The organism is Nocardia sp. XZ_19_385, assembly GCF_015355755.1.
Taxonomy (GTDB): Bacteria; Actinomycetota; Actinomycetes; order Mycobacteriales; family Mycobacteriaceae; genus Nocardia.
The window spans coordinates 1-56,098 of sequence record NZ_JACVEE010000006.1; the positions used below are offsets into that span (position 1 = coordinate 1).

A 56,098-nucleotide genomic window follows, 5' to 3' on the forward strand; every position below is an offset into this window, starting at 1 on the left:
CAGCGATGCGCGCCCACGCCCGCGCCACCCGCACCCGCCTGGTCGATGTGGCCCGCGCCGTCATCGAGCGCCACGCCGACACCACCGCGATCCTCGCCCACCCCCGCCCCAGCGCGCCGATCGGGCCGGAGACAACCGATATCGGGACGACCACCCCGGCCGCCTAGACCAAGGTCACCAGAGAACCAGGCCATCAACTTGTAGCGAATGCCGCTCGCGGCCGTCGACTTCGGCCTGCTCGGGCTATGACTGGTCACAGCGGGATGAAACGTGCGGTGCGGGCACCCTCGAACCCTCCCGGCGTGCCGCCGACCGGACGCGCGGACTCACCTCCGCAACGGTAGCGGCCGGTGGTGCCGATCTTGTTGTCTTCCAGGCGCATCGGTCGCGGCGACGCCCAGTTTCGGTGCTGACCGCGAGACCCCGAGTGAGCAGGTCAACACACCTCTCAGGCTTGCGGGGTGTGTCCCGCTGTCGTCACCTCTTGCCCAGCAATCGCACCACCGGGTGCTTCGGTCCTGGTCCGGACAGTGACGTGCCGGTGCGCACAGATGGCACGTCCACCGCCGCTCGCCCTATCGCTGTTTCGAGCCAACGGCGCGCGCGGGCGGTCAGCTTCCAGGTCTGTTCCGGTTCCGTGTCGGTCTGCTCGACCAGACCCGAACGGGCAAGCGAGGCCAGGGATTTGCGGACCACCTTCCCCTCGAGGTGGGTTATAGCCTCCATGCCCTGCACGCTCAGCGGTGTTCCGCCAGCATGTAGGGCCGCCAAAACCCGGCCTTCGTTGATGGTGGTCATGTCCGAGCCTTTACCCCGGCGGCAGAGAACCAAACACGCCTCGGCAACCGAATACGAACGCGCGAAAATCGCGAAGTGCTCTCGCTCTAGCTGGGCGAGCCGTGTCAGGGCGGGTTTGCCGCACCCGTCGGCCTGCCTCGGTGAGGTCCACGATGACGGCCCGGCCATCGCCAGGGTCACGGCGGCGCAGGACCAGCCCGTCGCGCTCCAAGCGTGTGATGAGTTGAGTGATGCCCGGTTGGGTCAGTTGCTCGGTCTCGGTCAGATCGGTCAGCCGTGCCGGGCCCCGGCGAGCCAGAGTGTCGAGGACCGACAGTGCCGTGACCACGGGGCCGACACGCGCCCGCGGTCCGACATCTGTTCACACATCAGGCGCCCCGATCTGCAGCGGCAGCACGGCATTGGCGGAACCGAAACCACTGGAGTGGCATAGAACAGCAGCACCCGAGCAGTAACTAACCTTCGGCCAGCTGTTGAGCTTTGGCGTAGGCGAGGTGCAGGAAGTCGGCGCCGGCCAGGGCCGCCATCCCGTCAGCCACCAGGCGGGTCGCCCGCGGCGCGAAGACGTGTCCGATGGTGAGGGCGGTGACCGCCCAGACATCGAAACAGAAAGGGCAGCTCAGCAATTCGCCGAAGCTGTGCTGGATGCCCGCGTCACCCTTCGGCTGCTCCATCACTTCGCCAGGGCCACCGGTGCCGGTCTCCTCGGTGAACGGGGCTCGCACGGGTCTGGTGACAGCGGCCTTGGTCACCGTGCGGGACAGTTTGTGGGCGGCTGCCGCGGTGGTGATCAACTCCCGCACCGTCATGTCCCGCGGGAGTTGTCGATCTGTCAGCCTTCCCCAGAGTGCGACGCCGGCGACGACAACCACGTAGAGCGTCATCGTCACCACGTAACCGCCCAAGCGGCGCTGGTTCTCGTTCATGGGCGGAATACCGCCCGGATGCAACCTTCCCGCTCTTGATCGATGTAACTCATGGATTCCCTTTCCAAGCCCGTCGGAAATGTCAGGTCCGCGTGGTGGGGTCTTCGCCGCAGCGCTGCAAGGTCAATGCACTCAGCGCGCCACCGAGTTCAGGTCCGTTTGAACGGCAAGTGAGCGTGGGATCGGTTCTCCTTCGAACGCGGTATGCGAGTCGCCACACGCCTACCCGGCGGTCGAGCCTGCAAACAACTCGGGCGCGCGCCCGGCTCAGCGATTCTCAGTCGCAGGAAACCTGCTCGCGCAGCGTACTGAGGGTCTTGGACAGGATGCGCGAGACCTGCATCTGTGAAATGCCGAGGTGCTGGGCGATTTCAGCTTGAGTCCGGAACTCGAAGAACCGCATATTCAGCACCAGGCGCTCGCGATCGGGCAGGGCCGCGATCAACGGCTGGACCGCGAGGAAGTCCTCGACGAGTCCGTATCGGGGATCTTCGGTGCCGAGCCGGTCGAGCAATGACGGTGGTGCGCTGTCGTTTTCGCTGCTGGTGGTCGCATCGATCGGCGTGGCCTGGTAGGCGTTGCGGGCGATTAGTGCGTTGGTGATCTCGATCAGGTCCGCGTCGAGTTCGGCGGCGAGTTCGCGGGCTCTGGGTGCGCGGCCGAGCCGGTGGGTCAGCGTCTCGGTGGCGGGGCCGAGGAGTTGCTGCAGGTCCTTGGTCCGGCGCGGTACCCGCACCGCCCAGGTGTTGTCGCGGAAATGGCGGCGCACCTCACCCATGATGGTAGGTACCGCGAAAGCCAGGAAGTTCCTCCCGTAGACGGGGTCGAAACGGTCGACGGAAGGTGCTTGCCCTTCGACGCGGCGATGTCGCGCTGCATCATCTGGTACTGCCACGCCGTGAGGATGAAGTCCTCATCGGGAGAGAGTTCGAGCTTCTTCTGTACCTGCACTGCGTCCATCCGCGTGAGACTAGCGACACGGCCCGACAAGCACTGGCGGATCCGAACGAACGCAGGACAAGACACGGGCAAGGGTGCTCGTGGGGTCACGGAACGAACGGTGCCTACCTCACGCATCACTCCGCTAGGAGTGCGACGAGGCCGAGTTACCTTGTGCGTGAAGCGTTGAAGACTCAGAGACGCTGACCGGCAAACCGTGGGTGACCCGCACGGCGTGGTGCTTCCGAACCAGCAGTCACTCCTACATCGGGCATGTGCCTGCGTTCGCGAGATCAACCGGCGGCCAACCGAACCGCGCGCCCAGCGGCATCTCCGGCTGCTCTAAGCCGCAGCGGCTCTGGTACTTCTGCCACCGTGGAGGCTCGCATGATGACTACTGTCTTCGGTGTGAAGCTCTCCACGACACAGCAGCAGCGTGCTCAGGCGCGCGCGGAGTGGCAAGCACAGTTCGACACTGCAGTAAAGATCGCCGAGTTCACTGATCTGGTGACCGAGAACGATGCCGTCCCCGGCCGTTACCGCGCCACTGTCTCGCTGCACCGTCCCAGTGGCAAGTGGCTGATCGATCTCTGGTCCGTACAGGGCTATCTGAACGCCGTAGAGCTTCGAGACTTCGCCGAGGCGGTGATCGCAGGGGTGGGATCAGGCCAAGACTTCACGACCGAATTCCAGAGCCGTTGTCGTCATCAAGACCCGTTTTTCGTGAACATCGGTGCCGAGCGCGAGAACGACCGGCTGTGCTTGCTGGCTCAGGTCCTCGACGGCAGCTGCGGCAGTATCGAATTCGAGCGCGACTACACGGACTCCTCGGAGCTGGTTGCTGGAGCGCGGGCACTGCTGGCAACTCTTGCCGAGGTGTAGCAGTAGCCATGTCTTCGAGGCTGCCACGAGCCCGCTCTCATGTCGGGGGATGACTCAGGGCATGACTCAGGGCGGTATTGCCTGATGGCTCGGCCACCGCAACCGCAAGCGGGCCGCGACGCCCTGATCGGCCGTCGCGCTGTGCATTAGTCGGGGACTTCCCGGGCCAGTTGAACGTCTATGTCCACCACAATTCGGCACGAGCGTGCGTTCGGTCGACTGCGCCTCTGCCGGCGGAATCGACCCGTAAGCGGCTACTCAATACCGGTGCCAGGGCCTGATCCCGGCCAGGATCTGGTCTAGGTGCCTGTACCTCATGCACACGACTGGGATGCTGCCGGAGTTCCGACTGCGACGGCTGTGGTCGCGCGGTGTGCCCGGTTCACGGCCATGAGTTCATCGAGGGCGTCCCGCGTCTGGACGAGTTCGGTGATGTGGTCGGACAATCGGTCGCGTTCGCGGACCATTCGCTCGAATGCGGCGTCAGTGTTCTCATCGCTCGGTGCGTCGACGCAGGGCAGGATGACGGCGATGGTCCGGCTGGACAGGCCCGCGGCGTAGAGCCGCTGGAGAAATTCAACCCGCTCGACATCGTAGGCGGTGTAGTGGCGCTGGCCGCTGGTGCTGCGGGTGCTGGTGAGTAGCCCCTGGTCCTCGTAGTAGCGCAGCGAGCGCACGCTGGCTCCGGTTCGTGCCGACAGTTCCCCGATGCGCACTTCATTCTCCTGACATGACCTGCATCACAGCACTTGCCTCTGACATTGACGTCAGGTTTTAGCGTAGCCGATGTGCCCGCAAGCGGGCCCTCGAGACTACGAAGGAGCTTGTATGACATCGCTTTTCGACAGCTACCGGCTCGGCGACCTGACACTGCCGAACCGTGTGGTGATGGCTCCGATGACGCGGGTGCGCGCCGCCGCGGGCGGCCTGGCGACTCCGTCCATGGCGACGCATTACGCGCAGCGGGCGACCGCGGGGCTGATCGTGTCCGAAGGAGTACAGCCCAGCCTGATCGGGCAATCGAACCCGGGAACGCCTGGCCTCTACACCGAGGCGCAGGTCGCCGCCTGGCGTCCGGTAACCGCCGCGGTGCACGCCAACGGCGGACGGATCGTCGCGCAGATCATGCACGGCGGACGCGTATCGCACGTCGAGACGATCGGCACTCAACCGGTCGGTCCGTCGGCGGTGCCCGCGGTCGGCGATGTGTTCACCCCGTCCGGGCGGCAACCCGCTCCGCTGCCCCGCGCCCTGGACACCGCTGAGGTGCCCGAGCATGCGCTGTCTTACGGCGCGGCCGCGCGGCGGGCCATCGACGCGGGCTTCGACGGTGTCGAATTGCACGGCGCCAACGGCTATTTGATCTCACAGTTCCTCGCCTCGAACGCCAACCTCCGCACCGACCGCTACGGCGGCTCGGTCCAGAACCGGATCCGATTCGCGGTCGAGGCGACCGCCGCCACGGTCGACGCTGTGGGCGGGGCCCGAACCGGCATCCGGCTTTCCCCCGGCGCGACATTCTGGGGCGTCGAAGAGACCGGCATCGCCGATTTGTACGCCGCGCTGCTGGACGAGTTGGCCCGCCTCGACCTCGCCTACATCCATCTGGAGGCGACCACCGACGACGAGGTGCTGCTCGGCCTGCGCCGCCGCTGGCCGGGCACCCTGATCATGAATCCCGTCTATCCGATGGGGCCCAAGCAAGTTGGGCGTGACGACGCCGACCGCTGGCTCGAGCTCGGCGCCGACCTGATCAGCTTCGGCCGCGCCTTCATCGCCAACCCCGACCTGGTCGAACGCCTGCGCAGCGCGCTACCGATCGCCCCGGTGGACGAATCGACGTACTACGAGGGCGGTAACACCGGGTATGTGACGTACTCGGCGTATCAGCATTCGGCATGAACGCCCTGGTCCGCCGTGGCGGTGTCCACGGCGGACCGGTTAGCACACCGCGCTGGACGTTAGGGACGCCTGATCAGTGCGTGGTCGTTGTAGCCCACGACCGGTTCTTGGAGTGCGTCGACGGCGTGGCGATGCAGGGCCGTCTTGATCTCGGCGAGCACCGGGCCGCGGGTGTGGGCCAGCGATTGTGCGTACTCGACGGCAACCGGGAGGACGCGGTCGGGTTCGGTGGTCGCGTCGATCAGGCCGGCGGCGAGGGCGTCCGCGGCGCCGTAGCGGCGTCCGGAGACCAGCGCCTCGTGGGCCACACCCGCCGGGAGCCGCGACCTGAGCATGGCGACGGCCGCATAGGCGTAGTTCGCCCCCAGGCTGACGCCCGGGAAGCAGAAGAATCCCCGGTCGGCGCGCATGACCCGATGATCGTGGGCGACAGCCAGGAAGGCACCGGCTCCGAAGGTGTGGCCGTTCAGGGCTGCGACCACCGGCATCGGCAGGGTGAGGATGCGGCGGAACAGCTGCTGCACCTCGGTGAGATACCAGTCGGCGCGTTCGGGTTGACCGGCGCACCAGGCGAGGTCCGCGCCGGTCGAGTAGTGCTTGCCGTCGCCGGTGGTGACCAACGCCGCGGGACCCTCGCTCGCTAGCGCCTCGTCGAGGATCGTGTTCATCCCGGACAGCCAGTCGGGGTGGAACCGGTTCTCGGTATCCCGCTCCCCGCGCTCGCCGAGATGCACGATGAACACGTCGCCTTCACGCCGCAGGTATGGCATCGGGGCAACCTACCGCACACATTTTTGTCTCGACACGTCCGACACTCCGGTGCCGGTTTCGCCGGATTTGCCGAGGTGGCAGGCAGTTTCGACTTTACTTCGTCGTCCGGCCGCCGCTTTCCAGGTATCCGATCTCCCGCCGGAGGTCCGTCAGCAGCATTTCGGCGACGTCTCTGCTGAAACCGTTGCGGATGACGAGCCTCATCACCGAGATATGTTCGAGGTTGGGCGGTAGCGCGTAGGTGGGTGCCTGCCAACCGCGTAGGCGCAATCGGCTGGACAAATCGAACACGGTGAACCTGCGCTCGTAGTCGGGGTGGACGCGCAGGGCGAGGACCGGAAGCTGTTCACCGCCTGCGATCACCTGCACGCTGTCGATGTCGGCCAGTTCTTCGGCGAGGTACCGGGCGACGTCCCGGCATGCTTGCTGGACCGCCCGGTACCCGTCGAAGCCCAGGCGCAGGAAGTTGTAATACTGCGCGATGACCGGGGCCCCGGAGCGGGAGAAATTCAGGGTGAAGGTTTCGACGCTGCCGCCGAGCAGTTCGCAGCTCAGCACCAGCTCCTTGGGCAGCGCGGCTGGTTCCTGCCACACGATCCAGCCCACTCCCGGGAACACCAAGCCGAATTTGTGTCCGGAGGTGTTGATCGACTGCACCCGCGGTAACCGGAAGTCCCACACCACATCCGGCTCCAAGAACGGGGTGACGAAGCCACCAATCGCGGCGTCGACATGGAGTGGGACGTCGATCCCCGTACGCTGCTGCAACCCGTCCAGCTCCGCGGCCATCCGCTCGATCGGATCGAGCTTGCCGACCTGCGTGGACCCGAGTACTCCGATGACGCCGATGGTGTTCTCATCGCAGAGCTCCGGTAGCCGCGATGGATCGAGCGTGTAGTCGGGCTGCTGGATCGGCATCCACCGTGGCTCCACATCCCAGTACTGACAGAATTTCGGCCAGCAGGTATGCACCGTTGTCGGCAGCACCAGGTTCGGCCGATCGACCGGAAGTCCCTGCTCGCGTCGGCGTTCGCGCCATCTGAACTTCATTGCCAGACCGCCCAGCATCGCGGCCTCGCTGGAGCCGCCGGTCGAGCATCCGACGCTGACGCCATCGGGGTCGCCCCACAGATTGTCGAGGATGTTGACGCAGCGCGCCTCCAATTCGACAGTCTGTGGGTACTGGTCGTAGTCGACGATATTGCGATCCAGTGTTTCCGCGATCAAAGCGCGGACCTGTGGTTCCATCCAGGTCGTGCAGAACGTCGCCATGTTCAGCCGCGCGTTGCCGTCGAGGATGAGCTCGTCGCGGATCAGCGCGGCGGCTGCGTCAGGCGGCATCGGGCCGGCGGGAAGCTTGAATCTGGGCACCCCTCCGTCCGGCACCAACCCGCTGTAGAGCGGGTTGATATCGACCGATTCGTTCCACCGGTGTGACTGCACGTGGTTGAGCATTCTCCGCTTTTCCTCCTCGGTGTGGACTGGCGTGGAAGAGCTGAAGAGCTATGGGGCAGGCGCGGTCGTGGCGCGAAGTCGGTTCAGGTAGCGGAACTTCCAGCCGCGTAGTTCCCCCGCGTCCGGTTCGACGCGCAGATTCGGGAGGTCGCGCAGCAGCCGGTCGACGGCGACTTCGGCGAGGACTGGTATCAGTGCGCTCGCGAGGCATTGGTGGCGGCCGTAGCCGAGTGTGAGGTAGGGCTTACGGGCCCGATGGATGTCGAACTGCTCGGCGTCGTCGAATTCCCGCTCGTCCCGATTGGCTGATGCGAGGCACGGGGCCACCATCACCCCGGGTGGAAGTCGCACCCCGTCGAGGGTGCTTTCCCGGGTGGTCTTACGCCCGACCAAACCGACGGGCGCAAGCCAGCGCATCGCTTCGTGCACGGCGGCGTTCAGCAACTCGCGATCAACACGTACCTGTGCGAGTTGGCCGGGATGACAGGCGAGGGCGTAAGTCAGGTTTCCGGCCAGCCATCCGGGCTCCTTGAATGCGCTGATCATCATTTTGACTGTCGGCAGCACGGTTTCGGCATCCCTTGGGTCGCCGACCGGTCGCCCGGCGTGCAGCAAGGCGGAAAGGAACGATCCGTCCGGGTGTTCGCGGAGTTCAGCGAGCACCGGGCCGAGCGTCGCATCCATCTCCCGGCTCGCGGCCGCGGCCGCGGTGTTCCGGCCTGGATCGCCGCTGGGGTTCTGTAGCGCGTCGGTGAAGGCGCTCGACCAGCCGCGCAATGTGGACTCGGGCACCGCGCCCAGCCCCAGGGTCCGGGCCATCGCCGCGCCGCATACGGGCTGGAAATACTCCGACATCAGGTCAACGCTGTCGCGCCGACTCAGCGTTGCCAACTCGGCGGTCGCGATCTCGTCCGTGACGTTTTCGAGGCCGGGTATTGTCTCGCCGGCCAGCCGGTCGGCGACACTTTCCCGGGTCTCGGCGTGGGCGTCGCCTTCCTGGGCCAGGATCGACATTCCCGGTCCGCACAATTTCGTCAGCGGCGCATCGGGGTCGCTGGTGACGAAGGAATCCGGACTGGACATGACATGACGGACGTCGTGCAGGCGGGTGACCAGCCAGACCCCGAGGGCGGGCACCCAGGCAACCGGTTCTTCCCGGCGCAATCGTGCGTAAATCGGATAGGGATCGACGTACAGCGAGTCGACCGTGAGGGACTCCGCAAAACTATCCATTGACGGTCACTCTGCTGGCGAAGTATTCGTTGATCGCCTGGAGCGCGACCGCGCCCTGCCCGATCGCCGAGCCCACACGTTTGACGCTCCCGGAACGGACATCACCGGCGGCGAACACTCCGGGCACATTCGTTTCCATCAACAGCGGATCGCGGCCCGCCGGCCACGGGATCGGCAACCGCTGGTCATTGCGAAGGACGTCGCTGCCCGTGAGAACGAAACCGTGATCGTCGCAGCCGATGAGATCACTGCACCACTCGGTGCTCGGTTTGGCTCCGATCAGCAGATACAGCGCGGCCGCGGGAACTGTTTCGGTGGCGCCGGAGACCCCGTCCCGGAGCACCAATCCGGCCAGTGCAGTGTCGCCCAGTGATTCGACCACCTCGGTCCGGGTGCGCACGGAGATGTTGGGACATGCTTTGATGCGCTCGACCAGATAATGCGACATCGTGTCCAGGTCGGCTGTACGCACCAGCATTGTCACCGAGCGGGCGTATTCGGCGAATGCCAGCGCCGCCTGTCCCGCCGAGTTCCCCGCACCGACCATGAAGACATCCTCGTCGGCGACGGTGGCGGCTTCGCTCAGACATGAGCCGTAATACACGCCCGCATTGACGAACCGATCTACGCCGGGAGCCGGGTGACGGCGCCACTGCATGCCGGTCGCTATCAACACGGCGCGCCCGCGGATAACGGAACCGTCGGCAAGTTCGACGGCGCGCCAATCACCCTCGATTGTCAAGCGATTCGCCACCCGCGCCGACAACCATTCGACTCCGAAGCCCTTGGCCTGGGTGAGCGCCCGCCGCGCGAGCTCCGCGCCGCCGACTCCGGTGGGAAACCCGAGATAGTTCTCGATACGCGAGGTACTACCCGCCTGGCCGCCTGGTGCGTCGTCCTCGATCATGACGACTCCCATACCCTCGCATCCGGCGTAAACGCCACATGCCAGTCCCGCGGGGCCGCCGCCGACTATGACCAGATCATAGGTATCGGACTGGGCCGGGCAGGTCAGATCCAGCGCGAGCGCCAAGTCGATCAGCGACGGATCGTGCAGAACCCGGCAGTCGGGCAGCACCACGGTGACCGCCACATCCCCGGACATTCCCAGCCGTTCAGCCAATACCCGGGCGTGCTCACTCCGGTTCATGTCGTGCCAGGCATACGGCACGACATTTCGCTCCAGAAAATCGCGGACTACGAATGCCTTATCCGCCCGCTGACGGCCGAGCACAACGACATTGCCCGCTGACTCCGAGACAGCTGTATCCACGAAATCCTCCGGCCTGTTCGAATTCATACCCGATCAAAACCTTCACGATCCTACGTGAGTTCGATACCGGCTCGCGGAAAATTCTTGTTGTCTGAAACGGAATTATGAACGTGCGATGTGTATTGGCGAATAGTGACAGATGAGTGGGTTCACTGAACAGATCGGCCGGTGCCGGAAATGGCTCGGCGGGCAGCCGAGGTCACCTGCGGTCAGTTCCCGTTGTGCGCGAATGCCCGCCTGTCGCAAGGCGCATGAGGTCGGATTCGAGATCGACGTGGTCCAGGGCGGAGGTGTTTGCGCTGCGTGGGGCGGTGGTCGCGAACTCGTGGCGATGGTTGTGCCAGGTTTCGCCGGCGATGGTGGCACTGACGCCGCTGGCTACCAGGGCGGCGAGTTCGGTTGCGGTGCGGGCGATCCGGTCGGAGAGCGCGCGGTCGGCCCAGTCCTGCGGGGTGGCGAACAGGGAGGTGGGCGTCACCAGTGCGCGCAGGTAGGCGAACAGGGGCCGCATCTGTTCGTCGGGGACCAGGGAGTGCCTTTCGCTTCCGGCCGTCGCGGCGAGTGCGACGGGTTTCGCGATGAGCAGGTCGTCGTCGAGGACATCGATGAACGACTTGAACAGGCCGCTGATCCCCGCCTTGTAGACCGGGGTGGCGGCGATCACCGCGTCGGCGGCGGCGAGCCGTTCGAACGCGGCGCGCAGGTTGTCGCTGGGGAATCCGGCCAGTGTCGCCTGACCGATATCGGCGACCAGGGCACGCAGGTCCACCGTGCCCACCGTCGCCTCGACACCGCGGGCGGTCAGTAGCTCGAGGGTTTTCTGCGCGAGCCGGTCGGCGAGCAGCCGGGTGGAGGACGGCTCGCTCACCCCGGCGCTGACGATGACGATGCTGCGTGGCGTGCTCATTGGTCCTGCTTTCCTTTCGTGCCGTCACAGGGCGGGATAGATTGCGCCCGTTGCTGATTCGCTGTCCTGGTAGGGCGAGGTGCCAGTGAGGTTGTCGCCCCGGTTGGGGTTGGGTCGCGGCTGTCGCGGCGGCTGATCGCCGTACTTGGCGCGCACCAGGCTCTGATGGGTCGGTGCGTCCGGCACTTCGGGGTCGCGGCGCGCCTCGAGTTCCTTGCGCAGGACCGGCACGACTTCTTCGGCGAGCAGGTCGATCTGCTTCAGGACGGCGGGCAGCGGCAAGCCCATACCGTCGAGGAGCCACAGCTGACGCTGGTAGTCGCCGAACTGGTCGTGGAAGCCGAGGGTCTTGTCGATGACCTCCTGCGGGCTGCCCACGCTCATCGGCGTCCCGCTCGCGATGTCCTCGAGTGGGCTGTTGAAGCCGAACGGGTTGTGCTGGAAGTACGGCCGGAATTCGGTGAAGGCGTCCTGGGAGCGCTTGGCGATGTAGGCGTGCCCGCCGAGCCCGACGATGGCCTGCTTGGCGGTGCCGTGCCCGTAGTGCTCGAACCGCTTCCGGTAGAAGTTCACCAGCGGGATGAAATGCCCGTTGGGCGCGAGAATGTTGTACCGAAGAAGCCGTTTCCGTAATACGCCGCCTGCTCGGCGATCTCCGGGGTGCGGATCGAGCCGTGCCACACGAAGGGCGGCACATCATCCAGCGGACGCGGGGTCGAGGTGAAACCCTGTAGCGGAGTACGGAATTCGCCCTCCCAGTCGAGGACGTCCTCGCGCCACAGCCGGTGCAGCAGGTTGTAGTTCTCCAGGGCCAGATGGACGCCCTTGCGAATATCTTTGCCGAACCACGGGTAGACCGGTCCGGTGTTGCCGCGGCCGAGCATCAGGTCCAGCCTGCCCTTGGCGAGATGTTGCAGCATCGCGTAGTCCTCGGCGATCTTCACCGGATCGTTGGTGGTGATCAGCGTCGTCGAGGTGGACAGCGTGATTTGTTCGGTCACCGCGGCGATGTGCGCCAGCAAGGTCGTCGGCGAGGAGTCGAAGAACGGCGGATTGTGGTGCTCGCCGACGGCGAAGACATCCAGACCTGCCTGGTCGGCATGCCGGGCCATGGTAACCATCGCGTCGATCCGCTCGCCCTCGCTCGGGGTGTAGCCGGTGGTCGGGTCGCGGGTGACGTCGGTCACCGAGAAGATTCCGAATTGCATTGCGCGCCGCCTTTCTCGAGGTGAGCGCCCTGAGGTGCACTGACGAGAGGGTAAGCGGACTTTACCCCGCTTATATTCCCCGGCGGGTATGTTGAGCCGTATGGAGACGGCCGCACTACCGCTGGGCCTGCCGCGCCCCGAGCGCGGTGACGCCGCCCGCAACCGCAGACATCTGCTGGACGTCGCACGGCAGATGGTCGCCGAATCGGGCGTGGAGCACCTCACCATGGACGGACTGGCCGAACGGGCCGGACTCGGAAAAGGCACCGTTTTCCGCCGCTTCCGCACCCGGGCGGGCATCTTCCACGCCCTGCTCGACGAGGACGAGAAAGCATTCCAGCAGTCCGTGCTGTCCGGCCCGCCGCCGCTGGGGCCCGGCGCCGACCCGGTCACCCGCCTGATCGCCTTCGGTCGCGCCCGCATCGATTTCCTGTTCGCCCACGCCGCGATCGCCCGCGCCTCCCTCGACGCCAACCAGTCGGTTCCCGTCGGCACGGCCACGATCTCCCAGTTTCACGTCCGCATGCTGCTCGGCCGCGCCGACATCGGCGTCCCCGACCTGGACACCCTCGCAGTCCAGCTCACCGCAGCCCTCGAAGCTCCGATCCTGCTCTACCTCCACACCCCGGCGGGCGCGGACACGAACCGGATCCGGCACCTGGCCGACGGATGGCAAACGCTGATCGAACGCACCTGCGCCGCGCTCCGATGAGGATCAGATTTCCTCTGGAATGGTCGCCGCCGGGTCGTCGGCACCCTTTCGGAACGCCGCCTCGAACGCCGTTTCGCTGAGTTCGGCGCGCACGAGCGCCATGATCCGCTCGACATCGCCGCGTTCCGCGCCCGGTAGCGGCGCCCCGACAGCGATCCGCGTCCTTTCGGCCGCACCGAGGAGTTGGGCCGCCGCCTCCGGTCGGCCGGTCAGGGCCTCGGCGCCGGCCAAACCCTCCAAGGCGAGCGCGACCGCGCGCGGATCACCGGTCTGCCGCGCGGCCGATAGGCCGGACAGGTGGAGCGTGCGTGCGGCCTGCGCGTCACCGCGCAACTCGGCGATGAATCCCAGTTCGGCCATGATGAAGGCGATCCCGAAATCGGAGTCGAGCTGTCCCTCCCATGGCAGCCAGCGCCGCAAATGCGTTTCGGCGGCATCCAGGTCACCGCGCCGCCTGGCAGCGATGGCCAGCCCGAGCTCCGCGAACTCCTCGCCCAGCTGGTAGCCGTGTTCGGCGGCCAATCGCATTGCCCGCCGGTGCAATTCGTCGGCATGCGCGAGGTCGCCGGTCAGCAGGGCGATCCGGCCGAGCGCGGAGAGCTTGTCCGACAACTCGGTCCACAGCTCGAGCTCTTCGGCCATCCGTAATCCTGCCCGGTGCAGGCGTCTCGCCCGGTCGTAGTCCCCGACGATCTCGGCATGGCGGCCGAGCATCTGGGTCGCCTGCACCTGCCCCCAGCGGTCACCGAGCTCGGTGAACAGCGCCATGCTCTGCTCGCCGTACTCGGCCAGGGCAGTCAGATCACTGCGGATCAGCGCGTGCTGGGCGCGAGTGACAAGAGCGGCGGCAATGCCCCATTGATTGCCGGTCGCCCGGAAATTGGACAGGCTGCGCACGGCCGGGGTCTCGTCCTCTCGTTCGCCGATGAGGCTTTGCGCGAAGGCGACGAACCATTCCGCTCGCGCGTTCTCCGGCTGTCCCGTCGGCGTCACGGGCTCGTCGGAATGCTCGCCGAGTCGCCGGGCGAACCCGGCCCGCCAGAGCATTGCGGGCCGGTTCGAAGGGAAAGCCGAGAATGCTCGAACGCCCTCGCCGAGACGCCCGCGCAATACCCAGTACCAGGCCAGAGCGTCGACGAGCCGGCCACCGGTTTCGGGGTCGGAATGGTCGAGCGCGGCCCGCAGGTTGGGGGCCTCGGCGTCCAAGCGGCGCAGCCAGCGTCGCTGTTCCGGGCCGCGGAGATGGGCGTCGGCGCGCTCGGCGAACTCGGTGTAGTACTCGCGGTACCGATGCCGGACCTCGTCGAACTCATCGGCTTCCCGAAGTCGCTCGATGCCGTAGGCGGCCACGGATTCGAGCATCCGATAGCGCGGCTCGTCGGTGCCGGAGAAGGTCAGCAGCGACCGATCGACCAGCCGGGTGAGCGGGTCGAGGGCATCGGGACCACAAGCCGCCTCGACCGCGTCCAGGGTGCCGCCATCCGCGTGAATCGCCAAACGGCGCAATACCATTCGCTCGGGCTCGCTGAGCAGCTCCCAGCTCCAGTCGATCATGGCGCGCAGCGTCCGTTGCCGTGGCGGCGCATCGCGCGGCCCCGAACCCAGTAGCCGGAACCGGTCGTGTAACCGCCGGTCCAGCTCGTGCACCCCCAGCGCCCGCACCCGGCTCGCCGCCAGTTCCAGGGCGAGCGGAATGCCGTCCAACCGCCGGCAGATCGAGGCGATCGCGGCGGCGTTGCCGGCGTCGAGGCGAAAGCCTGGTACCGCCGCGACCGTTCGCGCGACGAACAGCTCCACTGCCGCCGACTCGAGATCGAGCGGCGGCACCACGAACAGCCGCTCGCCGCTGATGTCGAGGGGCTCCTGGCTGGTCGCGAGGATGCGCAGCCCAGGCGCCGCCCGCAGTAACTCGGCGCTGAGTGCGGCCACCTGCTCGATCACGTGCTCGCAGTTGTCCAACACCAGCAGCATGCGGCGGTCCCGCAGGGTCTCCGGCAGCCGGTCGCCCACGGTGACTGTGTCGTCGCGCAGTTCGAGCGCGGCCAGAACGGCGTCGGAGACCCGGGTGCTCGGGCCTGCCACGGCCAGCTCCACCAGCCAAGTCCCGTCGGGGAATCCGCTGGACACCGTGCGCGCGGATTCGATGGCCAGCCGGGTCTTGCCGACACCGCCAGGCCCGGTCAGCGTGACCAGCCGAGCCTCGGCCAGCAGATCACGCACCTCCGCCAGGGCGGCATCCCGGCCGATCAGTTCGTTCACCGGGGCCGGTAGGTTCGTCCGGGCGCGAACGGCTTGCGCCGGGCCCAGCGTGTTGTCCTGTTCCAGGATGGCCTGATGCAATGCGGCCAGCTCCGGACCGGGATCCACGCCGAGCTCCTCCGCCAGGCGGGTGCGCAGATCATGGAAGCTGGCCAGGGCCTCGCCCTGGCGGCCCGCGCGGTACAGCGCGCGCAAGTGGGCGGCACGGAGCCGTTCGCGCATCGGATGCCGGGTGACCAGATCGCTCAGCTCGTCCGCGAGTAACCCGTGCTCGCCCAGTTCCAGCCGAGCTTCGGCGCGCAGTTCCGTGGCAGTCAACCGTTGCTCGTCGAGGCGGGCGATAACCGGACGCGCGAATTCCTCGTCGGCGAAATCGGCCAGGGCCGGGCCGCGCCAGAGGGTCAGCGCGTCGCCGAGCATCCGTGCGACCGCACCCGGGTCGGCCGTTCGTGCGGCATCGTTGATCAACTGCTGGAAGCGGGTGGCATCCACTGTCGCGGCCGGTGACAGCGCGTAGCCGGGGGCACGGGAGACGATGAGGTCCCGGCCGCCGGGCTCGGCGTCCTCGAGCGCGCGCCGCAGCTGCGACACGCGGGTCTGCAGCGCCCCCGACGGGTTGGCCGGGAGTTTGTCACCCCACATGTCGTCGATCAGCCGGTCTGCCGGAACCACCTCACCCGCACTGACCAGCAGATGGGCGAGCAGGATTCGGACCTTCAGCTCCGCGACCCGGACCGGGCGCCCTTCCGATGTCCACACGGCGAGTGGACCGAGCACCCCGAAACGCATGTCGCAACGGTAGCCCGGAGTCCGGCTGGAGTTCATCCGGAGTGCATCCGAAGGCCCTGCCGCCACTGTGATCACCATGAACCAAGAGCCACTGCGGATGGCGATCCTCACCGAACGCTCCGGTGTCGCCGCCGCCGAGCGATTCGCCGAATATGCGGCGAGCCGTACCGAATTCGAGACGGACGTCATCGATCTGTCGCTGGCCTGTCTCCCGGCGGCGCCGGGCGATGGGCACGCCGTGCGCGATCTCGCGCCCTGGCTGGCCGGCGCCGACGCTTTCGTCGTGGCGACGGCCGAAGTCAATCGCGGCTATCCGGGCGCGGTCAAGAACGCCATCGACTGTTTCGCGGCGGAATGGCGAGGCAAACCGGTGGGATTCGTCGCCTATGGCACGCCGGCCGGGGGCCGGTCCGCGGTGGAACAGCTCCGGTCGGTCTTCACCAGCCTGCATGCCATGACCGTCCCCGATGTCGTCGGTGATCCCTTCCGGGCCGACGCCGCCGAACGAATGATCGACCAGCTCATCTGGTGGGGCCGCGCCCTGCGCGCCGCCCGTCCTTACCTCTCGTGAACTCGAAAAACCTTCTAGGAGAAGACATGTCAACCGGTGTTTCCACCGAAGTGCGAGCCGGAACGCGCGAATGGCTGGGCCTGACGGTCCTGCTGTTGCCGACCGTGCTCCTGTTCCTGGCCATGACCGTACTCTTCCTGGCCACCCCCTATATCGCCGCCGACCTGGGGGCGAGCAGTACCGAGGTGCTGTGGATCAACGACATCTACGGCTTCGTCATGGCCGGATTATTGGTCACCATGGGCACCCTCGGCGACCGGATCGGCCGCCGCCGCCTGCTGCTGACCGGTTCGCTGATCTTCGGCGCCGCATCGCTGTTCGCCGCATTCGCACCCACCATCGAAGCGATGATCGGCGCTCGGGCGCTGATGGGATTGGGCGCCGCCGCGCTGATGCCGTCGACCTTGTCCTTGATCAGCACCATGTTCCAGAACGAGAAGCAGCGAGCGACCGCGATCGGCATGTGGGCCGCCGCGGTGTCCGCGGGAGTGGCGCTCGGTCCGCTGGTCGGCGGTCTACTGCTGGAGGCGTTCGGGTGGGGTGCGGCCTTCCTGATCGGCGTGCCCGTCACGCTGCTGGTGCTGATCGCGGCGCCGCTGCTGATCCCGGAGTATCGGACGGCGAAAGCCGCACGGCTCGACCTGCCCAGTGTGGTCCTGTCGATGACCGCGGTGCTGCCGATCGTGTACGGCATCAAGGAGTTCGCCAAGGCCGGCCTGGGACCGGTCCCCGTCGTCGCCCTGTTGGCCGGCCTCGCGTTCGGCGTGGTGTTCGTCCGCAGGCAGGGCCAGTTGGCTAGCCCACTACTGGATGTGCGGTTGTTCGCCAACCGGACCTTCAGCGGTGCGGTCGGTGTCTTCTTGCTCGCGGCGATCGGCCTAGGCGGGATCTACCTGCTGTTCACGCAGTATCTGCAGCAGGTAGCGGGGCTGTCGCCGCTCACCGCGGGACTGGCCATCTTGCCCGCGGCGCTGCTGCTGATCGTCGTCTCCACCGTGACGCCGACCCTCGCACGCCACGTGCAGCCCGCCTACCTGATCACCGCGGGACTACTGCTGTCCGCGATCGGCTACCTGGTGCTCACCCAGGTGGACAGCGTTGCCGGACTGCCTGTGCTGCTCACCGGCTTCTACATCCTCTACCCCGGTATCGCTCCGGCCATGGCACTCGTCCCCGGGATGCTGATCGGCGCGGCCCCGCCGGAGAAGGCGGGCGAGGCGTCGGCGGTCAACAGCACCGCCGCGGATCTCGGCACCTCGCTGGGGATCGCGATCGTTGGCAGCGTCGGCACGGCCGTCTACCGCGGCACGATGTCGGAGGGCACACCGGCCGACGAGAGCCTGACCGATGCGCTCGCGGTTGCGCAGAACCTGCCGGGCGCCGCAGGTGAAGCGCTGATCGCTACCGCCCGTATGGCATTCACCTCCGGTTTGAACGTCGCCGCTGTCGCCGCCGCCGTTCTCGCGCTGACCGGTGCGATCGTGTCGGTGACGCTGCTGCGCAAGCCCGCCCAACTCACACAGGTCTGACAGGAGCATCGAAATGACCACCACAGTGCAGTCTTTCAACGACATCCGCGACGAGTTCGACGCCTACATCGGCGACATCGTCTACTCCACCATGGTCACTGTCGACAGTAAGGGCCGACCACGTTCCAGGGTCTTGATCCCGGTGTGGGAACTCGTCGACGGGAACCCGGTCGGCTGGCTGGCCACCTACCCGACCCCGGTCAAGGAGGCGCACCTGGCCGCGAACCCGCACACGACCTTCTCGTACTGGACCAGGAAACAGAACCAGGTGCACGCGGACACGCTCGCCGACTGGGTGCCGTTCGACGACCTCACGACCAGGCAGCACGTCTGGGACCTGTACGAGCAGACCAGCCCGAAAGGCGCGGGGTATCCCCTGGGCAATTTCTGGAACGGCATCGAGGACCCGAAGCTGCGCATCCTCCGCCTGGCACCATGGCGGATCCAAGTAATCCGTGGCCGCGACCTGCGCAGCAAGATGTGGAAGTCCACAGCCCAAAACTGATGAGCGGCAAGCACAATGCCCGACGGTTTCCTCGAGAAGCCGTCGGGCATTGTGTGCCTGGGTGTGCCGACCCACGATGTGCCTGTTCCAGATTCAGCAACAGTTTTTGCCACATTGCGAGTGGGTCACGCCGGTCTGCGGCGAAGTGCTCAGGGCAGTACGGCGCAGGCGGGACCGAGATTGACACCGGTTCCGACGTTCATCGCGGTGCGGAGGGTGTAGACATCGAAGTCGTCACCGTCCAGGAGTTCGAGGACCACGATTTTGTGCGGGCCCTTCCGGTCGGGGGTCCACGTGGTGCGCGCCATCCCGGACGCATCCGCCGTCACTTGGTGCGGCCGAAATTGCTTGTGGTCCGCGGTGTCCGGATCGTCGCCGATCTGGTCGAGCATGATCACGGCCCTGCCGGGTTCCGTGGTCACGGTGATCGGGTAGGAGCAGCCGGTACCGCGGGCGTCTGCCGAGCTGCCGAAGCTCTGCCCCTGTTCGACGTGGATTCTCGTGACCTCTGCCCCCGCCTGAGGCGCGGCGAACGCTATCCCCGCGGCAAGCGCGCTGAGCGCCGCCACAGTAGTGGCGGCTGCCCTGCTGGATTTATGCACGTTGAATTACTCTCTCTAGCACTGGATTCCTCCGTTTGGAGTCGCACCGAACTATACTTCCAGAGCTTGCCTTCGCCGCGAGCGCGGCAGATACCGCCCGCCCGCCTCGGCTCCTTACTCGATCTGCTCGGCCAGCGCGACGAGGATGCCCGCGGGGCCTCGGAGGTAGCAGAGCCGGTAGCTGTTCTCGTACTGCACCACCTCGCCGAGCAGCTCGGCGCCGTGCGGCCGCAAGCGGTCGAGGACGTCGTCGATGTCTTCGACGGCGAACATGATCCGATGCAAGCCAAGCGTGTTCGCCGGAGCGTGCGGATCACCGTCTCGGACCGTCGGCGTCTGATACTTGGTCAGCTCGAGCCGTCCATGTCCGTCCGGCATGCGCATCATCGCGATATCCGATCGGACACCCTCGAGCCCGATGAGACGATCCACCTCGCTGCCCTCGACGGTCGCCTGGCCCTCCAGCTCCAGCCCGAGCGCGGCGAAAAACGCCGTAGCAGCCGCCAAATCCTCGACAACGATGGCGATGTTGTCCATCCGCTGGATAGTCCCGCGCTCGGTTCGGGTGCCTCGCTGATCGGTCGCGTCCATAATGATCTCCCTTTCGGCTGCTGCTCATTCTGCGTCGTCGAGGCCCGTCCGGCTGCTCGTACCCCTGGGACGGACCCGCCCGAGCGTTCTCGACATCCACCGCACACGAATTTCCAGACCTTCCTCAACGACGTCACCCGGGAGTTCGGCACCGCCCTGCTCGGCGCGCTCGGGCCACCGGTAACCGCGACTCCGAGCGCCCCTAGTAGTCGCGGCCCGGAGGCAATAGAGGGGAGCCTGCCGCACGCCCGGGCCCTCGTGCACTGCCGGACACCTCGGCGCTGCAACAAGATTCACCGGCCGCCCGATGTCCGCTGCGGCCGGTACCATCGTGCGGCAAGTCCGATCTAGTACGCCGCTCAGGTAGTTGGGAGATCGCAGGTGCAGGGCAATCACGGTGATGTGGGTAGCGGTCCGCAATATGGCGGTCAGCCGACACATGCGCCCGGCGGCGTGCCGCCGTGGGGCGGGAATCCGGGACCGGTCCATGGTTTTCCGCAACAGGGTCAGCAGTATTACGGTGGGCAATTCCCGGGCGGGCGGCCGCCGCGCAACAACGTCCCGTGGATTTTGGGCGTAATCGGTTCTGTCGCAGTGGTTTTGATCGCCGGGGTCGGGCTCTTCGCGCTGAGCAGGAGCAACGACGACAATGGTGCCGCGCCGACGACCGCGCCGACATCGTCGACTACCGCGACAGCGTCCCTGGCCGAGGCCGGCCTGCCTGCCGCGAAACCCAAAGCGGCTCTGGTCAGCTGCGCCTACACCGACACCGCCGAGCCGGCCGCTAAGCCGGTCACCAAGCCCAAGCAGGTCGAGGTAACCACCACGGGAGCCGACGCCAAGGTCAGCATGAGTATGCAGACCAGTACGGGTTCGGTCGGGCTCGCCCTGAACAAAGCCGAATCGCCGTGCACGGTCAACAGTTTCGTCAGCTTGGTCAAGCAGAAGTACTTCGACGGCACCTCCTGCCACCGGATGACCACCGGCCAGGGCCTGAAGGTGCTGCAGTGCGGTGACCCGACCGGCACTGGAATGGGCGGTCCCGGTTACCAGTTCGCCAACGAGTACCCGACCGATCAATTCACGGTGAGTGATCCGAGCGCGCAAATCCCCGTCGACTACAAGCGCGGCGTGCTCGCCATGGCCAACGCCGGCCCCGGCACCAACGGCAGCCAGTTCTTCATCGTCTTCGGCGACTCCCAGTTGCCACCGCAGTACACGATCTTCGGCACGGTAAACGCCAGCGGCCTGGCCACCTTGGACAAGATCGCCGCAGGCGGTAGTGACGATTCGAACGGCCCCGACGACGGCAAGCCCAAGATTCCGGTGAAGATCGAGTCGATTCAGCTGGGCAACTGATGGCGCCATCAATGCCCCGAATCACCAGGCACGATTCGTAGTTGCCATCAGCCCGCGGCACCCGAACACACTGTCCGGTCCCTAACCTCGATCTTCCAGCCCGCCCGCCAAACCCCGGTTCGGGTCACTGCGTTGCACGTCTGAGCACGATCAGCGGAGTGACATAGTGTTCGACCACCGCACCGCCGAGATCGCGTACGGCCTGCGCTGCCTCGTCCACCTCCGTCACGTTCCAGTCGCTGAACGTGGTGAACAGGTCGTGGATCTGGTCGGCGCGCATTGTGATCGACCATGAGAACTCTTCGATGTGGGTAGCGCCGAAGTGCCCGTCTCGGGTCAGGCGATCCACCCATCTGTCGGTGTCGAGCTCCCCGGGAGCGGATCGCGGCATGTGGTCGACACGGCGGGCCGTGATCTCGGCGACCCGTTCCCGGAACGGCGTCAACGGCATCGACGGATCACCGAAGGCATTGCGCCACACCACAAAATGGCCGCCGAGCGCCAGCGCGCGATGTAGTTTGGGCAGGACCACATCCAGATCGAACCAGTGCACCGCCGTCGCCGCGACCGCGAGATCGAAGGCGCCGACCGCCAGCGGTACGGACTCCGCGGTCCCGATCTCCACATCCGCCTCGGGCCAGCGCTCCCGGAGCCGCTCGGCCAGAGCCGCACCCGGCTCGACGGCCGTCACGACAGCTCCGGCTTGAAGCAGTCGCCCGGTTGCCAAGCCGGAACCTGCACCCAGTTCGACCACCCGAACGCCGGGATTCAAGAGCCCGAGCCCCTGCAGCCGAGCCCACAGCGCCTCCGGGTAGTCGGGCCTGCCGCGGTCGTACACCTCGGCGTGGAGATCGAAATGCATCGGATCGGGCATTCGGAAAAGCCTATCCGACAGCGTCATCGACAACAGTGATCGTCTCCTGGACGCCACCAGCCCCCACGCCCACTGCTGGACTGCTCGGGTTCGCCACGCGGATCGATATCAGCCGAAGGAAATCAGGGTCTCAGCTCGGGATTCAGCTCGCCCACCGGCACTAGGGTTCGACGATCGCCCGGCCACGTATTGTGCGCGAGAACATATCTCGCTCGACCGGAGGCGCACGTCGCGTGGCATCGTTGATTCCTGGGTTCCTCGCGTGGCCTATGCCCGTCTGCATCGCGGCCGTCGCGGTGGGCCGCCTAGTGCTCTGCCATGACACGGTCCTGGATCGAATCATCAACCAGCTCTTCGCCTGGGGTGCGGCGGGCATGCTGCTCTTCCGGTTCGCGTCGGGACCGGACTCCCCCGGTCCCCAGTTGGAGCTGGCGCTGGGCTGCGCTGCGATGACGACGGCCCACCTCTACGCCCTGGCGTGTATCCGCCGCAGCGGCTACGACCCGGATGCCCTGCGGCGGCGGCTGTGGCTGAGCGGCAGCATCGCCCTGATGTCGACGGTCGCGCTGGTGATCGCGGGTGCGGCGGCGCGCAGCGATGGACTACCGCTCGATATGAGCCGGACGGGAGACGGGCTCGCCATCGCAGCCGCGGTCACGCCGATCGTGTTCAACACCGTGGTCTGGTTTCGGATGCTGCTGCGCGAATTCAGCATGACCGACCTCACCGCGACGGAGGCGGTCGCTGGTGTGGGCATAATCCTGAGCATTGCGTTCGCCTTGGGCATTCAGCTCGTGTCCGCACTGCAACTGGCCACCGGGTGGCCGCATCTCGGACCGCATCTGCCGCGGGCCGAGCTGGCGTTCACGGTGTGCGTCATGGTCAGCGCCATCGCGCCCGCGTTCCCGGTCGCGAGGGCGTTCATCCGTGCCGTGCGACTGGACTCCGCGGGGCGGGCCTGTCGCCGACTGGACCCGCTGTGGCGGGACCTCACGGCCGCGGTCCCAGAGATAGTGATGCGCCCGGCGCCCGACGCCGATCCAGCCACGCGAGCCTTCCGGATGACCGTCGAAATTCGGGACGCGCTGATACATCTCGCGCCCTACATGCCCGCCGAGAACACCTACGGCGTCGAGGATTACGCGCACCGGATCGCATGCGCGGCGCGAGCACGCACGGCGGGTCACGCCCCGGCCTACGAGCTGACGGCGCCGCGAGTGCCCCTCGGTAGCAGCGATTTCGATACCGACTTCCGGCAACTGCTCGACTTGTCGCGAGCATGGTCGTCGCGGCGTCCGGAAAGCCCGCTACAGCTGGCACGCCGACCGGTCCGGCCGGCGCGGTATGCGGCATCAGGTTGGTGGCCCCACCGGGATCGAGACCGGCGCCGAGCCGGCCGAGCGGATTCCGAAGTTCATCAGACTGCGGTGACGCGGCTACGAACTCAGTAGTGCAGGGGGCCGCGGGTTGCGCTGAGTGGACGGGCGGATCCGCGGCCGCGTTCGGCCAGGATCTGCGCTGCGATAGATATCGCGGTTTCGTCTGGGGTGCGGGCGTTGAGATCAAGGCCCAGTGGACTTTTCAGGCGCGCGAGTTCGGGGCTGGTGACCCCGGCGGCCCGGAGTCGTTCAGTTCGTTCGGCGTGCGTACGCCGTGAGCCGAGGGCGCCGACGAATCCGATATCGCTTGTTCCGAGTGCCGCCGCGAGCATCGGAACATCGAACTTGTTGTCGTGGGTGAGCACGCAGACCACGGTGCGCCGGTCAACCCGTCCGGCGGCGAGTTCCGCTGTCAGATATCGGTGCGGCCAGTCCACGACCACTTCGTGCGCGGCAGGGAAACGAGCGGGGGTGGCGAAGGTTTCGCGTGCGTCGACCACCGTTACCCGGTAGCCGAGTTGGCGGCCGGTCCGGCTCAGTGCCCGCACGAAGTCATTTGCTCCGGCCAGGATCATCCGCGCGGGGGTGGCGAAGGTGTGCACGAACACTCGTGGGCGCGGTGCCGGGTCATTGCCGCACTCTTCGGTGCAGACAATTCCGCTGCGTCCAACCTCGAGCAGGGCTCGTGCGTCACGGTCGACGCCGCGCCAGGGCTCGCATTCTCCCGGGCGCAGCAGTTTCCATTGGGCGTCGGTGTCGAGCGTGGTCACCTGCGCCACCGGACGACCCGCCGCGATGTCGTCGCGCAACTCAGCGAGCAGGTCGGCGAGGGTGCTGTCGATGCGCTGGACGAAGATCTCCATCTCGCCCCCGCAGGTCAGTCCGACCTCGATGCCATCGCCGTCGGCGTAGCCGAACCGGTCGGTGACCGGTTGCCCGGTCGCCAGCACTTGCGCGGCGGAGTCGAGCACAGCGGCTTCGACGCAACCGCCCGAGACCGATCCCAATACCTCGCCCGTGCTGGTGAGGATCATCGCGGCCCCAGGTTCCCGTGGACCCCCTCCGGTGGCATCCACGACCCGCGCCAAAGCCACCGGGCCGTGGGGCAGCAGCCTGATCAACTCATCGAGCATCGCGAGCACAGGGTCGTGTTCCTTCCTCGAGTTACAGCAGGTGCTCGATTCGTAGCGGAATCTCGCGCATCCGGCGGCCGGTGGCGTGATGCACGGCGTTGATGATCGCCGCGGCGGTACCGACCATGCCGATTTCCCCGAGCCCTTTGACCCCGACTGGATTGAGCACCGTCTCCTCGACCTCGACAAAGGAGATGTCGACGGGAGGGGCGTCGGCATTGACCGGTAGCAAGTACTCCAGCAGCGAGGAATTCGCCCAGCGGCCGTCACGGACATCGGGCAGCGAGCCTTCCATCAGCGCTTGGGACAATCCCCAGTTCATACCGCCGAGCACTTGACTGCGCGCCAGTTTCGCATTGAGGACCTGTCCGGGCGCGAACGCACCGACAAGGCGACGGACCCGGATCAACCCGAGCTCGGGATCGACTGCCACCTCGGCGAATTGGGCGCCGAAACTCAGTTTTCCGGGCGCATCAGGATCGGAGGCGGGAAGCCAGCTGCCGGTTGTCTCGATGTCGGACAGGCTATTTCGCTGCAGGACTGCCGAATAGTCTTCTCCGATCGAGGGATCGGCGGTCAAGCGCAGCGTCCCGTCGACGCCTTTGATCTCGGCGGAGGTTCGCCCGTGCAGCGGCGAATCCTCGTCGGCTGTCGCGATCGTGACAAGTTGCGCGAGCAGTTGGGTGCACGCGATGTGCACGGCCGCACTGACGTTCGCCGCGCCCGTCGAGCCCACCGCCGCGGCGATATTCGGGAAGTTTGTGCTGCCGATCTCGACGCGAACGCGGTCGAATGGCACTCCCATCCCATCACCGGCCACTTGCGCGGCGATGGTCGCGACCCCGGTGCCGAACTCCTGGGTCCCCACCTGCACCACCAGGGAACCATCGGATCGCAGTCGCGCGTGTGCGCGTTGCGGCTGGCCAGGTTCGTAGACCGGATAGCCCGCGGTGGCCACACCCCAGCCGATCAGCCAGTTCCCGTCGGTATGTGAGCCGGGAACGGGGTTGCGTGTACTCCACCCGAATCGCTCAGCTGCCTGCTGCAAGCACTCGAGGTAACCGTCGGAGGTCCACCGGTTGCCACTTTCCGGGTCTACCGCGGCATGGTTGCGCAGCCGCAACTCCACCGGGTCCGCACCGAGTTGCTCGGCGAGTTCGTCGAACGAGCATTCCAGCGCCACCATCCCCGAGGCTTCGCCGGGCCCGCGCATGAATGTCGGGGTCATGGTGTTGCCTTTGACCAGCTGATATCGACCTTCCCAATTCGGTATTGCGTAGGCTTTGCCCGCCACTTCCAGAGAAAGCTCGGCCCAGTCGTCGAACGGGGAAGTGACCGAAAGTTTGTGGTGACGCAGGCCGGTGCAGCGGCCGTCGGTATCCGATATCAGGGTGATGCGCTGTTCCTGTTCTTCGCGCAGCCCGGTGCCGTAGAACATTTGCTCTCGGTTCAGAACTACCCGCACCGGGCGTCCGAGTTCGCGAGCGACCAGAGGCGCGAGGGTGACGTGCGGCCACATCATGGCCTTGCCGCCGAAGCCACCACCGACGTAATCCGCGACTACCCGGACCTTGCTCGGCGAGATACCCAGATAAGCGGCGATGGTCAGTTGACTGGCCACGATGCCCTGGGTGGAGTCGTACACCAAGACCGAGTCCCCGTCCCACATCGCGGCGGTCACCGAGCATTCGATGGGATTGTGGTGGTTGGCGGCGAAGTGATAGGTGGCGTCCACGATGTGCGCGGCCGCGGCGGCGGCGGTCGCGAAATCACCGCGGGACTGTGCGGCCGGGACGAGGCCGGCGAAGATGTTGTCCGGCAGGTATTGCTGGTCCCGGCCGTCGTCCAGGCGCACCATTGCCGGCTGTGCGGTGTAGGTGGCTTCGATCAGAGTGGCGGCATGCTGGGCGACCTCGAAGGTATCGGCCACGACCACCGCGATCGGTTGTCCGAAGTAGTGGATCGCGGTGTCCTGCATGGGGAAGAACGTCTGTCCCGGCGCCGGCTGGCCGAACGCGGACGGTAGCACCGGAACGGTGGCGACCTTCGGCAGGTTTTGATGGGTGTAGACCGCGACGGCACCGGCGCGCAGCGCGGCGGCGGTGTCGATGGAGATCAGGGTGCCGTTGCCGATCTCCGCACCGACCAGCACGCCGTAGGCCGCGTTCGGCATCGGGATCTCGGCGGTGTAGCGGGCGGCGCCGGTGACCTTGGCTCGGCCGTCGACCCGGTCTATTCCTTGCCCGACCAGCTTCGGGGTGGCGGGTGCGCTCATTTGCGGGCCCCGATCTGCGCAGAGAGTGTCTCGAGGGCGCGCACCAGTGTGCGTTGTGCGAGTGTGACTTTGAAGCTGTTCATCGGATGGCTGCCGTCGGCGGAGGCGAGTTCAGCGGCCGCCGCGATAGCGAAGTTCTCCTTGGTCGCGGACTGGCCGAGGAGCATGGATTCGGCGATGCGGGCCCGCCACGGTTTGGTGGCGACACCGCCGAGGCCGATGCGGACATTCGCGACGGATCCGTCGACCAGGTCCAGCGCCACGGCCGCCGAAGCGGCTGCGAATTCATAGGATTCGCGATCGCGCACCTTCAAATAGTGGGAGTTGACCGCGTACGGGAGCGGGGGCACATCGATGCGGACGACGAGTTCGTCCGGACTGATCGGATGCTCGATATGGGGTGTGTCCGCGGGGAGCAGGAAAAAGTCGTCGAAGGCGAAGGATCGAGTGCTCTTCGGGCCCTGCACATGAACGACGGCATCGAGCGCGGTGAGCGGGATCGCCACATCCGAGGGATGCATAGCGAAGCAGTGCTCGCTGGTGCCCAGTACGGCGTTGCCGCGGTGCAGGCCTTCGAGCACACCACAGCCACTGCCCGGGTTGCGTTTATTGCACGCGAATGCGACATCACGGAATCCTGGACACCGAACCTTCTGCATCAGGTTGCCGCCCATCGATGCCATATTCCGGATCTGCGCCGTCGCGCCCTTCCACAGCGCCACCGACAGGAACGGATACCTCTCACGCACACCAGGATCGGCAGCTACCTCGCTCATCCGCACCATCGCACCGATCCGAAGACCGCCGTCGGCGGTGATTTCGAGATCGGTGAGCGGGAGCCGGTTGACGTCGACCACGTTGTCGGGCGCCATCGCCCCGATTCGCAGCATGTCCACCAATGTTGTCCCGCCCGCCAGGAAAACAGTGTTCGGGCGAGCAGTGACGGCGGTAATGGCCTCGTCGACGGTCTCGGCGCGAGCGAACGCGATGGGCTTCACTTCGCCTCACCGCCCGCCATTTCGTCGCGCGCATCCTTGATCGCCTCGCGAATGTTCTGATACGCCGCGCAACGACAGATATTGCCGCTCATCCACTCGGCGATCTCTTCGTCGCTGCCGGTATGTCCCTCCCCGATGCAGGCGATGGCCGACATGATCTGCCCAGGAGTGCAGTAGCCGCACTGCAGACCATCACGGTCAATGAACGCGCGCTGCACTGGATGCAGCTCGTCTCCCTCCGCGACGCCCTCGATCGTCGTGATCTCGCGCCCCTCCGCACTGAGCGCCAACGTCAAACAGGACAATGCCCGCCTACCGTCGACCAATACGGTGCAGGCCCCGCAGGCGCCCTGGTCGCAGCCCTTCTTGGTGCCGGTCAGACGTAGATACTCCCGCAGCGCGTCGAGCAGACTCACCCGCGGCTCCAGCGCCACCGGGTAGAGATGACCGTTCACGCGCAGGGTCGCCAGCGTGTAATCAGGCCCGGCAAATTCAGGGGCACGGGTTTCCTGCTCGGATATTTCGCCAATGCTCATCGACTCGTATCTCCTGCTCGTGAATACGCTGCGGAGCGCACAATCTGGACATCGGAAAGGCAAGCTCGGGCCCGAAGAAGCAATAGCAACAAGCTAGCAACTATCAGTCGGCGGTCCCGCAGACGAACAACTTCGTGATCCACCCGTTGTCAACCACGAGCCCATCCCTCGACCGAAGACCAGATCACCTTCTCAATGACCAGGAACAGCCCGGCCTCGGCCGCGCTCGACCTCGGGATATGAGACAAGGGGGTGGTAGCACGTACGCCGAAAGAGGTACCGGGATATGGGTATTTCGCCGGAAGTGCGTCAGGCCTGGCCTCGGATACGTTCTGAGCACGCGGTGTTCGCGGGTTGTTCGGAGGAAGAGGTTGATGGGTTTATGAGGAACATGAGTGCAAGCCTGTCCGCGCGGGTAGTGGCGCGAACCGTGGTCGCGGCAACATTGGCATTGGCTCCCATCGCTGTCGTCGTGCCGACGGCGTCGGCCAGGCCTTGTCATACACCGACAGAACCCGGGTGCCGCGGCGGTATCAACCACGACCATCCCGGCCACCCCCACCACCCCAATCAAAAGCCGCGGACCCAGCCCTTCGACGATGACAACTCCCGCTATGACCGATTCGGCTACGACCTTCTCGGTTATGACCGATCCGGCTACGACCGTTCTGGCTATGACTGGTTCGGCTACGACCGCAGCGGTTATGACAAACAGGGTTGCGCCCGAAGCGGCGCGGATCGCCCCGGCGCCGACCAGGGCGCTTGTGAACGGCGGCGCCAAAACCGTCCATCCACGGGCAGCGCCTCCTGAAACTCGCTGGGCCATAACCGCGCGGTGATCGTCGGCGAACCCACCCGCGGCGCCGCCCATCCGCGCAAAGGCTGGACCGTGCACCCCCACCTGGAAGTCACCGTCCCCACCGGCCGCGCCGTCAACCCCGTCTCCGGCACGAATTGGGAAGGCACCGGCGTGCAGCCCGATATCCCTTGCACCGCAGCGGAATCCCTCGACCAGGCGCACGCACTGGCCCTCGCCCGACTGGCAGGCTGACGCAGCCCAGCTCCGAGAACCATGCCCAGAGCGACAACACAGCTCGATCGACGAGATCGCGTCCGTGCCGGAGTTCGACCACGACCCGTGACGCAATGACGCTGCGCCACCTCTAATCAGATAGTACATATACATACCTATCGTTTCTGATACGTTCGTTTCTATGGATAGGACAGGCAGCACGCAGTCTTCCCTCGAGAGGTCTTCGGCCAGGGGCGCTGCAGGCAGGCCCCGGCGGTGGCTGCGTCGTCTATTGATCGCGGCCGGCTGCGTGGTGGCGTTGACGATGGGCGCAGGCGGATGGGTGGTCTACGCGAACAACTTCGCCATCCGGCAGGAGGAAGTGACGATTCCCGGATCCACGCAGCCCCTGAAAGCGACCTTGGCGCTGCCCGAGCACGGGACAGGGCCTTTCGGTCTGGTCGTGTTCGTGCATGGGGACGGGCCTGCCAATGCCAGCCGCGACTCGTTCTACGAACCGATCTGGGAGGCGTTCGCCAAGGCCGGGTACGCGTCGCTGTCCTGGAACAAGCCGGGAATCGGTGGGGCGCCGGGGAACTGGCTCGAGCAGAGCATGCACGATCGCGCGGCCGAGGCCGAGGCGGCGATTGCGTGGGCGCGTCAGCGCGGAGACATCGATCCGCGTCGGATCGGCATGTGGGGGATCAGTCAGGGCGGTTGGGTCGTGCCCGAGGTGGCGGCGAATCTGCCCGATCTGCAGTTCGTGGTTCTCGTTGGCGCGGCGGTGAATTGGTTGCGGCAAGGTGAGTACAACCTGCTCGCCGAGATGCGGCACCGGGGCGCTTCTCAGTCCGAGATCGCCGCTGCTCTCGATCGCCGCAACGCCGGTTTGCAGGCGTTACGCGAGAACGCTACCTATGAGCAATATCTTGCGGCCCAACACAACTCGGACCCGATGTCGGAAGACCGCTGGAATTTCGTTCAGCGGAACTATCGCTCGGACGTGACCGCGGTCCTGGCACAGGTCAAGGTGCCCGTGCTGCTCGTGCTGGGAGATCACGATCTCAATGTCGATGTCGACGAGACCGAACGGGTCTACCGCGAAATCCTTCCGCCGCAACAGCTCACGGTGCAGCGCTATCCGAACGCCTCGCACAACATCGTCAAGGCCCGCTTCGACAATGACCAGGACTGGCGGGCGGCGGTGGTGGCGCTGTTCGCGCCCCGCACCCTGTATGTACCCGGCTACCTGGATCTCTTGCGTAAGTATGCCGGGAACCAAGCGGTCCGCTGAGCAGAGTTCACCTCGCCGCGGCGGGCGGGGCTGGTCCATCTGGACCGGCCCCTCCTTCCGACTATCCGATTGGTTCCTGCTCGACCAGATACACAGGGCCGCTGCCTGCCCGACGACCTAACACGACATCGAGGACCTCGAAGAACCGCTGGGGGTCGATGACAGCTTCGGGCGGGTGCACGCCCGGCCGGCGGGCCGAGCCGTCGATGACCTGTGCCATGCCGAGCGCCAGCGGGATTCCAGTTGCCCGCGCCATGTCACCGAGCAAGGCGTGGACCGGATCCTCTGCAGGGCCGGCGAGGTTGAGGTGCGCCAGGACCATGTGCGGGCGGCCTTGCTTGGTGCCGGACACCGCGGCGAAGAACGGCGGGAGGGTGCCGGGGCCCTCGGCGCGAAGCGCAGTCGGTGCCGATCGGAGGATGCGCAGCAGGTTCGGCTCGGCGAAGGCGCCCGCCGCGGCTTCGTTGGTGAGTTTGCCGCTGTCGATATCGCGGCGCAGGGTATCGAGGTAGGCCATTGCCCACGTACTCATCACCATCAGATTGAGGGCGTCGCCGCTGGGTTTCAGGGTGCGCTGCAAAGTGATCGGCTCCGGGTGGCCGATGGAGTATGCGGTGCCACGTCGTCCGCCGGGAAGTTTCAGTGATACCGGACGCAGGGGGCGTTGGTCGCTGAGTCGACCTGCGGTCACACCTTTGATCGTGCCGCTGCTCTGCTGCATCCAATGCATCGCCGCGGCGGAAGGACGACCGCCGGGTCCGAGCAGTTGCGCGTCCTCCCGGGTCGTATCGTCTGCGCCGTCGACGTCGACCGGCCACGCGGTGTAGGCATCGCGAACCGAGTCGAGTTCTTTGGCAGCGACTGCTGCCAGCAAATTGCTGATACCCGGGCTGGCGCCCATACCGATGATCGCGCACACTCCCCTCGCCCGCGCCGCCGCGTCGAGTTCGAGCATCTGCAGCGTGGGTTCCCAGTCGTCGCAGATGTCCAGGTAGTGCGTCCGGGTGTCGATCGCCGCTTGTAATACCGCCAGCCCGAAACGGTAGTAGGGCCCCACGGTGTTCAGCACCACCTCGGCGGGTGCGAGAGCTGCCCGCAACTGGACTTCGTCGGTGACGTCCACCTGGATCGCGCGGACAGGCATGGGTGCGTCGACCAAGCGACGTGCCAAAGATTCGGCGGCGACCAGATCTCTGTCTGCGACAACGATTTCCGTCACGCCTGGGATATTCACCGCGGTTTGCGCAGCCACGGTGCCCATAGCACCCGGCCCGCCCAATGCCAGAACCTTCATCGGATGCTCCTGGTTGTGTTCGCTGCGGCCACGAGCAGGAGCGCCGCTCGGCGGATCAAAGAGTTCATCGCTGTCCTTTCGTTCACATTCAACACGAGCGTATCAGCTACGATAGTTTGAACGAGAGACGAAAAGAGCGTGAGATATGGCCGTGCCCTCAGCTGGGATCGCCACCCCATCGACGCCGACGCGGCACCCGGGCGTCGACTGCCGTTGCAGGATCGGCGACGTTCGACAGCGGCGATGCGACCTCCCCCACAAGCGAGATCGCGAACCGGCAGCGACCGGCGTCATCGTCATCGGATCGGGTGCGGTGGGAGCCGCCCTCAGGTGCTGGTCGCCTGTATGCAACCTGGAATCACCCTGGCGCCCACCGCTGCTCGCCGGGTACTGCACCACATCATCGGCACCGCCGAGCTCGCTTCGACCTGAACCACGGAGTGCCGATGGAGAACCACAACACTGCCCTCGCGTGTCCGCGCGGAATACATCACCTGCGCCCCACACGGCGTCTCGTCTTCGCCGAGTCCACCACCGGGCTGCTTCTGGGGGCAGCGACGCTGCCGCAGTCCTACCCACCGGCAGGGGAATCGCCGATGTGGGCACAACTGCTCGGCTTGTCATTCCTGCTGACAGCACTGTGCGCGAACCTCTACCTGTGGCAGCGGATCGTCGCCGCCGGTGTGGGATCGCGCTTTCCCGCGGCGGCGATCTCCGTTGAACGGCAGCTGCGCGAGTTCATCCTCGACGAGCGCCGACTCCGGATCGCGACCATCCTGTACGCGGCGGCGATCTGCGTCTTGGTACCGCTACCACCGTCATGGCGATGGTTCTGGTTCATCTTCACTCTGCTGGCCACAGCGCTGACCGCGGTGTCGCTGCGCCGGATGTGGCGCGTCGAGGTGTGCGACCCTGGGTCCCGAACTACGGCATGCGAGCGGTGGCCCCACCGGTGACCTTCGAGTACCAGCGGAACAATCGAACAGGTTGTGCGGGCTCGGATTTGAGAAGTTCCGCCCAGCATGCCGCCACCGCCGCACGCGCGGCCGTGCCGACCCACGGCTGCGGAAGCAGCTGAGGTGGCAGCAGCGGATCCGGCTCCATTGCGTGGGTGAACTCCGCGGCCAACGCGACTGCGATCGTCAGATGCCGAACACGCGAGGACTCCCGTAGCTCCTGCAGATACTGCTCGGCGGCCACCAGCAGCCGCCGGTGACCGTCGGCGATGCGGCCGAGCGGCCACAACTGCTCGGCAATCTCACGTGGGGCGACATGGCGGCCGACGACCAGATCGGTGCTTGTGAGCGTAGTGATGTGCTCGGCAACGCCCAGTTTTGTTGCGGCGGAACGGATTCGTTCCTCCCACGGATTCGCCGAAACGTAGAGGCCACCTTGAATCGGCGCGCCGCCGAGCCTCAGGATGGTATCGCGCATGGAATCGCGCGCATGCCGCGCGGACTCAGGAACACCGAACGCCACCAGATGCCAGCACCCGTCCCAAGAAACCTCGCCACGATCCTGGGCATACATGTAGCGCACGAACTCGAGATCGGGTTCGAGGCTGTTACGGGTCAGCTCCGTCGCCCGCAGCACGGCCCTACGGCCGCGGCCCTCCTGAACGAACCTGCCCTCCGCCGCGAGACGCTTGATACAGAGCCGGACCTGCTGATCGCTCATACCCAGCGCATTGGCGACATCGTAGAGTTCACCGGCATCGATCGTCGCGTCCTCGCGGACCAGACTCTCCACCAGAGTGCGGGTGGAGATGTCGATGTCACGGACCTGGCCCTCGCTCACATTCGCCTCTGCTCTGCATACCGACGAGATATAGCGATCACATCTCGTACGTTCGGTTACGTGTCGATCGTTCTACTATACGGTCGAACTTGGCGTAACCCGGGCCTGTCATGGCCCACCAGGAGCCAGGCATTTCATGATCCCCGCCCTGGGCTGAGATACGACCGCGCCCCGGTGCCATCGATTGTGTCGGTGACATCCGGGGCGCGGAAGGGTGCATCAGCCCAGGTCCGGGTGGCCGACCCACTCGACAATCGTCCAGCCCTTCCGCGGGTTGCCCTTGAGGACGACGCGGCCGCCGTTGCGTATCGGATCGGTGCCGAGTTTGCTCGGGTCTGCGTTGTCGGCGTTCATCATCGACCAGAACATGATGGTGGCGGCGTGGGAGAAGATCACCGGGTTGGCGCAGTCGCGGCGCTGCACATCGAGCAGTGCCTGATCGACGCGGCCGTCGAACTCGTTGCCGTCGATGGAGCCTGGAATCCGTGCGTTCAGGTCGCCGGAGAGCCACTTGATCGGCGCCTGGAGGTACCCGGACATCGCCTGGGACTCCGGGGTGCCCTCGTACTGGCCTGCCTCGATCTCCCGGAAACCGGGCTGAATGTTGAGGCTCAGGTTGCGCTTGGCGACCGTCGGTGCCGCAGTCTGCTCGGTACGCACCATGTTGGACGCGAAGGCGCAGTCGAACTTCTTGTCAGCCAGCTGGATGGCCAGATTGTCTGCCTGTGTCCGGCCGCGTGCGGTCAGGTCGGGCCCGGGCACCTTGGTGTCGATCAGGCCGGAGGTGTTACCGAGGGATTCGGCATGGCGCACCAGGGTAATGACCATTTCGCCGCTGCTGCCGGAGCCGCTGCCGGAGCTTCCGAAGTCGATATCGGCGGACGCGACGCCGGTGGTAGCGGTTGTGGCCGCGACCGCCATCACCGCAATGGACAATCGAAGAGATCGGATTCGCATGGGTGGGAATGCCTTTCATCGGGGCGACGCCACTTCAGGTATGCCGAAGAACCGGAACTTGGGGTGTCGCGTCTCACAGAAGCAGCTATCTGCCCGAATCAAATACGGGGTATCCCATTCATCGGGATCTTCGCGCACTGGACCGGTGACCTTCTGATGTGCTGGACACCGCAATGATCCTGTGTAACAACCTGTTCCGACGCGCGAATACTCCTTCATGAGTCGTACGACAACGCGATCGATCCGCGTCGCAACGATGGCACTCGGTGCCGCACTGCTGCTTGCCGGATGTGGTCCCGCCTCGAACGACAGCACGTCCGCGCCGAGCACCCCGAACAACACGGCCACCTCGGCCAATACAGTCACCGCGACCACAGCGGCGCCGACATCGGTGCCAGCCCCGGCGACAACCGTCGCGTCCACGACGGCGGCGCCGGGGACCGACACGGATCGGCCCGCCGGCAGCTGGAACCCTTGTGACACCCCCGATTCCGCGCTCGCGAGTGCGGGCTTGAACGTCTCCAGCGAGCAACCGATCTCGAATCCCGGTTTCCCCACCGAGAAGTCCTGCAAATGGAAGACCGCCGACAACGCGCTCGAGTTCTACGTCACGGCATACGGCAAGCCGGTGGATGAGCTGCGCCAGACCGGGAAGTACGTCGACTTCAGTTCGGTCACGGTGGCCGGCCGTAAATCTCAGCAATTCCGTGCGGCGCAAGACACTCACAAGCTCGGGTGCTACATCGCGGTACCAGCGTCTTTCGGTGGTGACATTTTGCTCTTGGCGTCACGAATCTGGAATCCGCAGGGCGGCACCGACGGATTCAACTCCTGCGACGACGCCCAGCGCATCGCCAACACCCTGGTCAACCACATACCCTGACGCACGGGCGCAACGCCTGCGGGTCCAGCTTGGGCCAAAGTTGGCCAGATCCTGCGGCTTTCGGCTGGGCCGCTGGGATCCTGGGCAGGAAGGCCTACTGAATGGAGTTGCGCCGCAAGGTTCAGACATGGGCGAGATCCATTACAGCACAGTAGGATCCGTCCGAGATCGGCGACGACGGGGTCGCGCGGCACGGTTGGCTGAGCCCGGTCAGGATGAGCACTCGGCACCCATTCAGGCTGTCGGCGCCATCGGTGCGACGTTGCCCAGCCGGAAATCACGCGGGCTCACTCCGAAGTGTCGTTTGAAGGCCGCACTGAGGGCGAATGCGCTGCCGTAGCCGACCCGGCGGGCAATCGACTCGACCGTACAGTCGGTGTCCGCCAACAGGTCCGCGGCGAGTGATAGCCGCCAACTTGTCAAGTAGGCCATCGGGGGCTCGCCGACCAGCTCTGTGAATCGGCGGGCCAGCCCCGCCCTGGACATCCCCACGGTCTCAGCGAGCACAACCACCGTCCACGGGTGTGCGGGATCGTTCTCCAGCAGGCTCAGCGCCTTGCCGATCAGTGGATCACCGTAGGCGTGATACCAGACGGGCGCCTGCTGGCGGGCGAACCAAGCGCGCAGGGCGGCGCTGAGCAACAGATCGAGCAGACGGTCCAGTACGACGGTCTGAGCAGGCAGATCCTTAGCCGCTTCCTCGACGAGCATGTCGAGTAGGCGCGAGTCGAGCTCATCGCGGTCCAGCACCACGACGTGCGGCAACGTCCGCAGTAACCGACTACTCACCGCGCCGGGCGTCTCGTAGGTCCCGCTGACCAGCATCGTCTCACCGTCGAGATCGGTACCCCAGCGCCGCAAACCGAGACTCATTGTGTCGCACAGGTTTGCACCGTCGGGGGCAGTGAGACCCTGGCCTGGCTGGACGACAATCTGCGGCGCGGTCGCGGGGCCGTCTGCCACGATATAGGGCTGCGGTCCACGAAAAATCGCGACGTCGCCCACGCCGAGCCGGCGCGCAGGCATCCGGTCCGTACGGACCCACGCCTCTCCCCGGATCACCGCGACCACTTTGAGCGGAGCCCCATCCTCTACCCGCACCGACCACGGCGGGGTCAACAGCCCGCACGATAGAAACGCGCCGCGGGCGCGTGAACCCTCGAGCAGACCAGCCAACGCATCCACATCAGTGACAGTAGACGAAAGATTGTTGGCGACAGCGCAAGTCGAAGACGACGTTGCGCGGGGCGGCGAAACCTTGCACCGACCCTTCATCCACCCGCACGACAAACAATTCACCTGACGGAAATCCGGTGTACTGATAGAACCTACCGACCGGACTACACGGGAATTATTGTCGAATCATGACCGACCAGCCCGACGTGACACGTCGCGACGACGCTGATGAGCCGGAAACCAGCCGAAACGAACTGATCTTTATAGCGATCGTCTTCGCTATCCTCAGTTTCACTGCATACCTGGACAGTGGGCTGGGTCGCGCAGCATGCGCGCCAGTACCTGCCTCGAGTGGTCCGGAGCACCGAAACCTCCACGCCGACATGGTTATCCACCGCCCCTTCGCTTCGGCCGGTTGACGGTAATCGTATCTGCGCGGTGGCTGGGACGTGCGATCCTTGGCGTAGTCGCCCACGACTGGTCGGCAGATCGGATCGTCACCAGATGAACCGGTCGCCGGGATGTCGGCGGCTGGCCTTTCCATGGAAGAGGTGTCCGCGCATGAGCGAAGATAGTTACCTGGAATTGCCCGCACTGACCATCGAAGAAGTCACAGGAGCAGACGACGTCGGCGTATGGGTCGCCCTGGGAGATTCCTACACGGCGGGTGTTTTTGCGGTCTCGCCTCGCGATACGAGCGTTGTCGTGCACTGGGGTGACCATGTGACCGCGCCGGTGCCGATCGACTCCGGCCAGCCCCTCGAGATCACGGTCCCCCGGGATGTGATAGAGCCGGGGACCCCTGTCAGTGTCTCCTATTCGGTCACCGGCAGCTCGGGAAGCGTGATCGGCAAGTCACCGGAGATCACCTATGTGCCCAAGGTGACGAACGCCAAGGGGCCGGCCCCGGCCCAGTGGCAGCCGCGGTCCTGAAGGTCCGCCCGGGGCCGAAACGGCGACACACTTACCTCGACATCAGATCGGCCCGTCTGCAACAGACGGGCCGATCGCTCTGTTCGCCGTCGAGCACCTGCCCAGGGCGCGCGTACCGCGCTGGGCGAACCGGTCGCGCCCGGCGAGGCTCGAACCTTGCGGCGTGGCACACGAATGTTGCTGGGATGGCCAACTTTTGGTGTTGAAAGCGCGACAATGTCCGGGTGATCAGTGGTGGAGTGTGGGTGGCGCGACTCGCGGTCGCCGTGGTGTTCGGATGGGCGGCATTCGCGAAATGGGCGGATCGTCCCGGTACGCGTCGTGCGGTCGAGGATTTCGGCGTACCGCCGCGTTGGGCCGACGCGGTGGCGTGGGGGCTGCCGGCGGTGGAGCTGGCGGTTGCGGTGGCGGTGCTGCCGTCGTGGACCGCAGTGTGGGCTGGGGTGCTGGCGCTGCTTTTGCTGGCCGGGTTCAGCATTGTGATCGCGGTCCTATTGACCCGGGGGCGGCGACCCGCGTGTTCATGTTTCGGTGCGGCGAGCGCCGACCCGATCGGTCGCATGTCACTGATCCGCAATGCCGCGATCGCGACGCTCACCGGGCTCGCGGTGTGGGGTTCGTTGGCGCACAACGACATACCGCAATCGCTCTCGGCAGATCGCGCGGTCGGCTTGGCCGCGATCGTCGGATTCGCGGCGCTGCTGGGGTATCAGCAGCTCCAACTGCGCCGGATGCGACGGCAAATGCAGGAGAGTTCGGCGGTGCGGACCCCAGCCCACGGCCTGCCCATCGGGGCACCGGCACCGGCTTTCGAGGCCAACGACACCGACGGCAGCGGGCGTCACACGCTGGACAAGGCGCTCGCCGCCGGGCGACCGGTGCTGCTGCTGTTCCTGCATCCCGGGTGCGCGCCTTGCGCCGAGATCGCCGCCGAACTGCCGCAATGGCGGCAGCGTCTGGACAACACAGTGACGACATTGATCATCGGAACCGACGACCCGAGCAGCAACGCCGAATGGGCACGCGAGCATCGCGTCGGGCCGATGCTGGTGCCCGACACCATGGAGATCGTCACCCGATACCGCTTGCGCGGCACACCGAGTGCGGTGCTGATCGACGCCCGGGGCCGGATCGCCTCATCGGCCCGGGTCGGAACTTACGCGATCCAGGATTTGGTGGACGGCCTGCGCCCGCCCCGATAAATCAACCCCGCCCCCGAGGCTCAGATGTAATTCGGCGCCACTCCCATCGCCCCTGCCGGGTCTGTGACACAACCGGCCTCGTAAGACCACAAACATGCGTTTTGTGCGTGGTCGTAGTGCAGCCTGCCCGTGGGGCAGTTGTCCGGGTCCACATGGCAATCCGCGCTCATACGCTCATACGCGTACTGCCCGGCGACACAGGACATGAACATGGTGCAGTCGTGGGGATGGACATAGTTGCCGTCCGGCTTGCCCGTGCAATCGAAGAAGTCCACTTGCGTCCGCTGGTTGGTAGCGCCTGTCGTCATCGCCGATCCCCTCTGCTCAGACGTGTCTCATCCAAACACGTTCCACCGCAGAGGATACGGTGTCCAAACCATCCTCCGCTGGGGATCAGGACGAGGCCGAACCGACGGCCATCTATCCGGCGACCTCACCGGCGGCCAGCACCCGGTCTCCTATGGCCGACAGTGATCAATCAGGGGTAGTTCTCCGGGCCTTCCCGGATACGCAGACCGAATACCTATGCCTACAGTCCGTGCATGAATCAAGGCGACGACCTCCTTCCACACGTGCGGACACATAGTCGACTACTAAGGTTGAGATCGAAGCGACGGCGGGTGCGCATGGATTTCATTGCGAGCCGTGGCGGAATCGCCATCATCGCGTTGCTACTGTTGACTGTCTCGACAGGGTGTAATTCGACGATGGATACATCAGACGCTTCTTATCACTCAACCGACGTTGCAATTAGAAATGGCGACGTTACTATCGGCGGCACACTAACTACTCCCGACCGAGGCGGCTCATTTCCCGCAGTGGTTTTGGCGCCTGGCGGCGGAAAGCATAATCGTGACGAAGAGTTCGCCGGACACAAGCCCTTTCTTGTACTGGCCGATGCGTTAGCCAGGTCCGGATATGCAGTCCTTCGCGCCGATGACCGAGGAGTCGGCGCCACGACCGGCGACAAAGACAACGCAACTTACGAAGATCTGGTGTCGGATGTTCTTTCACAGATTTCCTACTTGCGTGAACGGTCAGATATCGATAGCACTCGCATCGGAATTATCGGTCACAGCCAGGGTGGATCCTTGGCACCGCTCGTAGCGAAAACCGCAGCGGACAAAGTGGCGTTCACAGTGCTCTTAGCAGGACCGGCGCAGACTGGATGCGACGTGCTCAAGCATCAAATGCGTGTGCAGCTACAGGCAACCGGAACCACCTCTGCCGATGTTCTCGCAGCCAACGACAATTCCATTCAGACCGAATGCGACCTACTCCGTGACGGCAATTTCGACGAAGCACGAAGAAATGCGCGGGAAGCGAACCAACGACTTCCGCATACCGAGCAGGCCAACGCCGAGGATATAGACAAGGCAATCAACCAGCAGTATGCAGCCCAGGCCACATACGACCCCGAACCGGCATTGCGAGCTCTCGAAATCCCTATCCTTGCACTCTTCGGAAGCAAGGACGTGCAGGTCGACGCTGCAACCAATGAACCACTGATGCGTAAATTCCTAGCAGACAATCCGAAGGCAACAGTGCACACCTTCGAGGGTGTCAATCATCTTATGCAATCAGCGACCACTGGCATGCCGGATGAATACGCAAGAATCGAGACGACCATTGATCCGGCAGTCCTCGACTACCTGACAACCTGGATGAACCGGACGACGCGGAGGTGAACCGCGGTTCCGGTAGCACTCGCGGCTACGAGTTGGTCAGTGTGCGTGTGCGAGGAAGGTTGATTGTTCGAATTCGTGGTGCAGCACCGCGTGGACGAACGCGGTGTATTCGAGGTGATCGAAGGAGAGCCTGGCGGTTCCAACTGAGGCTATGCATTCCGCCGAAGCGCTGAATTCGTATAAGCCACCGGGCTTTTGGATGATGATCACGGCTCCTCGGCTCGGTTGGCTCGATCGTATCGCCTCTTGGAGGGCCTCGAATTGGGCGTGGTCGAGGACCAGGCATTCCTCGAGCGGGACAGGTTGTGCCGGAGCCCCGGCGAGTTTGTCGTCCCAGATGAGGGTGCGGTGGTTGTCGCGATAGACCATGACGCACGCCTGTTGTGGGGAACTGGCGGTCGCTTTGCGGAACTGGGCGGCGGTCGGTGTCGGCAACAACATGGTGGATCCTTTCGAACTGCGCTGTCGGCGACGGTGCCGGCAGCACGGGTGCGCGCTACGGAAGGCTTCCGATAGCGGCAAAATTGCAGGGGCGCGCGTAGTCGCCGAGGTCGACCGGCTGGTCGGGTTGCCAGTCGGTGGCGTAGGTGATGCCCGGGTCGGTGATGGTCCACCCCTCGAAGAAGGTCTGGAACTGCTGACGGGTGCGTAGGGTGACCGGGGTGCTGGCGTCGGCGAAGATGGCGGCGCCGGCGGCAACCTGCGCTTTGATTTGCGGGCCCGCGTCTTCGAGGGACACGTGCGTCATCGCGATGTGGCTGCCGGGTGCGAGGGCGTCACGTAGTTGCGCCACGAGGGCGGCAGGTTCGCTGGCGTCGGCGATCCATGGCAGAACCGAAACCAGCAGCAGCCCAACGGGTTCGGTGAAGTCGATCAGACGCTGGGTGTCGGGGTGGGTGAGGATGCGCTTGGGCTCGCGTAGATCGGCGTCGACCATCGCCGCGGTGTCGGATACGCCTTGTTCACGCAGCAGGTCGCGGGCGCGGTTGATCGCTTCTTCGTCGTTGTCGACGTAAACGACGCGGCTGTCGGGCGCGAGCTCACGAGCGACTTCGTGGGTGTTGCCGCCGGTCGGCAGACCTGAACCGATATCGAGGAACTGGCGAATTCCGGCGCCGACCATGTAGCGCACGGCGCGCGCGAGAAACCGGCGATTGTGCTGGGCCCACACCGGATAGAAGGGGATCTCGGTGTAGAGCCGGTGAATGAACGGCAGATCCGACTCGAAGATCACTTCGCCGGTGATCATGTGGTGATAGATGCGTGCGGAGCTGGGCTGGTGGGTGTTGATCTGGCGGGGCTCGAAGTCACTGTCGGACATCGTGTTTCCTATGCGGTCGAGGGGGTTATCGCTGGGTGGTCGGTCGGCTGCGGAGCCCACGGACGAGGTGTTCCATGAACTGACGTGAGTCGTGAGGGCTCAGTGCGGTCATCGCCAGGCGGTTGAAGACCTTGTCGCGGATCGCGACAGCGGGTTTGTCGTCGATGTAGCGGATCTCGCCCTGAGCTTCGATGACTGCCATCTCGAGATCCCCCGCGGTCCCCGGGGAGGGCACCCGAACCAGGATGTAGCGGTCTTCCATGCCCGCGCCCGGCGCTTGGTGGGTGAACGGCATGACCTGGATCTGGATGTTGGGACGTTTGGACAGCTCGAGCAGGTGGGCGATCTGGTCGAGCATCACCGCGTCGCCGCCGTAGGTGCGGCGGAGGCAGGACTCGGACAGGATCGCGTGGAACTCGGGTGCTCCCCGCTCGAGCAGGATTCGCTGCCTTGCGATTCGGGATTGCACGTAGTCGTCGACCGTAACCGCGTCCGGATCGTCCGGGTCGGGTTCCAGGGGTTCGTGTAGCGCACGGATGTAGCTCTCGTGCTGGAGCAGGCCGGGAACTATTTCAGAACCGGTCTCACGTAGTCGATCCGCCACATTCTCGAGGTCGACGAGCAGTCGCAGTTCCTCGATGTAGGCGCGGCGGTAGCCGGAGTTCCAGAATCCGCGGCGGTGGCTGTCCTCCCGGAGGTCGAGCAGGATTGCGATGTAGCCGTCGTCGGTGACGCCGAGCTTTCTGACCAGCTCGTCGAGCGCCTGGGCGCTCAGATTACCGGTGCCCGCGATCACCGCCGCGATACGCGACTGACTGACCCCGATCATCTTGCCCGCGTCGCCCTGGGTGCTTCGGGATCGGCGCAGGATTACCTCAATTTCTCGCCCTAGCAGCACTTTTCGTGCGGTTCTTGCCATGGTTCCCACCGTATCGGGCTGCTGCGCGGCGGATGCCACCTATTTCGCAATCCTGATTATCAGGTTAGATTATCAACCAGGATTATTCGACGAACAAGTCGAAGGGCGAGTCCACACTGTGACCTGCCCTGCGGCGCAAGAAGAGTGGGCCCACTCATGGACGTCACCGACCCTCGAACCGTGCACGGCACTCCTGATGCCGGGACCGCGAACAGCTGGGGACAGCGGCTGCGGGGCTATCGCCGCGCTCAATTAGGGCTCAGTCGTGCGGATTTCGCCGAGTTGATCAACGATCGAGCTCGCCGCGACAACATCAATGTCGCCTGTTCGGAACGGCACGTCGCACGCTGGGAACTCGGAGAGGTCCGGCGGCCGAGCAAGACCTATCGGACGCTGCTGATCGCGCTCGGTGCACCGGTTCCGGAAACCGAGGCGCCATCCTCGGCCTCGAATGTCAGGCCCGTCCGCGACGTGGCGCCCTGGTCCGCGGGTGCGACTCTGCTGGAAGCCCTCGCGACCGCCGTCGTCGGTTCTCCTGACATCCTGACACCATGGTTGCCGGCACTCGATGGACCCGAAATGCCATGCGACACAGATAAACTTGATCTTGCTTTCGTATGCCGCGCCACGGCGGAATTACGCGAACTCGACCAGCGGCACGGTGGCGGTGCAGTCGCCTACCCGGCAATCGGCCTTCTGAAATCGACGACCGCGCTGCTGGCCCGGCACCGTGGACAGGCACTCGCGCATTCGCTGCTGGTCGCCGCCGCCGACTTGGCCCGGTTGATCGGGTGGGCCTACCACGACATCGGTGATCAGCATCGCGCCCGCCAATACGCCGCAATGGCACTGGTTTCCGCGCGGCGAGCCGGGGCGGACAGCCTGGTCGCGTCGACGCTCTACGTTCTGGGGCGGATCAGCTTGATCGAGCGTGACCCGCGCGCCGCACTGCGTATGTTCCAACTCGGGCAACTGCCTGCCCAAGATGCCGCCGGCGGCGCGGAATCCGCCCGTTTGTATACCAATGAAGCGTGGGCACACGCGATGATGGGCGACGCCGGCCGGATGCAGACCGCGCTCTCGCGCGCCGAAGAAGAAATAGCCCGGGCCGGAGATCTCATCGATCCGTGGACCCGGGTGTTCTTGACCCCCGGCGAGTTCGCCGGCATGCAGTCGGTGATCTACAACGAGTACGCCCTGACAGCCAGCGGGCGGACCGCCGAGCACTACACCGTCGCGGCCGTCGACGCCGCGCGAACCTCGTTGGCCGCGTCCGCGGGAGCACGACCGGCCCGCAGCATTCTGTTCGACAACATCACCGTCGCCACAGGCACTTTCCGCCTCGGCCAGATCGACGATGCGGTGTCGTTCGCGACAACCTCCCTGGAAATGACCAGCCAAATCGACAGCGGACGAGTCGGCGACCGACTTCGGCAGCTGGTGCACTCCGCGACCCTCGCGACCGCACGCTCCGATGTCCGTGACATGTGCCATGCCATCCGCCGGGCGGCCCGCACCACCCGGCGCACTCCGCGCCCGCCGAGCGAGTACCGGCTGGTGACCGCCTAGCGATGCGGGGCGGACGTTCGGTCGATGTCATGCCCGGACAACATTGCGCTCACATCTGCCCTGTCGAATGTCATTGTCGCAGAACTCATTTGACGTTTAAATCGAGATATGAATCGCACCACCCCGAGAAGTGGCCACCGGAACTCGGACAGGCCTCGACGCGTCATATGTGTGTGATGGGCGACGTGAAGCAGGCCGGCGTCTCCCCCACTACGCCTGGGCACCGCGCCCTGGACGGAGTCCGGAATCGCACCGCGGCGGGATTGCTGGAAGCTCGCCATTTACTACTCGCCGTCGCCGGAAACCTGCAAGGCGATTCCCCGTTGATCGGGTGGGCACGCGAACTGGCCGATCTACATGCAACGCTGGTCACCGCGGCGGTATCGACCACCCGCCGGCCGGCCGACTTCGACGCCACCGCCACCTACGGCCAGATCAGCGCCATCATCGGACTGATCGACGAGTGGTCGGCCTGCCATCTGCCCCGCCCCGCCTTCGGCCGCCGCCACACCCATTCCCTCGGCGAGGTGATCAGTCACGTAGCCGGCACCTACGCCCATGTTCAGTGGACACTGCGCCACGCCGAGAGTGCCGAACAGCAGCACCATGCCACCCTGCGGTTTGCTCAGGTCCAGGAAGGCTATGCCGGTCTCGTCGACGAGATTCGAGCACTGCGCGTCGTATTACCCCTGGGCGAGGGCAGCCGACCGGCGCGGTAGCAGCAGGGCCGGAATCAACGCGAGCGCGATCACGACCGGAGCGATCAGGTAGGTGTGCTGGAACGCCTCGGCCAGCGCGGGAGCGAGCTCGGCGCGCTGCGCCGGAGCCATGCCATGCAGCGCTTGCAGCCCGCCGGTCACCGGGAGCAGTGCGCCCAGCACGACCGAGGACACCGCGGTGCCGATTGCCAGGGCAGTGGTGCTGATCATGTTCAGCACCGTCGATCCCGCCGGCTGATCCGCCCGGCTCAGCGACCGGGTAGCGGTGGTCATGACCGGCATCATGGTGCCGCCGCCACCGGCGCCCATGAGCAGCATGCTCGCGCCGAGCGCCCAGTACGACGCGTCCGCGTCCAGCTGGACGATGAACAGCACGAAACCGGTGAGCGCCACCGTGATCGACACCGGCAGGTAGCGGCCGGGCGGAATCCGATCAATCAACCGGCCCGCCACCTGCATGGTCAGGCCGGAGGCCAGCGCGAACGGGATACCCAACGCGCCTGCCACCAACGCCGATTCGCCACGAACCACCTGAAAATACAAGGGCAGCAGCAGCATTGAACCGAAGTATCCGCTAGCGAACAGAGCCAGCAGCAGCGCGGCGGGGCCGCTGACCCGGTTGCCCAGCACCCGCAGATTCAGCAGCGGTTGCGCGGTGGTCAGCGACCGGCGCACGAAGGCGGCGATGAGCCCCGCCCCGGCCAGCAGCGGGACCAGCACGGCGGGCGTGGCGAATCCGGCCTGCTCACCCGCAGCGGTCACCCCGTAGATCAGCAGGGCCAGGCCGGGCGACATCAACAGGAGCCCGGGCACGTCGAGCGCGTGCCGCGGTTCCGGCAGATCGGCGGGCACGATCCGAGCGGCCAGGACCAGCACCAGCGCACCCATCGGCAGATTGATGAAGAACATCCACCGCCACGACACCGCGTCGATCAGGTAGCCGCCGATCACGGGCCCAAGCAGCGGGCCGACCAGAATTGCCAGACCCAGGGTGCTCATCAGCCGGCCGAGCCCATCCGGCCCGGCCGCGCGCAGCAGGATCGTCATCGCGACCGGCATGAGCAACCCGCCGCTGGCGCCCTGCACGACTCGGAAAGCGATGAGCGACTCCAGGTTCCAGGCCAACCCGGCCAGCATCGAGCCGACCGCGAAGGCCGCGACCGCGGTCAGGTACAGCCGTTTGGCGCCGAACCGGCCGATCAGCCACGCCGAGGCCGGCACCACGGCGCCGAGCGCGAGCGAATAGCCGGTCGCCACCCACTGGATGGAGTTCAGGCCCGCGTCGAATTGCGCGGACAGCGTGTTGATCGAGACATTGACGATGGTCTGGTCCAGTGTGGCCATGATCGTGCCGAGCACCAGCACCAGGACGATCGTCATCGGGTTGCGGGCGGTGACCGGCGACGCGGGAGCCGTTGCGGTAGTGGTCACGGCCCTCACGCCCCGTACGGGTTGGCGGCACGGGCGGTGCGCAATGCCTCACCCCACCAAGTCAATTGCTTCAGCAGGGCCTTGGTGGCGGTGACCGCGTCGGTCGGTTCGGCCAGCTCACCCGCGTCGTCGAAGCGGCGCCACGGGTTCGCGAAGCTGACGGTGTCGCGGATGGTGACCGCGTGCAGTTCGGCGAAGACCGGCCGCAGGTGTTCCACCGCGCGCAGACCACCGGAGATGCCGCCGTAGGAGACGAAACCCACCGGCTTGGCCTGCCATTCGACGTGATGTTCGTCGATCAGGTTCTTCAGCGCGCCCGGGTAGCTGTGGTTGTACTCGGGCGTCACCACCACGAATGCGTCAGCGCGGGAGAGCTTTTCGGTGGTCTCCGCCCGTGACGGGTGCTCGGTGACCGCACCGAAGGCGTGCGGCAGCGCGACCTGCAAGGTATCGACGATCTCGACCTCGAGGGTGTCGTGGCGCCGAAGCTGACCGACGAACCAGTCCGCGATGGTCGTGCCGAACCGGCCCTCCCGGGTGCTGCCGACGACGACCGCGACCCGCAGCGGAGCCGTGACCCGATCGTGTTGCGGCCCTTCGGTATTGACGTGCCAGTTGCTCATGAGGCCCTCCCTCTGGACGATCGCACCAGCGTTGGCGCTGTCCAAAGCCTCCAACCTCAACCAATCTTCGGGTCAACCCCCTGTGATCGAGGCGACAGCACCGCAGAGCTCGACCAACTGGTGGTCGCCCACGTGCTGCCCGAGCCCCCGAAAATCGGCACGTGCGGATGTTCGATCTGTGAATGGCCCGCAGTGTGATGTATGCAAATCGGGCACTTTTCGGCCGCCGGTGACCGAAATCGCCCAAACGGCGCGAATTTTGCACGTTTTGCATACTCCGTCGGCACGTGCGTGCGTGCACGAGATGGCCTGTCGGGTTTGTCGAACCCCTGCACCGCGGCATTTGCGGACGTGCTCGCCGGGTGCGGTGGCGCGGTGGTTCAATCGCTCGATGCGTGGTGACGAGATCATCGGTCAGTGGAGCGTGGAGGCCGGGTATCACAGCTCGACGGAGGATGAGCAGTTCGTCTTCTGGGTGCCTTGGCGGCGCGCGCCGACGCTCCGTTCGGCATGCTGGTGCCTTCACTGGCGGCTGTGATGCGTTCGGCCCATTGATCTTCCGCGAGCCGCGCTTACCGCTTCGCACCGCGCGGGTCGCGGCAATAGCGGACGTTCGCAAGATCGACTTTGTGGCTTACCGGCAAGCGCCTCGAGCGGTCGCGCCGCGGCGGTTCGGTGCGTTCTCGATGAGTCGCACTCGGCTGCCGGATCACTGCGGTTGCCGGACGCTGAAGCACAGAACCCACACTATTGGCGGTATCAACCAGTCCTGATATGACTTGTTCAGCAGTCGTATTCGCCGAAAAACGTTGTGACCAGTAGCGATAGGATCACTTCGTCTTGGCGGATCCTACCCGCCGCCGGAAAGAGCACTCCAAGATCGATCCGTACTCAGGTGGGTTTCGGGTGGAGCGGCGGCGGAGCGGGTTCGAGCAGGTAGGAACTCGCTCCGCCGCCGCGGTTAGATCGCTAGCACGCCCACGGTTGGCAGGGCTTGGTCGTCTCGGTGGGCGGGGTCGGCTCCGGCTTGATGGTTGTGGTCGGCGGGGTCGCGGTTGTGGTGGGCGCGGGGCACGACCACGGCGTGCACGTCGACGGCGGCGACGTGGGACTGGTCGGCGGGCAGTTCCACGGGTTGCATGGCGGGGTGGTCGTGGTCGGCGGGGTGGGCTCGGGTTTGATCGTCGTGGTCGGCGACGGCGTCGTCGTCGGCGGTTCCGTTGTGGTCGGCGACGGTGTGTAGGTCGAACCCGGGAGAACTTCGACGACCACGCTGGCTACCTCGGATTGGTAGCTGCCGCCGCGGACGATGAGCGAGATGGTGTGGATCCCGGGGACAGTCGGAGTCCATTGGGCGCTGGCCGTCGCTTCGGGGAAGTCGCCGGTGCCGTAGCCGGTGGCGATCAGCTGCCGGGTGCCGCTGCTGCCGCTTACTTGGTCGAAGAAGAGCGCCGAGTATCCCGGCTGCACCACGAGACCCGTCAATGTGTAGGTGCTGTGCGTGTAATGCGAATCATCGGAAACTCTGAGGGCCTTGTTGAAGCTGATGATGTCTGCCGTGGCGGTCGGCACCGAATTCGGCAATGCCGCCGCCCCCAGACCGATGGCCGCCAAACCAGCCAAGGCGGCGACGAGTCGAATGACGCGTGTGCGAATCAACTTGATACTCCCCACATCTCACTCGCGACTGCGAACCGCAGTGCGCGTAAGGCACCGTATCGATCACCTCACCGAACCGGCAATACCCGTTGGCGCGACGTGACCGACCCCTTGGCGGCCACCACCAATCACGCTGCTGACCTTGGCAAACGGACAGGAATCAAGCGCGAATCCCTCGTTTGGCTCAGCTCGGATATCGGACGCCGTAACCTCATCCAGCGCAGCGGGGATTCACAGCGTGGCGCGAACATCGGGTCAACTACACAGAGTGCCGCCGACTGCAAGATGCACTCACCCGAATCGCTTCGAAAACGCATGCGCGTCTTAATGTTTCGGACAACCGCAGCGCGGGCCCAGAAAATCGGCGCTTAGCCTGATACCCGGGTATCACAAGACGGCGCACCGGTTTGGCTCTCGGGGCTGAGGCGTATCCGTGCCAGGCCCTCCTAGCATAAAGTCCTGCCAATCCGTGGGAGAACGAAATGCGCAGGCACACCCATGTTTTCGGCGCTGTATGCGCCACAGCCGCACTGACGCTGAGCGCATGCGGCACCGGGGACGACGCGGATACCGCGGCCCCGCCCAGCTATAGCGACACACGAAACACGCTGCAGCGCTTGACGACCGCAGACGGCGCACCGGGCGCTCTGCTCGAAGTGCGCGACGCGCATGGTCGGACAGTACTGACCAGCGGTGTCGCCGACATCGGCACACGAGCGCCGATGGCCGGGGACAGCCGGTTCCGCATCGGCAGCATGACCAAAACGTTCGTGGCTACCGTGGTGCTGCAACTGGTGAGTGAGCAGCGGGTGGCACTCGACGCCCCGATTGCGCAGTACCTGCCCGGAATGATCCAGGGAAACGGCCATGACGGGCATGCCATCACGGTGCGGCAGCTGCTCCAGCACACCAGCGGGCTGCCCGACTACTTGAACTACCTGCCCCTGGAGCAGGTCATGAAAGATACACTGACACAATATGATCCACTGGAACTAGTACAACTTGCGCTGGCCCAGCCGCCGTTGTTCGCGCCGGGCACCGGCTGGGAGTACTCCAATACCGATTACCTGCTGGCCGGGATGCTCATCGAGAAGGCCACCGGCCGGCCGTACGCGGAAGCGGTGGAGCAGCGCATCATTGCGCCACTCGGCCTGCGCGACACTTTCGTGCCCGGGAACGAACCGAGCATCCCGGGCGTCCACGCGCAGGGTTACGGCAAGCTGGGAGATTCCGCACCCCTCGACGTCTCCGAGGTCAACCCGTCGATCGCGGGCGCCGCCGGGGCGATGATCTCCACCGCAGCGGATTTGAATGAGTTTTTCCTCGCCCTCGTGAGCGGTCGCCTGCTGTCCCCGCCCGAACGCGAGGCGATGATGATGACTCGGCCGCTCGGCAATTCATACCAGGATGCCTACGGACTGGGTTTGCAGAGCACGCCGCTGCCGTGCGGTGGCTTGTACTGGGGACACGACGGCGGCATCCTGGGCTTCCAGACGATGGGCGCGACCACGACCGACGGCCGCAGCGCCACCGTGATGGCCAACCTCTACCCCGGCGAAAGCGACGCACAGGACGCCGATATCCGCACCGCTCTCACGACGGCGTTGTGCGCCTCGGCAACCTGACGGTTGTGTGATGGAATGAGGAGGTCAGATACCCTACGGCGGCCATCCTCGCCGGACGGCTGGGATTTCGGTAACTGAGGGGGAGCGCCCAGTGGGTGAACCAGTGGGTCTGGCCGCGTGGCAAGAACTCATCGACCGATTCATCGAGCAGCGCGAGCGGTACGCACCGACCGGTGGTGGACCATTCACGTTCCCGAACCCCGGCGCCGAGGAAGCACAGCTCCGTGCGGCCGAGGCACGACTCGGTGACGCGCTCGATCCGCAGCATCGGGAGCTTCTTTCCGTGGCCAACGGCTGGGATCGGTACCTGGGCACCTCGGGCCTGCTCGGCACCGATGATCTCGGGGCCGGTCCGCGCTGGGCGGGCGGACTGGACGAGGCCGATCGATGGTTCCGGCAAAGCCGGACCGGCGCGGAATTGGGTGTCGCGAATGAACCGGCCGCCTTCCGGATGATCGGCGATCACGAGCCGGGTAACAGCGGCAGCAGTATCTACCTGTATGTCGGAGACGAGCCCGCGGTCGCAACGGGCACGACCGTCGGCTTGCCGGAGAAGTTGCCCTACCCGGATCTATATTCGTACCTGCGCACCCAGCTCACCGGTCTGCACGCCGCGGTGCCGGGGCCGGCACTGTGGTCCGGCCCGATTGCGGAGACCGTCGCCGCGCTGGCTGCCGTGCCCGCCGATGTTCTCGTCGACACCATCGCCGACACCCTCGAACCGTGGTGGCGCCGCGGCACCTGCGCGAAGGCCCTGACCGGGCGAATGTCTCCGTCGCGGGCCGCGCGGTTGTTCGAACTCCTCCGAGCAAACCCGTCGCGGAGCGGTCCCGCAGGGGCGATCCTCGAGCTGCTGGTCGCCACCGACGGGCCGCACACCGACGCGTTGCTTTCGTGGCTGCGTTCCAAGCCGCAGTCGAAGTACGGGCTGCTGGATCCGGCAATACTGCGTGCCCGGGGGCAACTGGGCGATCTCACTGCGGCGGACGAGGCCATCGAGATGGCGGCCTACAAAGACGCCCGCCGCCGCGAAGTCGGTGCGCAAGCCGTCGATTCGCTGATCGAGGCGCATGGCCTTCGTGCCGTGGCTGGAGTCGGTTCCGCCCGCGAGCTCATGACGACCGCCGCCACCGTGGACCGGCGCCTGCTCGGTGTGCGCCTCCAGCAGCGCAGCGGCGGCGATCTCACCGCCGCGCTGGCCGATCCGGAAATCAGGGTCGCCCGCCTGGCCTACGAGGGGCTCAAAGACGATCCGGCCTCGGCATCCACCCTGCTGAGGATGGTCGACGAACGTGCCCCCGGGCATTTGTGGGCGCTGGCAACCCTTGCCGCACAAGGCCATCCGATCACGGAGCAGTTGACGGCCCTCGGACCGCCACTGATCGAGCTGCCGGGCCTGCCACCCGATGCCCGCACGGCAGTCCTGCGGATGTGGCCGGCCGGACAACCCGGCGCCCGGCTCGAGGAGATCACCGTCACCGACGGCAGCGGAGTAATCGATGTCCGCGGAATCGGGCACAGCCTGGACCTTCCGAACGGATGGAGCAGCCACTGCCTGCTGCGGCTGAACGGCCGGGTCACCAACCTCGACACCTCGGCGTATGAAGGTTCGGTTGGTCGACTGGTCGCGCACACCCCGAACCGGCCGCCGCGTCCGGAGGCGCTGGCCGCGCTGCGGGATTTGACCGTCACCGGGGAGACCATCACACCGCTGCGCGAAGCTCTCCAACCGCTGCTTGGGCTGCTCACACCCGGCCGTTATGAGCTGCGGGGACCCGAGCCCGTGTGGCAGGCGATTCCGGAGGCGATCACCCGTGGCTGGACAACCATGGCCCGCGCGATAGTGACCGATGTCGAGCCGGAGGAGCCTCAGTCCTGGTACCCCGGCGACTGGACCTACCTGGTTCCCACCGAGGCCTGGCCGCCCACCGATGAGGTTGTGGTGCAACAGTATCGAGATCTGATCCGCCACGGAGTGCGGCCCGCGATAATCGGATTGCGGACCATCAGCCGACGCCAGTGGAGCGGGTTCGTACTCGACGGTCATCACAAACTGCTGGCCTATCTGCACGAAGATATCATTCCCTCGATGGTGTGGATCACCCGGCTCGACCCGCCCGAAATGACCGCCGCCGAGATTCGCGAGAACTTTCCGGAATTCGCCGCCAACCACGAGCAGTTCCGCAGCCTGCTCCGAGTGCTCGACGAAATGGAAAGCCGCCCGAGATGAAGATAACGGCGAAGCCCGACGCGGCCGAAGTGGTGGCACTCGGTGGCTGGCATCCGCGATATGCGCGGGTGCTGGTTGTCGCGGGTAATGGGGTGCGGGCGTTGGCATTGGTGGATACCAATAGCGACGGCGTCGAGATCAATGCCGATGAGCTGTCGAAAGATGAACACGGGCACTGGGGCTCCAGCTCCGGACCGGTGCCGAATCGTCGCGCCGCCGGGCCCTTCGGATACCGGTCGGATGAAGAGGGCTTGTTCTGCGCATACGGGCGAGCCGAGGCAACCGGTACGGTCGTAGTGCAGGTGGACGGACAGGGCATCGAGGTCGTCGCGAACGACGATGGCTGGTGGGCGTGGATACGGGCCGCCAAGGAGTCCGCGAATGACGAGTCGGTGCCCAAAAGATCTGGGCGAGAACGGTAAGGAACCATCAGCCCATGGCGGACCGTGCCTACTCCGAGCTGCTCGACGAACTCGCCGACGCCGGCGTGCGAGTGTCCTCGGCTTCTGACCTGATCAACACTCGCGAGCCCTACCCCACCGCCGTCCCGATCCTCATCGACTGGCTGGCCCATCTCGACCAGAAGATGCCCGGCCCCGAAGAAGGCCTCAAGAAGGGACTGCGGGAAACGCTCATCCGCGCCTTGATCGTCAAAGAAGCCAAGAACACTGACGCCCTGCCGACACTCCTGGCCCAGTTCGACCAGTACGAAAAGCTTTCCCCCAGCGTGCTCTGGGCCGCGGGATACGCCCTGGCATGGCTGGCCCCGGCTACCTATTACGACCGGATCGCGCCACTGGCCGCCGACCGCCGATACGGGCTCGGACGCCGAGAACTGATCCTGTGGCTGGGTAAATCCCGAAATCCCCAGGCCATCACCATCATTCTCGACCAACTCGACGACCCCCTCGTCGCCACCGCCGCCCTGCAAGCCCTCGCTCGTCGCAAACCAGTAGGCGTACGCGGCCTCGTCGAGCCCTACCTCGACAGCGACGACAGCGAGATCCGCAAACAAGCCCGCAAAGCACTCGGCAAACTCCTGGCCTGACCGCACCGTTGGATTCGATCCCACCGCCAGAGGAGACACGTCGACCGGCACCCACACCCCACCGCCGAACTCCGCGACCAGCCTCGCCAGCCAGCAACACCACCCGTGCACAGACTGCAGCCAAATACCGGAGTGCCAGTCACGGCTGAAAGGAGGCTCGGTATATCTGAGGCTGAGGTCAACAATTCACCCGCCCGATATCCGGCGTACCGAAAGAACCTCCAACCCTGGACTACACGGCAATTATTGTCGAATCATGGACGACCAGCCCGACGTGACACGTCGCAACGACGTTGATGAGCCGGAAACCAGCCGAAATGAACTGATATTCATATCAGTCATCTTCGCTGTACTCAGTTTCACTGTGTACCTGGACTCAATGGGCTGCTAATTTGAACACACCGTCCGCGCCAGAGCTTGGCGGGCCGCCTCGAGCGGTTTGCTCAGCAATCTCAGAAAATCGCCGATGCGTCAGTTCGTTGGATAGCCTGCGATCCGGCAGATCTCAGCGTAGTGGGCGCGAACGCGTTGCATATCGGCTTCGGTGTAGGTGGTGCTGAAGCGCAGGAGTTGCTCATACACCCGCACAGGTTCTGAGAGTTCCCGCGGCGCCTGTGCGGCCGTTTCGGCATCCGTCGATCCATTCCTGGTTTCGGCGGTGCGAATTGCGAATATTCGGTCCCGTCGTAATCGCGCGTCGGCGGCCCGTGCAATCGCTTTCTCGGTCTCAACCGTACTCCTGCAAAACGGCCACGGGCCACCCTGATGCGGCATGCGGGTACACCGAGTCGAATCCGCTGGCGCCGGGTCACCAGCGGATCATGCTGTCCCAACCAATCTTTCGTTTCCAATGTTAGCGTCGTGCTATCGGCTGCGGCAGGAGGAACAACTGATGACCACGCTTGCGGATGCGGTCGCTGCCACCGGGGTGCGCGTCCACGAACATCTCGACCCGGCCGCGGAGGTACCCCGGATATCGCGTGCGGCGGCACAAGGTGATGTGTTGGTGCTGCGCGTGAATGGGCCCGTGGCCGTTGAGCCGATGCGGAAAGCTGTGGCCGTGGTGCGCTCGGCGGTCACCACCCATGCTCACACCCTGCACCCTTGCGGACCTTGCGCTTGGGAAGCCCACACTCCCGCGAGTGCGAGTGATGTGCTGCTAGGCGTCCTTACAGTCTTCGGGGGTTCCACCGCGGTGTTGATCCATCAAGAGCACGGCGCGCTGGAGGTGCTGCCCGGCACGTATCAGGTGCGGCGGCAGCGTGAGTTCGCCGGCGTGTGGCGGCCGGTAACCGACTGATGCGCCTGGACTCGTTGACGGCCGCGCAGCAAGAGCTGCTCGCCTCGGTTCGAGACGAATGGATCGAGGTGGGATTGTCCACCGCGCCGGCCGATCGAGAGGCTGCGGAACAGGGAGCCCTTCAGGCCTATCGGACCGCGGGTGTGGCGGCGCCCAAGGTGATCGTGTGGCTGGAATCGCCGCTGGCCGGGGCGATCGGCCAGGACCAGGCGATCCGCCTGGCCGGTGTGCGCGACCGGATCTGGGATCAGGCAGGGCCGCGAGCATGGGCTCGCATCCGCGCCGTGACACAGCGCCAGGCCCGGCAGCAGGTGTGGACGCAGGTCGAAGACCGAGTTCACACCCTGATAGATGCTCGAGTCACGGCACAGGTGCAGGGTCTGGTCCGGGCCGCGGTCGCCGGCGGCATCGATGAGCCCGTCTGGCAGCAGGTCGATTCGGTGGTCGGCGAGAAGATGCCGGCGGGATCGGTCGTGCCGTGGTGGGAGGGCAACCTCGGGCCACAACTGGGCGACTCGCTCGCGTTCTACGACGCAATCCAACGACTGGGCGTGAATCTGGGCGGTTTGCTCGACGGGGTCGAGCAGGTGGTTCGCAACGCCGGCTGGTGGTGGCCCATGGACGGTGGGCTGATCCTGACCGAGCGACCCACCGTCATCAGCCGTGACGACGCCGGACGCCTGCACAACGCGACCGCACCGGCAGTCGCGTATCGGGACGGTTTCACCATGTGGGCATGGCACGGCACCCGCGTCCCGGAATACGCGATCACCACCGACTGGGATGTCGATGCCATTCTGTGGGAGCACAATGCCGAAATTCGGCGCTGCGCGATAGAACGTATGGGCTGGCATGCGTTCATCGAAGAATCCGGGATGTCGCCCGTCGGGCCGGAGGTCCCCGACCCAGGCAATCCACCGCACACCCTCCGCTTGTACGACTTGCCGGATGAGCTGCGCAACACGTTCACCGAGCCGGTACGTATCTTGTTGTGCACCAACGGCAGTGCCGA

54 protein-coding genes and 1 pseudogene (1 of these 55 cut by a window edge) are annotated in these 56,098 nt (G+C 65.6%); 25 read left to right on the plus strand and 30 right to left on the minus strand.

Annotated elements, in window-relative coordinates; genetic code table 11:
- Positions 1-477: 477 nt before the first annotated feature.
- The 4 genes from IBX22_RS33505 to IBX22_RS33520 all read right to left on the minus strand — a co-directional run bounded on the left by IBX22_RS33505 (position 478) and on the right by IBX22_RS33520 (position 2,619).
- Positions 478-798 carry a hypothetical protein gene (locus IBX22_RS33505; protein ID WP_194819839.1) on the minus strand — a complete coding sequence of 107 codons (321 nt, stop codon included), beginning with the start codon at positions 796-798 and terminating at the stop codon, positions 478-480.
- Between the two features lie 10 nt (positions 799-808).
- A complete protein-coding gene (locus tag IBX22_RS33510; protein WP_194819840.1) occupies positions 809-1,126 on the minus strand; it encodes a MarR family winged helix-turn-helix transcriptional regulator in 318 nt (105 codons plus the stop codon).
- 127 nt (positions 1,127-1,253) lie between these two features.
- Positions 1,254-1,724 (minus strand): DUF1360 domain-containing protein, encoded by a 471-nt coding sequence (locus IBX22_RS33515; RefSeq protein WP_194819841.1) that lies wholly within the window; start codon positions 1,722-1,724, stop codon positions 1,254-1,256.
- A 277-nt stretch (positions 1,725-2,001) separates the two neighbouring features.
- Positions 2,002-2,619 (minus strand): sigma-70 family RNA polymerase sigma factor, encoded by a 618-nt coding sequence (locus IBX22_RS33520; RefSeq protein ID WP_194819842.1) that lies wholly within the window; start codon positions 2,617-2,619, stop codon positions 2,002-2,004.
- Between the two features lie 431 nt (positions 2,620-3,050).
- Here IBX22_RS33520 and IBX22_RS33525 point away from each other — a divergent pair, with 431 nt between their 5' ends.
- Positions 3,051-3,545: a hypothetical protein gene (locus IBX22_RS33525; protein ID WP_194819843.1), complete on the plus strand. Its 495-nt coding sequence runs from the start codon at positions 3,051-3,053 to the stop codon at positions 3,543-3,545.
- 314 nt (positions 3,546-3,859) lie between these two features.
- Here IBX22_RS33525 and IBX22_RS33530 read toward each other — a convergent pair whose 3' ends face one another.
- Positions 3,860-4,261 (minus strand): MerR family transcriptional regulator, encoded by a 402-nt coding sequence (locus IBX22_RS33530; RefSeq protein ID WP_194819844.1) that lies wholly within the window; start codon positions 4,259-4,261, stop codon positions 3,860-3,862.
- 112 nt (positions 4,262-4,373) lie between these two features.
- On the opposite strand from IBX22_RS33530, the gene IBX22_RS33535 reads away from it, so the two are divergent.
- Positions 4,374-5,447, plus strand: coding sequence for an alkene reductase (locus IBX22_RS33535; protein ID WP_194819845.1), 1,074 nt, complete (start codon positions 4,374-4,376; stop codon positions 5,445-5,447).
- A 59-nt stretch (positions 5,448-5,506) separates the two neighbouring features.
- On the opposite strand, the gene IBX22_RS33540 is transcribed toward IBX22_RS33535, so the two are convergent.
- The 6 genes and pseudogenes from IBX22_RS33540 to IBX22_RS33565 all read right to left on the minus strand — a co-directional run bounded on the left by IBX22_RS33540 (position 5,507) and on the right by IBX22_RS33565 (position 12,294).
- Entirely contained in the window at positions 5,507-6,217 is a 711-nt protein-coding gene (locus IBX22_RS33540) for an enoyl-CoA hydratase/isomerase family protein (protein WP_194819846.1), read from the minus strand.
- A gap of 94 nt (positions 6,218-6,311) precedes the next feature.
- Positions 6,312-7,673, minus strand: a complete 1,362-nt coding sequence (locus IBX22_RS33545; RefSeq protein WP_194819847.1) for a glutamate decarboxylase — start codon at positions 7,671-7,673, stop codon at positions 6,312-6,314.
- Positions 7,674-7,721: 48 nt separating this feature from the next.
- Positions 7,722-8,906: a cytochrome P450 gene (locus IBX22_RS33550; protein ID WP_194819848.1), complete on the minus strand. Its 1,185-nt coding sequence runs from the start codon at positions 8,904-8,906 to the stop codon at positions 7,722-7,724.
- A complete protein-coding gene (locus IBX22_RS33555) occupies positions 8,899-10,206 on the minus strand; it encodes an NAD(P)/FAD-dependent oxidoreductase (protein WP_194819849.1) in 1,308 nt (435 codons plus the stop codon). Before IBX22_RS33555 ends, IBX22_RS33550 begins: the two co-directional genes overlap by 8 nt.
- A gap of 172 nt (positions 10,207-10,378) precedes the next feature.
- On the minus strand, positions 10,379-11,086 hold the full coding sequence (locus IBX22_RS33560; RefSeq protein WP_194819850.1) for a CE1759 family FMN reductase: 708 nt from the start codon (positions 11,084-11,086) through the stop codon (positions 10,379-10,381).
- Between the two features lie 24 nt (positions 11,087-11,110).
- A pseudogene (locus IBX22_RS33565) lies at positions 11,111-12,294 on the minus strand (CE1758 family FMN-dependent luciferase-like monooxygenase).
- A 100-nt stretch (positions 12,295-12,394) separates the two neighbouring features.
- Between IBX22_RS33565 and IBX22_RS33570 the strand changes: the two are divergent.
- Entirely contained in the window at positions 12,395-13,006 is a 612-nt protein-coding gene (locus IBX22_RS33570; protein WP_194819851.1) for a TetR/AcrR family transcriptional regulator, read from the plus strand.
- A gap of 3 nt (positions 13,007-13,009) precedes the next feature.
- Here IBX22_RS33570 and IBX22_RS33575 read toward each other — a convergent pair whose 3' ends face one another.
- Positions 13,010-16,054: a BTAD domain-containing putative transcriptional regulator gene (locus IBX22_RS33575; RefSeq protein WP_194819852.1), complete on the minus strand. Its 3,045-nt coding sequence runs from the start codon at positions 16,052-16,054 to the stop codon at positions 13,010-13,012.
- A 76-nt stretch (positions 16,055-16,130) separates the two neighbouring features.
- On the opposite strand from IBX22_RS33575, the gene IBX22_RS33580 reads away from it, so the two are divergent.
- From IBX22_RS33580 to IBX22_RS33590, 3 genes are read left to right on the plus strand one after another with little or no spacing between them, the layout of a single operon-like run.
- Positions 16,131-16,625: an NADPH-dependent FMN reductase gene (locus IBX22_RS33580; protein ID WP_194819853.1), complete on the plus strand. Its 495-nt coding sequence runs from the start codon at positions 16,131-16,133 to the stop codon at positions 16,623-16,625.
- Positions 16,626-16,651: 26 nt separating this feature from the next.
- The gene (locus IBX22_RS33585) at positions 16,652-18,154 is read left to right on the plus strand and encodes an MFS transporter (RefSeq protein WP_194819854.1); all 1,503 of its coding nucleotides are present in this window, start codon (positions 16,652-16,654) and stop codon (positions 18,152-18,154) included.
- A 13-nt stretch (positions 18,155-18,167) separates the two neighbouring features.
- Positions 18,168-18,659, plus strand: a complete 492-nt coding sequence (locus IBX22_RS33590; RefSeq protein WP_194819855.1) for a pyridoxamine 5'-phosphate oxidase family protein — start codon at positions 18,168-18,170, stop codon at positions 18,657-18,659.
- Between the two features lie 149 nt (positions 18,660-18,808).
- Here the strand turns inward: IBX22_RS33590 and IBX22_RS33595 are convergent, their stop codons facing one another.
- Together IBX22_RS33595 and IBX22_RS33600 are read right to left on the minus strand one after the other, a co-directional pair.
- The gene (locus IBX22_RS33595; protein ID WP_194819856.1) at positions 18,809-19,261 is read right to left on the minus strand and encodes a hypothetical protein; all 453 of its coding nucleotides are present in this window, start codon (positions 19,259-19,261) and stop codon (positions 18,809-18,811) included.
- A gap of 114 nt (positions 19,262-19,375) precedes the next feature.
- The gene (locus tag IBX22_RS33600; RefSeq protein WP_228540051.1) at positions 19,376-19,852 is read right to left on the minus strand and encodes a VOC family protein; all 477 of its coding nucleotides are present in this window, start codon (positions 19,850-19,852) and stop codon (positions 19,376-19,378) included.
- A 381-nt stretch (positions 19,853-20,233) separates the two neighbouring features.
- Between IBX22_RS33600 and IBX22_RS33605 the strand changes: the two genes are divergently transcribed.
- Positions 20,234-21,211, plus strand: coding sequence for a peptidylprolyl isomerase (locus IBX22_RS33605; protein WP_309234894.1), 978 nt, complete (start codon positions 20,234-20,236; stop codon positions 21,209-21,211).
- 124 nt (positions 21,212-21,335) lie between these two features.
- Here the strand turns inward: IBX22_RS33605 and IBX22_RS33610 are convergent, their stop codons facing one another.
- A complete protein-coding gene (locus IBX22_RS33610; protein WP_194819857.1) occupies positions 21,336-22,085 on the minus strand; it encodes a class I SAM-dependent methyltransferase in 750 nt (249 codons plus the stop codon).
- Between the two features lie 233 nt (positions 22,086-22,318).
- Between IBX22_RS33610 and IBX22_RS33615 the strand changes: the two genes are divergently transcribed.
- Entirely contained in the window at positions 22,319-23,536 is a 1,218-nt protein-coding gene (locus IBX22_RS33615) for an MAB_1171c family putative transporter (RefSeq protein WP_194819858.1), read from the plus strand.
- Here IBX22_RS33615 and IBX22_RS33620 read toward each other — a convergent pair.
- From IBX22_RS33620 to IBX22_RS33635, 4 genes are read right to left on the minus strand one after another with little or no spacing between them, the layout of a single operon-like run.
- Positions 23,530-24,597: an XdhC/CoxI family protein gene (locus IBX22_RS33620; RefSeq protein ID WP_228540079.1), complete on the minus strand. Its 1,068-nt coding sequence runs from the start codon at positions 24,595-24,597 to the stop codon at positions 23,530-23,532. The two genes, IBX22_RS33615 and IBX22_RS33620, sit on opposite strands and share 7 nt — an antisense overlap.
- A 31-nt stretch (positions 24,598-24,628) precedes the next feature.
- Positions 24,629-26,872, minus strand: coding sequence for a xanthine dehydrogenase family protein molybdopterin-binding subunit (locus IBX22_RS33625; RefSeq protein ID WP_194819860.1), 2,244 nt, complete (start codon positions 26,870-26,872; stop codon positions 24,629-24,631).
- A complete protein-coding gene (locus tag IBX22_RS38425; RefSeq protein WP_194819861.1) occupies positions 26,869-27,870 on the minus strand; it encodes a xanthine dehydrogenase family protein subunit M in 1,002 nt (333 codons plus the stop codon). The genes IBX22_RS33625 and IBX22_RS38425 overlap by 4 nt, the downstream gene beginning before the upstream one ends.
- A complete protein-coding gene (locus IBX22_RS33635) occupies positions 27,867-28,406 on the minus strand; it encodes a (2Fe-2S)-binding protein (RefSeq protein ID WP_194819862.1) in 540 nt (179 codons plus the stop codon). Before IBX22_RS33635 ends, IBX22_RS38425 begins: the two co-directional genes overlap by 4 nt.
- Before the next feature lie 286 nt (positions 28,407-28,692).
- Here IBX22_RS33635 and IBX22_RS33640 point away from each other — a divergent pair, with 286 nt between their 5' ends.
- The 3 genes from IBX22_RS33640 (at position 28,693) to IBX22_RS33650 (ending at position 30,712) form a co-directional block, all read left to right on the plus strand.
- Positions 28,693-29,217: a hypothetical protein gene (locus IBX22_RS33640; RefSeq protein WP_194819863.1), complete on the plus strand. Its 525-nt coding sequence runs from the start codon at positions 28,693-28,695 to the stop codon at positions 29,215-29,217.
- Between the two features lie 24 nt (positions 29,218-29,241).
- Entirely contained in the window at positions 29,242-29,457 is a 216-nt protein-coding gene (locus IBX22_RS33645) for a hypothetical protein (RefSeq protein ID WP_309234895.1), read from the plus strand.
- Positions 29,458-29,743: 286 nt separating this feature from the next.
- Positions 29,744-30,712: a S9 family peptidase gene (locus IBX22_RS33650; RefSeq protein ID WP_228540082.1), complete on the plus strand. Its 969-nt coding sequence runs from the start codon at positions 29,744-29,746 to the stop codon at positions 30,710-30,712.
- A gap of 61 nt (positions 30,713-30,773) precedes the next feature.
- Here the strand turns inward: IBX22_RS33650 and IBX22_RS33655 are convergent, their stop codons facing one another.
- The gene (locus IBX22_RS33655; protein WP_194819865.1) at positions 30,774-32,006 is read right to left on the minus strand and encodes a saccharopine dehydrogenase family protein; all 1,233 of its coding nucleotides are present in this window, start codon (positions 32,004-32,006) and stop codon (positions 30,774-30,776) included.
- A 446-nt stretch (positions 32,007-32,452) separates the two neighbouring features.
- Between IBX22_RS33655 and IBX22_RS33660 the strand changes: the two genes are divergently transcribed.
- The gene (locus IBX22_RS33660) at positions 32,453-32,962 is read left to right on the plus strand and encodes a hypothetical protein (RefSeq protein ID WP_228540052.1); all 510 of its coding nucleotides are present in this window, start codon (positions 32,453-32,455) and stop codon (positions 32,960-32,962) included.
- Here the strand turns inward: IBX22_RS33660 and IBX22_RS33665 are convergent.
- The gene (locus tag IBX22_RS33665; protein ID WP_194819866.1) at positions 32,931-33,803 is read right to left on the minus strand and encodes a PaaX family transcriptional regulator C-terminal domain-containing protein; all 873 of its coding nucleotides are present in this window, start codon (positions 33,801-33,803) and stop codon (positions 32,931-32,933) included. The genes IBX22_RS33660 and IBX22_RS33665 overlap by 32 nt on opposite strands.
- A gap of 219 nt (positions 33,804-34,022) precedes the next feature.
- Positions 34,023-34,760, minus strand: a complete 738-nt coding sequence (locus IBX22_RS33670) for a histidine phosphatase family protein (RefSeq protein WP_194819867.1) — start codon at positions 34,758-34,760, stop codon at positions 34,023-34,025.
- Positions 34,761-35,016: 256 nt separating this feature from the next.
- On the opposite strand from IBX22_RS33670, the gene IBX22_RS33675 reads away from it, so the two are divergent.
- Positions 35,017-35,643 (plus strand): DUF3558 family protein, encoded by a 627-nt coding sequence (locus IBX22_RS33675; RefSeq protein WP_194819868.1) that lies wholly within the window; start codon positions 35,017-35,019, stop codon positions 35,641-35,643.
- 234 nt (positions 35,644-35,877) lie between these two features.
- Here the strand turns inward: IBX22_RS33675 and IBX22_RS33680 are convergent, their stop codons facing one another.
- Positions 35,878-36,828 carry an AraC family transcriptional regulator gene (locus tag IBX22_RS33680; protein ID WP_194819869.1) on the minus strand — a complete coding sequence of 317 codons (951 nt, stop codon included), beginning with the start codon at positions 36,826-36,828 and terminating at the stop codon, positions 35,878-35,880.
- A gap of 179 nt (positions 36,829-37,007) precedes the next feature.
- Between IBX22_RS33680 and IBX22_RS33685 the strand changes: the two genes are divergently transcribed.
- From IBX22_RS33685 to IBX22_RS38430, 3 genes are all read left to right on the plus strand, one after another.
- Positions 37,008-37,238, plus strand: coding sequence for a hypothetical protein (locus tag IBX22_RS33685; protein ID WP_194819870.1), 231 nt, complete (start codon positions 37,008-37,010; stop codon positions 37,236-37,238).
- Positions 37,239-37,380: 142 nt separating this feature from the next.
- A complete protein-coding gene (locus IBX22_RS33690; protein ID WP_194819871.1) occupies positions 37,381-37,752 on the plus strand; it encodes a hypothetical protein in 372 nt (123 codons plus the stop codon).
- A gap of 224 nt (positions 37,753-37,976) precedes the next feature.
- A complete protein-coding gene (locus tag IBX22_RS38430) occupies positions 37,977-38,954 on the plus strand; it encodes a MauE/DoxX family redox-associated membrane protein (protein ID WP_194819872.1) in 978 nt (325 codons plus the stop codon).
- Between the two features lie 20 nt (positions 38,955-38,974).
- On the opposite strand, the gene IBX22_RS33700 is transcribed toward IBX22_RS38430, so the two are convergent.
- The gene (locus IBX22_RS33700; RefSeq protein ID WP_194819873.1) at positions 38,975-39,262 is read right to left on the minus strand and encodes a chitin binding peritrophin-A domain-containing protein; all 288 of its coding nucleotides are present in this window, start codon (positions 39,260-39,262) and stop codon (positions 38,975-38,977) included.
- Between the two features lie 318 nt (positions 39,263-39,580).
- On the opposite strand from IBX22_RS33700, the gene IBX22_RS33705 reads away from it, so the two are divergent.
- Positions 39,581-40,642 (plus strand): S9 family peptidase, encoded by a 1,062-nt coding sequence (locus tag IBX22_RS33705; protein ID WP_194819874.1) that lies wholly within the window; start codon positions 39,581-39,583, stop codon positions 40,640-40,642.
- Between the two features lie 36 nt (positions 40,643-40,678).
- Here the strand turns inward: IBX22_RS33705 and IBX22_RS33710 are convergent, their stop codons facing one another.
- The 3 genes from IBX22_RS33710 to IBX22_RS33720 are packed head-to-tail and all read right to left on the minus strand — an operon-like array spanning position 40,679 to position 42,882.
- Positions 40,679-41,083, minus strand: a complete 405-nt coding sequence (locus IBX22_RS33710) for a hypothetical protein (protein ID WP_194819875.1) — start codon at positions 41,081-41,083, stop codon at positions 40,679-40,681.
- A gap of 55 nt (positions 41,084-41,138) precedes the next feature.
- Positions 41,139-41,963: an SAM-dependent methyltransferase gene (locus tag IBX22_RS33715; RefSeq protein WP_194819876.1), complete on the minus strand. Its 825-nt coding sequence runs from the start codon at positions 41,961-41,963 to the stop codon at positions 41,139-41,141.
- A 25-nt stretch (positions 41,964-41,988) separates the two neighbouring features.
- A complete protein-coding gene (locus IBX22_RS33720; RefSeq protein ID WP_228540053.1) occupies positions 41,989-42,882 on the minus strand; it encodes a helix-turn-helix transcriptional regulator in 894 nt (297 codons plus the stop codon).
- Positions 42,883-43,038: 156 nt separating this feature from the next.
- Between IBX22_RS33720 and IBX22_RS33725 the strand changes: the two genes are divergently transcribed.
- Together IBX22_RS33725 and IBX22_RS33730 are read left to right on the plus strand one after the other, a co-directional pair.
- Positions 43,039-44,451 carry a DNA-binding transcriptional regulator gene (locus IBX22_RS33725; protein WP_194819877.1) on the plus strand — a complete coding sequence of 471 codons (1,413 nt, stop codon included), beginning with the start codon at positions 43,039-43,041 and terminating at the stop codon, positions 44,449-44,451.
- Between the two features lie 176 nt (positions 44,452-44,627).
- Positions 44,628-45,170 (plus strand): hypothetical protein, encoded by a 543-nt coding sequence (locus tag IBX22_RS33730; RefSeq protein WP_194819878.1) that lies wholly within the window; start codon positions 44,628-44,630, stop codon positions 45,168-45,170.
- Here the strand turns inward: IBX22_RS33730 and IBX22_RS33735 are convergent.
- The 3 genes from IBX22_RS33735 to IBX22_RS33745 form a co-directional block, all read right to left on the minus strand.
- Complete coding sequence (locus tag IBX22_RS33735; RefSeq protein WP_309234896.1) at positions 45,135-46,601, minus strand: DHA2 family efflux MFS transporter permease subunit; 1,467 nt, start codon at positions 46,599-46,601, stop codon at positions 45,135-45,137. The two genes, IBX22_RS33730 and IBX22_RS33735, sit on opposite strands and share 36 nt — an antisense overlap.
- A gap of 5 nt (positions 46,602-46,606) precedes the next feature.
- Positions 46,607-47,224: an NADPH-dependent FMN reductase gene (locus tag IBX22_RS33740; protein WP_194819879.1), complete on the minus strand. Its 618-nt coding sequence runs from the start codon at positions 47,222-47,224 to the stop codon at positions 46,607-46,609.
- Positions 47,225-48,193: 969 nt separating this feature from the next.
- On the minus strand, positions 48,194-48,883 hold the full coding sequence (locus IBX22_RS33745; RefSeq protein ID WP_194819880.1) for a hypothetical protein: 690 nt from the start codon (positions 48,881-48,883) through the stop codon (positions 48,194-48,196).
- Between the two features lie 482 nt (positions 48,884-49,365).
- Here IBX22_RS33745 and IBX22_RS33750 point away from each other — a divergent pair, with 482 nt between their 5' ends.
- The 6 genes from IBX22_RS33750 to IBX22_RS33775 form a co-directional block, all read left to right on the plus strand.
- A complete protein-coding gene (locus IBX22_RS33750) occupies positions 49,366-50,508 on the plus strand; it encodes a serine hydrolase (protein ID WP_194819881.1) in 1,143 nt (380 codons plus the stop codon).
- 91 nt (positions 50,509-50,599) lie between these two features.
- Positions 50,600-52,738 (plus strand): hypothetical protein, encoded by a 2,139-nt coding sequence (locus tag IBX22_RS33755; protein ID WP_194819882.1) that lies wholly within the window; start codon positions 50,600-50,602, stop codon positions 52,736-52,738.
- A complete protein-coding gene (locus tag IBX22_RS33760) occupies positions 52,735-53,160 on the plus strand; it encodes a hypothetical protein (protein WP_194819883.1) in 426 nt (141 codons plus the stop codon). Before IBX22_RS33755 ends, IBX22_RS33760 begins: the two co-directional genes overlap by 4 nt.
- Positions 53,161-53,174: 14 nt before the next feature.
- Positions 53,175-53,786, plus strand: coding sequence for a HEAT repeat domain-containing protein (locus tag IBX22_RS33765; RefSeq protein ID WP_194819884.1), 612 nt, complete (start codon positions 53,175-53,177; stop codon positions 53,784-53,786).
- A gap of 892 nt (positions 53,787-54,678) precedes the next feature.
- A complete protein-coding gene (locus tag IBX22_RS33770; RefSeq protein WP_194819885.1) occupies positions 54,679-55,086 on the plus strand; it encodes a hypothetical protein in 408 nt (135 codons plus the stop codon).
- On the plus strand, positions 55,086-56,098 hold the 5' portion of the coding sequence (locus tag IBX22_RS33775; RefSeq protein WP_194819886.1) for a DUF6745 domain-containing protein. It continues 127 nt past the right edge of the window; 1,013 of the gene's 1,140 nt are visible here — the first part of the coding sequence; it begins with the start codon at positions 55,086-55,088; its stop codon lies off the right edge, out of view. Before IBX22_RS33770 ends, IBX22_RS33775 begins: the two co-directional genes overlap by 1 nt.

Coding starts and splice junctions, on each gene's coding strand:
- IBX22_RS33505 (WP_194819839.1), bottom strand. CDS start 798: ATGACCACCATCAACGAAGGCCGGGTTTTGGCGGCCCTACATGCTGGC.
- IBX22_RS33515 (WP_194819841.1), bottom strand. CDS start 1,724: ATGAACGAGAACCAGCGCCGCTTGGGCGGTTACGTGGTGACGATGACG.
- IBX22_RS33525 (WP_194819843.1), top strand. CDS start 3,051: ATGATGACTACTGTCTTCGGTGTGAAGCTCTCCACGACACAGCAGCAG.
- IBX22_RS33535 (WP_194819845.1), top strand. CDS start 4,374: ATGACATCGCTTTTCGACAGCTACCGGCTCGGCGACCTGACACTGCCG.
- IBX22_RS33540 (WP_194819846.1), bottom strand. CDS start 6,217: ATGCCATACCTGCGGCGTGAAGGCGACGTGTTCATCGTGCATCTCGGC.
- IBX22_RS33545 (WP_194819847.1), bottom strand. CDS start 7,673: ATGCTCAACCACGTGCAGTCACACCGGTGGAACGAATCGGTCGATATC.
- IBX22_RS33550 (WP_194819848.1), bottom strand. CDS start 8,906: ATGGATAGTTTTGCGGAGTCCCTCACGGTCGACTCGCTGTACGTCGAT.
- IBX22_RS33555 (WP_194819849.1), bottom strand. CDS start 10,206: ATGAATTCGAACAGGCCGGAGGATTTCGTGGATACAGCTGTCTCGGAG.
- IBX22_RS33560 (WP_194819850.1), bottom strand. CDS start 11,086: ATGAGCACGCCACGCAGCATCGTCATCGTCAGCGCCGGGGTGAGCGAG.
- IBX22_RS33570 (WP_194819851.1), top strand. CDS start 12,395: ATGGAGACGGCCGCACTACCGCTGGGCCTGCCGCGCCCCGAGCGCGGT.
- IBX22_RS33575 (WP_194819852.1), bottom strand. CDS start 16,054: ATGCGTTTCGGGGTGCTCGGTCCACTCGCCGTGTGGACATCGGAAGGG.
- IBX22_RS33580 (WP_194819853.1), top strand. CDS start 16,131: ATGAACCAAGAGCCACTGCGGATGGCGATCCTCACCGAACGCTCCGGT.
- IBX22_RS33585 (WP_194819854.1), top strand. CDS start 16,652: ATGTCAACCGGTGTTTCCACCGAAGTGCGAGCCGGAACGCGCGAATGG.
- IBX22_RS33590 (WP_194819855.1), top strand. CDS start 18,168: ATGACCACCACAGTGCAGTCTTTCAACGACATCCGCGACGAGTTCGAC.
- IBX22_RS33600 (WP_228540051.1), bottom strand. CDS start 19,852: ATGGACGCGACCGATCAGCGAGGCACCCGAACCGAGCGCGGGACTATC.
- IBX22_RS33610 (WP_194819857.1), bottom strand. CDS start 22,085: ATGCCCGATCCGATGCATTTCGATCTCCACGCCGAGGTGTACGACCGC.
- IBX22_RS33620 (WP_228540079.1), bottom strand. CDS start 24,597: ATGCTCGATGAGTTGATCAGGCTGCTGCCCCACGGCCCGGTGGCTTTG.
- IBX22_RS33625 (WP_194819860.1), bottom strand. CDS start 26,872: ATGAGCGCACCCGCCACCCCGAAGCTGGTCGGGCAAGGAATAGACCGG.
- IBX22_RS33635 (WP_194819862.1), bottom strand. CDS start 28,406: ATGAGCATTGGCGAAATATCCGAGCAGGAAACCCGTGCCCCTGAATTT.
- IBX22_RS33640 (WP_194819863.1), top strand. CDS start 28,693: ATGGGTATTTCGCCGGAAGTGCGTCAGGCCTGGCCTCGGATACGTTCT.
- IBX22_RS33650 (WP_228540082.1), top strand. CDS start 29,744: ATGGGCGCAGGCGGATGGGTGGTCTACGCGAACAACTTCGCCATCCGG.
- IBX22_RS33655 (WP_194819865.1), bottom strand. CDS start 32,006: ATGAAGGTTCTGGCATTGGGCGGGCCGGGTGCTATGGGCACCGTGGCT.
- IBX22_RS33660 (WP_228540052.1), top strand. CDS start 32,453: ATGGAGAACCACAACACTGCCCTCGCGTGTCCGCGCGGAATACATCAC.
- IBX22_RS33670 (WP_194819867.1), bottom strand. CDS start 34,760: ATGCGAATCCGATCTCTTCGATTGTCCATTGCGGTGATGGCGGTCGCG.
- IBX22_RS33675 (WP_194819868.1), top strand. CDS start 35,017: ATGGCACTCGGTGCCGCACTGCTGCTTGCCGGATGTGGTCCCGCCTCG.
- IBX22_RS33685 (WP_194819870.1), top strand. CDS start 37,008: ATGACCGACCAGCCCGACGTGACACGTCGCGACGACGCTGATGAGCCG.
- IBX22_RS33690 (WP_194819871.1), top strand. CDS start 37,381: ATGAGCGAAGATAGTTACCTGGAATTGCCCGCACTGACCATCGAAGAA.
- IBX22_RS33700 (WP_194819873.1), bottom strand. CDS start 39,262: ATGACGACAGGCGCTACCAACCAGCGGACGCAAGTGGACTTCTTCGAT.
- IBX22_RS33705 (WP_194819874.1), top strand. CDS start 39,581: ATGGATTTCATTGCGAGCCGTGGCGGAATCGCCATCATCGCGTTGCTA.
- IBX22_RS33710 (WP_194819875.1), bottom strand. CDS start 41,083: ATGTTGTTGCCGACACCGACCGCCGCCCAGTTCCGCAAAGCGACCGCC.
- IBX22_RS33715 (WP_194819876.1), bottom strand. CDS start 41,963: ATGTCCGACAGTGACTTCGAGCCCCGCCAGATCAACACCCACCAGCCC.
- IBX22_RS33720 (WP_228540053.1), bottom strand. CDS start 42,882: ATGGCAAGAACCGCACGAAAAGTGCTGCTAGGGCGAGAAATTGAGGTA.
- IBX22_RS33725 (WP_194819877.1), top strand. CDS start 43,039: ATGGACGTCACCGACCCTCGAACCGTGCACGGCACTCCTGATGCCGGG.
- IBX22_RS33730 (WP_194819878.1), top strand. CDS start 44,628: ATGGGCGACGTGAAGCAGGCCGGCGTCTCCCCCACTACGCCTGGGCAC.
- IBX22_RS33740 (WP_194819879.1), bottom strand. CDS start 47,224: ATGAGCAACTGGCACGTCAATACCGAAGGGCCGCAACACGATCGGGTC.
- IBX22_RS33750 (WP_194819881.1), top strand. CDS start 49,366: ATGCGCAGGCACACCCATGTTTTCGGCGCTGTATGCGCCACAGCCGCA.
- IBX22_RS33760 (WP_194819883.1), top strand. CDS start 52,735: ATGAAGATAACGGCGAAGCCCGACGCGGCCGAAGTGGTGGCACTCGGT.
- IBX22_RS33765 (WP_194819884.1), top strand. CDS start 53,175: ATGGCGGACCGTGCCTACTCCGAGCTGCTCGACGAACTCGCCGACGCC.
- IBX22_RS33770 (WP_194819885.1), top strand. CDS start 54,679: ATGACCACGCTTGCGGATGCGGTCGCTGCCACCGGGGTGCGCGTCCAC.